Consider the following 41,694-nt stretch of genomic DNA (forward strand, 5'->3'; position numbering starts at 1 on the left):
TCAAGCCTCTCCGGCGATTGAGGAGCGGGGGTCGGGGCGGAGCCCCTGGGCGCTGGGGGTGTGGTTCTGGGCTAGGGGTTGTCTGACTGGGTGTCAGGTATCAGGATGTGACGGTTCGTCAGATCAGGGTCGCGACGGTCAGGGGTAGGTACTCATGGCGCCACTCGTATACGGGATACAGCTGCCGATCCAGTCGCAGAGCACCATGTACGCCGAGCCCTGGGAGGCGGCCGCCGGGGTCGAGGACCTCGTCGCCGTCACCCTGGCCGCCGAGCGCGGCGGATTCGACTACGTCGCGTGCTGCGACCACGTCGCGATCCCGCACCGGCTCGCCGACGCCATGTCCACCACCTGGTACGACCCGGTGGCGACGCTCGCGTACCTCGCCGCCGCCACCGAGCGGGTGCGGCTGCTGAGCCACGTGGCGATCGTGGGGCTGCGTCATCCGCTGGTGTCCGCGAAGCAGTACGCCACCCTCGACCACCTCAGCGGCGGGCGGCTCGTGCTCGGGGTCGGCGCCGGGCACGTCGAGGAGGAGTTCGCGGCGCTCGGCGTGGACTTCGCGCGGCGCGGGGCGGTGCTCGACGAGTCCGTGGACGCGCTGCGGGCCGCGCTCGGGCCGGAGGAGTTCCCTTCGCACAAGGGGGAGTTGTTCGCGTTCGAGGGGCTCGGACAGAAGCCGCGGCCCGCGCAGCGCCGGGTGCCGGTCTGGGTCGGCGGTTCGTCCGCGCCCGCCGTGCGCCGGGCCGCGCTCAAGGGGGACGGCTGGCTCCCGCAGGGCGACCCGCGCGACCGGCTGCCCGAGAAGATCGCCACGCTGCGGCGGCTGCGCGCGGAGGCCGGGATCGAGACCCCGGTGACCATCGGGGCGATCGCCGAACCGCTCTACGTGGGCACGCCCGGCTGGCACGTCGGGCGGCGCACGCTGTCCGGCGCCCCGGACGCGCTCGCCGAGTCGCTGCGCGCGTACGCCGCGATGGGCGTCGACCAGATCCAGGTCCGGTTCCGCAGTCGCGGCCGGGCCGAGCTCGTCGACCAGATCGAGGCGTTCTCCGCCGAGGTCGCACCCCAACTCACCTGAGGAGCAAGCATCATGGGCAAGCTGGACGGACGCGTCGTGCTCATCACCGGGGCGGCGCGCGGGCAGGGCGAGCAGGAGGCGCGGCTGTTCGCGTCCGAGGGGGCGCGGGTCGTCGTGGCCGACGTGCTCGACGACCGGGGTGAGGCCGTCGCCAAGGACATCGGGAGCGGCGCGGTCTACGTCCATCTCGACGTCAGCAAGGAGGAGGAGTGGCAGGCCGCCGTGGAGGCCGCCACCGGCGCCTTCGGGACGATCGACGGCCTGGTCAACAACGCCGGCATCCTGCGCTTCAACGAGCTGACGTCCACCCCGCTGGACGAGTTCCAGCAGATCGTGAACGTCAACCAGGTGGGTGCTTTTCTGGGGATCAAGACCGTCGCGCCGGTGATCGAGGCCGCGGGCGGCGGGACCATCGTGAACACCGCGTCGTACACGGGCGTGACCGGCATGGCGTACGTCGGCGCGTACACGGCGACCAAGCACGCCATCGTGGGGCTGACCCGGGTGGCGGCGCTGGAGCTGGCCGCGAAGAAGATCCGGGTCAACGCCGTGTGCCCCGGGGCCGTCGACACCGCCATGAGCAATCCGGCGCAGCTCGACCCGGACGCGGACGCCGCGGAGGCCGCCGAGGCCCTGGAGGGCCTGTACCGCAAGCTCGTGCCGCTCGGCCGGGTGGGCCGGCCCGAGGAGGTGGCGCGGCTCGCGCTCTTCCTCACCGCCGAGGAGGACTCGGCGTACATCACCGGGCAGCCGTTCGTCATCGACGGGGGCTGGCTGGCCGGGGTCAGCGTGCTCTGAGGCGGGGCCTTCCGCGAACGTAGCTGACGTTGCGTCAGCTATTGACGCTCCCGGGCTCCGGTGGAACAGTCGTGACATCCAATCTGACGGTTCGTCAGAAACTGACGAGGACGGTGAACCTCCTTGGAATTCGGGCTCTTTGTACAGGGATACGTGGGCAAGCAGGCGCTGACGGACCCGACCGCCGAGCACCGCGCGCTCATGAACGAGACCGAGTACGTCATCCAGGCGGACAAGTCCGGCTTCAAGTACGCCTGGGCGTCCGAGCACCACTTCCTGGAGGAGTACTCGCACCTCTCGGCCAACGACGTGTTCCTCGGGTACCTGGCGCACGCGACCGAGCGCATCCACCTCGGCTCCGGCATCTTCAACCCGCTCGCCCAGGTCAACCACCCCGTGAAGGTCGCCGAGAAGGTGGCCATGATGGACCACCTCAGCGAGGGGCGGTTCGAGTTCGGCAGCGGGCGCGGGGCCGGCTCGCACGAGATCCTCGGCTTCTTCCCCGGTGTGACGGACATGAACCACACCAAGGAGATCTGGGAAGAGACCATCGCCGAGTTCCCGAAGATGTGGCTCCAGGACGAGTACGTCGGGTTCCAGGGCAAGCACTGGTCGCTCCCGCCGCGCAAGATCTTCCCCAAGCCGTACGGGCAGTCCCACCCCGCCATGTGGTACGCGGCCGGGTCCCCGCCCTCCTACGCGATGGCCGCCCGCAAGGGACTCGGCGTGCTCGGCTTCAGCGTCCAGAAGGTGTCCGACATGGAGTGGGTGCTCGAGCAGTACAAGAACGCCGTCCAGGACGCCGAGCCCATCGGCGACTTCGTCAACGACAACGTGATGGTGACCTCGACCGCGATCTGCGCCGAGACCCACGACAAGGCCGTCGACATCGCGGTCAGCGGCGGGCTCAACTACCTGCAGTCGCTGGTCTTCCGGTACCACGACACGTTCCCGCGGCCCGACGGCATCCCCGAGTGGCCCGAGATCCTGCCCGAGTACAACCGGGAGATCATCGAACTCCTCATCGCCGAGGAGCTGATGATCTGCGGTGACCCCGACGAGGTGCTCCAGCAGTGCAAGCGGTGGGAGCAGGCCGGGGCCGACCAGCTGTCGTTCGGGCTGCCGATCGGGATCTCGCACGAGGACACGCTGAACACGATCAAGCTCATCGGTGAGCATGTCGTGCCGAAGATCGACACGGATCCGGTGCACCGGACGACGCGGTTCAGGTCGGCCGGGGCCTGACCGTCCCCAGCTGCCTCGGCCTTCCTCCTCCCGGACAGGAGGGCCGGGGCCTGTCCCTGTCACGGGGCTCCGCCCCGGACCCCGCTCCTCAATCGCCGGAGGGGCTTGCCGTGGGCGCTCTGCCCGGTTCTCCGCTCTCCGTCGCCGGAGGGCTTTGATGTTGCTGAGCTGGACTTTTGGGAGCATGGCATGCTCGATCACCTCATCCAGGGCGTCACCGTCGTCGACGGGACCGGCGCCCCCGCTCACGTCGCCGACGTCGGCATCCGCGACGGCCGTATCGCCGTCGTCGCCGAGCCCGGAGCCGTCACCGAACAGGCGCGGACGAGCGAGGACGCCGCGGGGCTCGTGCTCGCGCCCGGGTTCGTCGACCCGCACACCCACTACGACGCCCAGCTGTTCTGGGACCCGTACGCCACCCCCTCGCTCAACCACGGCGTGACCACCGTCGCGGGCGGCAACTGCGGGTTCACGCTCGCGCCGCTGCACCCCGACCGGCCCGCGGACGCCGACTACACGCGCCGCATGATGTCCAAGGTCGAGGGCATGTCGCTGGTCGCCCTCGAGGAGGGCGCCCCGTGGACCTGGAACTCGTTCGGCGAGTACCTCGACGCGCTCGACGGCCGGATCGCGGTCAACGCCGGGTTCATGGTCGGGCACTGCGCGCTGCGCCGGTACGTGATGGGCGCCGACGCGGTGGGCGGACAGCCCAGCGAGGAACAGATGCGGCAGATGCTCGATCTGTTCCACGAGGCCATGGAGGCCGGGGCGTGGGGTCTTTCCACCACGCAGTCGTCCACGCACTCGGACGGTGACGGCGCGCCCGTCGCGTCGCGGCACGCGCTGCCCGCCGAGCTGATCGCCCTCAGCCGGGCGGTCGGCGAGCACGAGGGGACGCAGCTGGAGGCGATCGTCGCCGGGTGCCTGGACCAGTTCAGCGACGACGAGATCGACCTGTTCGTCGAGATGAGCGCGGCCGCCGGGCGGCCGCTCAACTGGAACGTGCTCACGATCGACGCCGCCGTGCCCGAGCGGGTGCCGCGCCAGCTCGTGCCGAGCGAGCGCGCCCGCAAGGCCGGCGGCCGGATCGTCGCCCTGACCATGCCGATCCTGACGCCGATGAACATGTCGCTCGGCACCTTCTGCGCGCTCAACCTCATCCCCGGCTGGGGCGAGATCCTCGGCCTGCCGGTCGACGAGCGGATCGCGAAACTGCGGGACCCCGCCGTGCGCGCCGAGATGCTGCGCCGGGCCGGCAGCAAGGAGGCGGGCGTCTTCCGGCGGCTCGCGCACTTCGGGCGGTACGTCATCGGGGACACGTACACCCCGGCCAACGAGGGGCTCACCGGGCGGGTCGTGCGGGACATCGCCGCCGAGCGCGGGCAGGAGCCCTTCGAGTGCCTCGTCGAGATCTGCGCCAACGACCGGCTGCGCACGGTCCTGTGGCCGATGCCGACGGACAACGACCCGGACTCGTGGGCGCTGCGCGCCGAGACCTGGCAGCACGAGGACGTCATGCTCGGCGGCTCCGACGCGGGTGCGCACCTGGACCGGATGTGCGGGGCGCCGTACACGACGCGCTTCCTCGGCGACTGCCTGCGCGGGCGGAAGCTGGTCGGTCTGGAGCAGGCCGTGAAGATGCTGACCGACGACCCGGCCCGGCTGTTCGGGCTGCGCGAACGCGGGCGGATCCAGGAGGGCTACCACGCCGACCTCGTCCTCTTCGACCCGGAGACCGTCGACGCGGGCAAGGCGACACTCGTGCACGACCTGCCCGGCGACAGCCCCCGGCTCGACTCGCAGGCGCTCGGGATCACGGCCGTGTGGGTCAACGGCGTCGAGGCGATCCGCGGCGACGTGGTGAGCGGGGCCGTGCCCGGCAAGGTGCTGCGCTCCGGGCAGGACACGCGGACGGTGAGCACCAAGTGACGTACACGGAGGGGAAGCTGTTCGTCGGCGGCGAGTGGACCGAGCCGGCCGGCGGGCACTACGACGTGGTCGACCCGGCGACCGAGCGGGTCGTGGGCCCGGCGCCCGAGGCCTCCCGGGAGCAGGTGCGGGACGCGGCGCGGGCCGCCGCCGACGCGTTCGGGCCGTGGTCGCGGACCCGGCCCGAGGAACGCGCGGCGATCCTCGACCGGGCCGCCGACCTCATGCAGCGGGACTTCACGGCCCACGCCGAGCTGGCCCAGGCGGAGAGCGGGGCCACGACCGGCACGGCACGCGGCATGCAGGTCGCGGTCGGCGTGGCCCGGTTCCGGCGGTACGCCAGGGGTGCCCTGGAACCCGTCGAGCAGGGGCTGCCGCCGCAGATCAACGACGCGGGACCGATGGGGAAGGCGGGCGTCGTGGGGGCGCTCGCGCTGCGCCGGCCGGTCGGCGTCGTCACCTGCATCACCTCGTACAACAACCCGTGGGCGAACCCGGCGGGCAAGGTCGCGCCCGCGCTCGCCATGGGCAACACCGTGGTGGTGAAACCGGCGCCGCAGGACCCGCTGTCCGTGTACCGGATGGCGGCGGCCCTGGAGGAGGCCGGGGTCCCGCCGGGCGTCGTCAACGTGGTCAGTGGGGCGTCCGCGGACGTCGGGCAGGCCGCGGTCGAGGCGCCCGAGGTCGACATGGTCAGCTTCACCGGCTCCACGGCGGTCGGGCAGGCGATCGGCGAGGTGTGCGGTCGCACGATGAAGCGGCAGCTGATGGAGCTGGGCGGCAAGGGCGCGGCCGTCGTGTTCGCGGACGCGGACCTGGACTCCGCCGTCGCCGGGATCGGCACCACGTACGCCTTCTACAGCGGGCAGATCTGCACCGCCCCGACGCGGGCGCTGGTGCACCGCTCCGTGTACGACGCGTTCGTGGCAAAGCTGCGCGCCTACACCGGCTTCATGAAGGTCGGCGACCCGCGCGTCAAGGGCACGGTCGTCGGGCCCGTCATCTCCGCCGCGCACCGCGACCGCATCGAGTCGTACGTGGAGCTCGGCCGCAAGGAGGGCGCCACGGTCGTCACGGGCGGCGACCGGCCCGAGGGCCCCGGCACCGGCTTCTACGTCGCGCCGACACTCCTCGCGGACTGCACGAACGACATGCGGGTCGTGCGGGAGGAGATCTTCGGGCCGGTCGTCGCGGTCGTGCCGTTCGACGGGGACGAGGACGAGGCGGTGGCGCTCGCGGACGACAGCGACTACGGGCTCATCGACTACGTGTGGTCCGGCGACGTCGCGAAGGCGTTCCGGGTCGCGCGGCGGTTGCGGGCGGGTGGGGTCGGCGTGAACACGGTCGCCCGCAACATGGAGGCGCCGTTCGGCGGTTTCAAGAAGAGCGGGGTGGGCCGCGACGTCGGCTCGTACGCCCTGCACGCGTACAGCGAGCTCCAGTCCATCGTGTGGCCCGGCTGACCCATTCCCCGGAGGGGCTTGATGTGGCCACCTTTCGCGTTCGCCCCGCAGGGCGAGGGCGGGGCTGCACACCAGCCCCGTAAGGGGCGCGGGGAACTGCGCGCTCAGCCACGACGCACCCGTCACCCGGCGACGACACCGCACCCCGCAACGGCGCCACCCCCAGGGGCTCCGCCCCGGCCCCCGCTCCTCAATCGCCGGAGGGGCTTGATTTGGGCGCTGCACACCAGCCCCGCCAGGGGCGCGGGGAACTGCGCGCTCAGCCACGACGCACCCGTCACCCGGCGACGAACCCTCAGCCTGCGGCGGCGGTCACGGTCCCAGGAACACCGGGTTCGTGAAGGCGGCCAGGGCGCCGGGCAGGCCCGGGACCGTCGCGGGGTGCCGGATCTCGGCGCGTACGTACGCCGCGTAGGACGGCGTCGTGCGCCAGGTCACCGAGCCGCTGCCGGACGCGGGCAGCGCCGCGGAGGTGACGAGGGTGCCCGCGTCCGTGACGAGGTGGAGGGTGCAGCCGGGCACACCGCTCGCCTCCAGGGTCACCGTCACCGGCGCGTCCGAGGGCACACGGAGCCGCTCCCCGATGCCCGCCGCGCGGCCCCGCCCACCGGCCGCGCCGAAGGTGAGCGCGACGTCCCGGCTCTCGGCGACGTACGAGCGGCCGGCGCGCAGGCCCTCCTGGATCGCGGTGCGGGTCAGGTCGTCGGCCAGGACGACGGTCTGCGGCCCGCCGATCCGGTCCGGGTCGCGGTGGGCGTCGCTGTTGCCCATGGCCGGGATCCAGCCGCCGCCGGAGTGCCGCCCGGTGCGGGCGTACGCGACCAGGGTGTTGTCCCAGTCGGCCAGGGACACCTCGTCGTCGGGGGTGTACGGGCCGTTCCACACCTCCACCGCGTCGGCCTCGCCGAAGCCGAACTTCCAGCCGCAGCCGATGCACGTGGCGTGCGGGTGCGCGGGCACGACGAGGCCGCCCGCCCGGCGGACCTGGTCGGCGTACTTCCCGAAGCGGTTGTCGCGGGCCCGGTAGCGCCAGTCGACGAACGTGCCGGGGTCGGTGCCGAGCGCGACCACGTGCCCGTTGCGGGTGGTGATCTCCTCGCCGAGCAGCACGAGCAGGTCGTCCCCGGCGACGTCCGCCCAGTGCGCGTGCGCGGAGTGCGTGTTGTGGTCGGAGGTGTTGATGAAGTCCAGCCCGGCGGCGCGGGCCAGGGCGCCGATCTCCGCCGGGGTGCGCCGCCCGTCCGAGTACCAGGAGTGGATGTGGCAGTCGCCGCGGTACCAGGCACGGCCCCGGCCGCGGGCCCGCTCCGGCGGGTAGGAGGGGTGCGGGGTGCGGCCCTGCGCGCCGTGCGTGAGCGTGACCGTCACCGAGTACGGCAGCCCGTCGGGGGCGACCGTGTACGGGCCGAGCGCGATGTGCCAGGTGCCCGCGCGGACCGGGCCCGGGACGTAGCCGGGCGTGGCGTCGTCGGCCCGCACGAAGAACTCCGTGCGGGCGCCGCCGGACCAGCCGCGGAAGCCCCGGCCGCCGAGGTCCGTGCCGCGCTCGTCGAAGAGGCCGATGTCGAGGGCGTTGTTCTGCGTGCCGGCCGGGACCGTCGCCTTCTCGTACGTGTAAGCGACGTGGATCTCGCGCACCCCGGCCGGCACCTCGACCGGCAGGTACACGAAGTCCGGTGCGCCCGGCGGCAGGGTGCCGGTGAGGGTCCGGGTGCTCTGCGAGCCCTCGGCGGCGCTGGCGAAGCTCATGGTGCCGAGGGTAAGGGCGGCGGCCGCCCCGGTCACGAGCAGCGCCCGTCTGCCCGGTCCGTGTCCGTGGTCGATGGCGTCGGTGCACATATCGCGGCTCCCCAGGGGTCGGAAGTGACGGGTGCGACCCTGGCATTGAGCCGTGAACTTCCCCGTAAGGGAAGGGAATCGGGGCATGACGGCCCTGAGTGCCGGGCCCGGCGTCGGTTTCCGGTCACCCGCCCGGCAGACCCCCGGTGAACGGGCCTGGACTCCTGTGACCCCCGGCGTTAGGAATGCCGCATGCGGATCTCGACCACGATCTTCCTGACCGACGAGACCATCACCCCCGTGCGCCTCGCGCGCGAACTGGAACAGCGCGGCTTCGCGGGCCTCTACCTGCCCGAGCACACGCACATCCCCACCGAGCGCACGACCCCGTACCCCAACGGCGGCGACCTGCCCCGCGAGTACACCCGCACCCTCGACCCGTTCGTGGCGCTCGGTCAGGCGGCCGCCGTCACCGAGCGGATCGCGGTCGGCACCGGCATCTCGCTGATCGCCCAGCACGATCCGATCGCCTTCGCCAAGCAGATCGCGACCCTGGACCACCTCAGCGGCGGCCGCTGCACGCTCGGCGTCGGCTTCGGCTGGAACCGGGAGGAGGCCGACGACCACGGGGTCGAGTGGCGCACCCGGCGCGAGCTGGTGCGCGACCGGATCGGCCTGATGAAGGCCCTGTGGGCGGACGAACCGACCGCGTACGCAGGTGAGTTCGGGCAGTCGGTGCGGGCCAGCACCGCCTACCCGAAGCCGTACCGGGGCGGCGCGCCCCGCATCATGGTCGGCGGGGCCGCGGGGCCGAAGCTCTTCGCGCAGGTCTGCGCGTACGCGGACGGCTGGATGCCCATCGGGGGCGGCGGCCTGGGCCGTACCCTGCCCGAACTGCGCGAGCGGTGGCAGGACGCGGGCCGCGACCCGGCCGCGCTCCAGGTCGTCCCCTACGCGGTACTGCCCACGCCCGGCAAGCTCGCGCACTACGCGGAGCAGGGCGTCGAGGAGGTCGTGCTCCAACTGCCGCCCGGGGACACGGCGACGGTGCTCAAGGTGCTCGACGACTACCAGCAGTATCTGTAGGGGGGCTCATGCGCCTCAGGCGCTCTCGAAGCGGTGCGGGCTCGCTCGTATGCTCGGTTCATGAGTGATCAGGACGCCGTGCCGCAGAGCGGACCGCAGACCGGCCGCCCCACCGCCAACGCGATGCGCCGCGCGCTGAGAAGGGCCAGGGACGGCGTCGCGCTCGACGTGACGGAGGCGGCGGTGCTGCTCCAGGCGCGCGGCGCCGACCTGGACGACCTCACGGCGTCCGCCGCCCGCGTGCGCGACGCCGGGCTGGCGGCGGCCGGGCGGCCGGGCGTCATCACGTACTCCAGGAGCGTCTTCGTCCCGCTGACCCGGCTGTGCCGCGACAAGTGCCACTACTGCACGTTCGTCACCGTGCCCGGGAAGCTGCGGCGGGCCGGGCACGGGATGTTCATGTCGCCGGACGAGGTCCTCGACATCGCGCGCAAGGGCGCCGCGCTCGGCTGCAAGGAAGCCCTCATCACCCTCGGCGACAAGCCCGAGGACCGCTGGCCCGAGGCGCGGGAGTGGCTCGACGCGCACGGCTACGACGACACGATCGCGTACGTGCGGGCCATATCGATCCGCATCCTGGAGGAGACCGGGCTGCTGCCGCACCTCAATCCGGGCGTGCTGTCCTGGACGGACTTCCAGCGGCTCAAGCCGGTCGCCCCGTCGATGGGCATGATGCTGGAGACGACCGCCGAACGCCTGTGGTCCGAGCCCGGCATGCCGCACTTCGGCTCGCCGGACAAGGAACCGGCGGTGCGGCTGCGGGTCCTGGAGGACGCGGGCCGCTCGTCCGTCCCCTTCACCAGCGGGCTGCTCATCGGGATCGGCGAGACATACGAGGAGCGCGCCGACTCGCTGTTCGCGCTGCGCCGTGTCGCGCGCTCGTACCACGGCGTGCAGGAGCTGATCATCCAGAACTTCCGCGCCAAACCGGACACGGCGATGCGCGGGATGCCGGACGCCGACCTCGACGACCTCGTCGCCACGGTCGCCGTCGCCCGGCACATCATGGGCCCGGCCGGGAACCTTCAGGCCCCGCCGAACCTCGTCGACGGCGAGTACGCGCGCCTCATCGCCGCGGGGATCGACGACTGGGGCGGCGTCTCCCCGGTCACGATCGACCACGTCAACCCGGAGAAGCCGTGGCCGCAGCTGGAGGAGCTCGCGGAGCGGTCCGCGGAGGCCGGGTTCGAGCTGCGCGAACGGCTGTGTGTGTACCCGGAGTTCGTGACGCGCGGCGAGCCGTGGCTCGACCCGCGGCTGCTGCCGCACGTGCGGGCGCTGGCCGACCCGGAGACGGGGCTCGCGGTCGCGGACGCGCCCGTCGTGGGCCGTCCCTGGCAGGAGCCCGACGAGGGGTACGTCGCGGCGTCGGGCCGCACCGACCTGCACCGCACCATCGACACCGAGGGGCGCACGTCCGACCGGCGTGACGACTTCGACGAGGTGTACGGCGACTGGGCCGCGCTGCGTGAACAGGCGGCGCCCGGCATGGTCCCCGAGCGCCTCGACGGCGACGTCCGGGCCGCGCTGAAGCAGGCCGCCGACGACCCGACGCGGCTCACCGACGACGAGGCGCTCGCGCTGCTGCACGCGGACGGGCCCGCGCTCGACGCGCTGTGCGGCATCGCGGACGACATCCGCAAGACGGTCAACGGCGACGACGTCACGTACATCGTCACGCGGAACATCAACTTCACGAACGTCTGCTACACCGGCTGCCGCTTCTGCGCGTTCGCCCAGCGCCGCACCGACGCCGACGCGTACACGCTCTCCCTGGACCAGGTCGCCGACCGGGCGCAGCAGGCGTGGGACGTCGGCGCCGTCGAGGTCTGCATGCAGGGCGGCATCCATCCGGACCTGCCGGGGACGGCGTACTTCGACATCGCGAAGGCGGTGAAGGAGCGCGTGCCGGGAATGCACGTGCACGCCTTCTCGCCGATGGAGGTCGTCAACGGCGCGACCCGGACCGGCCTGTCGATCCGTGAGTGGCTGACCGCCGCGAAGGAGGCCGGTCTTGACTCGATCCCGGGCACGGCGGCGGAGATCCTGGACGACGAGGTGCGCTGGGTCCTGACCAAGGGCAAGCTGCCGACCGCGACCTGGATCGAGGTCGTCAAGACGGCCCACGAGCTGGGCATCCGGTCGAGCTCGACGATGATGTACGGGCATGTGGACCAGCCGCGGCACTGGCTGGGGCACCTGCGCACGCTGGCGGCGCTCCAGAAGGCCGCACTGTCCAAAAACGTGGACGGGTTCACGGAGTTCGTGACGCTGCCGTTCATCCACACGAACGCGCCCGTGTACCTCGCCGGGATCGCCCGCCCGGGTCCGACGACCCGCGACAACCGCGCGGTGACCGCGATGGCCCGCGTCCTGCTCCACCCGCACATCCCGAACATCCAGACCAGCTGGGTCAAGCTCGGCTCCGAGGGCGCCGCCGAGATGCTCCGCTCGGGCGCCAACGACCTGGGCGGCACGCTGATGGAGGAGACGATCTCGCGGATGGCCGGGTCGTCGTACGGCTCGTACAAGTCGGTCGAGGACCTCGTCGCGGTCGCCGCCGCGGCGGGCCGTCCGGCGAAGCCGCGTACGACGCTGTACGGGGAGGTCCCCGAGGAGCGCGTCCGGGCCGCGGCGGCCTCGGACGGCCACCTGCCTCAGCTCCTGCCCGTCCTGGAGGACCCCGAGCGGCGCTGACCGCGGCCCGGGGCGCCCGGCTCAGACGCGCGGATACCGGGCCAGCCAGCCCGGCGACGACCCGGAGGGCCCGTGCAGGGCGGGCCCCTGGGTCATCTCCATGGCGAAGTCGTCGGCGAGCTCGAGGATCGTGGAGCGGCCCTCCAGCTCCGTGATCCAGGCCGGCGGCAGCGCCGTCTCGCCGTGCAGCGCCCCGAGCAGGGCCCCGCACACGGTGCCGACCTGCGCGGACGGCCCGCCGTGGTGCACGGCGAGGCGCAGCCCGTGCCGGACGTCCTCGCCGACCAGCGCGCAGTACACGGCGGCGCCGAGGACGCCGGCCGCGCCGCCGCCGTCGACGAGCTCGGTGACCCGGGCGCCGGTCGGCAGGCCCTGCCGGACGGCGCCGAGGGCGTGCTGGAGGGCGTCCACGACCGGCTGGTGACCGGGGCGCGCGGCCAGCAGGGCCAGGGCCCGCTGCACCGCCGCGTCCAGCGAGTCGCCGCGGGCGACGCCGTGCACGATGACCGCGTGGGCGCCCGCCGCGAGGAACGCCTCGGGCGCCCCGTGGGTGTGCACGGCGCACTCCACGGCGAGCTGGATCACGAGCTGCGGCTCCCAGCCGACGAGCAGTCCGAACGGGGCCGAGCGGGCCACCGCCTCGGGCCCGGCGTCGTCCGGGTTCTTGGGCCGGTCCAGGGTGCCCATGACGTCGTTGCCGAGGCCCAGCAGCAGGGACTGGGCGGCGCCGCGCCGCGAGTAGAGCCACTCCTCGCGGGCCAGCCAGCCGTCCTCCTTGCGGCGCTCGTCGGGTCCCCAGTCGCGCTGGGTGGCGGCCCAGCGCAGATAGGCCTTGTGCACGTCGGTGGGCGGGTGCCAGGCGCCGGCGTCGCGCCGCACCTGGGCCCGGATCAGGCCGTCGACGGTGAACAGGGACAGCTGGGTGGCCGCGGTGATCGCGCCGACGCGCCCGTACGCGGGCACGAGCTGGGTGCCGGCCGGTTCGGCGGGTGCGGCGGCGGGGTCGCCGGGCTCGTCCAGCGGGGCGCCGAGGGTGTCGCCGAGCGCTCCGCCGAGCAGGGTGCCGCGGACCCGGCTGCGGAAGTCCTGCTGTTCGGCACGGCCCCACACGGCCACGGCGGCGGACGGTGCGCCCATCGGCCCTTCCTCCCTCACGGCCTCGGCCACGACCTCGGGCCGGCGTCCGGCTTCGGGCGTCCGGCATCAGACATTCGGCAAGCACTGTAATCGACCGGGCGCGACCGGCCCCGTTCGCTTGCGTGACAGACGAGCGGCCCTCTGCCCCTAAGTGACCGGGAACACGGCGGTCTTGCGCGGGTTCGGCGTGATCTGGGTGCTTTGCGAAGGCGTACGGCCCGCAGGCGCGTGTGCGCCTGCGGGCCGCTGCCGTCGTGTGCCGGCCGGTGCCGTCCGGTGCCGTGCCGCCGGTTTCAGAGGCGCTGCACGTCGTCCGCGGAGCCCGCGGGGGACGGCACGGTCGCGGCGGCGCCGGTGCTGCCGGGGCCGTCGTCGTCCGTGTTCACGCGCTCGATGAGCAGGTCGCGCTCGGGGGTGTCCTCCGGCTTGACGAAGCCGATGACGATGTAGAGGACGAGCGAGACGGCGAGCGGGATCGACACCTGGTACTCGAGCGGCACGCCGCCCTCGACGTTCCAGCTGATCGGGTAGTTGACGAGCCAGAACGCGAGCAGGCCCATCGCCCAGCTGGTGAGCGCCGCCGTGGGTCCGGACTTGCGGAAGGTGCGCAGCAGGCCCAGCATCATCGGGATCGCGATCGGACCCATGAGGCCCGCGACCCACTTGATGACGACGGTGATGATGTCCTTGAACGTGGGCGAGTTGACCTGGGTGGCGACCGCCATGGACAGGCCGAGGAAGATCACCGTGGTGAGGCGGGCGGCGAGCAGTCCCTTGTTCCCGATCCACTGCTCCTTGGCCTTCTTCGACAGGGCGGGCGCCACGTCCCGGGTGAAGACGGCGGCGATCGCGTTCGCGTCGGAGGAGCACATGGCCATCGTGTGCGAGAAGAAGCCGACGATGACGAGGCCCAGCAGGCCGTGCGGCAGCAGCTGTTCGGTCATCAGGCCGTAGGAGTCGGAGCCGTCCGGCTTCTGGGCGTGCACCAGGAGCGGCGAGACCCACATGGGGAAGAAGAGGACGACCGGCCACACCAGCCACAGGACCGCGGAGAGGCGGGCGGAGCGGGTGGCCTCGCGGGCCGAGCCCGTGGCCATGTAGCGCTGCGCCTGGTTGAGCATGCCGCCGTTGTACTCGAAGAGCTTGATGAAGAGGAACGCCAGCAGGAACACGGTGCCGTAGGGGCCGACGAGCGGCTTGCCGTGGCCCGCGAGCTCGGGCTCGTCCCAGACGCCGAAGATGCCGCCGAAGGGGCCGAGCTTGGAGACGACGGCGACGAACATGGCGACGCCGGCGATGAGCTGGATGATGAACTGCCCGAGCTCGGTGAGGGCGTCGGCCCACAGTCCGCCGATGGTGCAGTAGATCGCGGTGATGACGCCGGTGATCAGGATGCCCTGGTTGATCGAGATGCCGGTGAAGACGGACAGCAGCGTCGCGATGGCCGCCCACTTGGCGGCGACGTCCACGATCTTGAGCAGCATGCCGGACCAGGCGAGCGCCTGCTGGGTGCCGAGGTTGTACCGGTTCTTGAGGTACTCGAGCGGCGAGGCCACGTGCAGCCGGGACCGCAGCCGGTTGATGCGGGGGGCGAACAGCCGGGCGCCGATGGCGATGCCGAGCGCGATGGGGAAGGACCAGGTGACGAAGGACGTCACGCCGTACGTGTACGCGATGCCGGCGTAGCCGGTGAACATGACGGCGCTGTAGCCCGACATGTGGTGCGAGATGCCGGAGAGCCACCAGGGCATCTTGCCGCCGGCCGTGAAGAAGTCGGAGACGTTGTCCACGCGTTTGTGGGACCAGACGCCGATCGCGACCATGATGCCGAAGTAGCCGATGAGCACGGCCCAGTCGAGACTGTTCATGTGCCCCCTCCAGGGGTCCGCCTTGTGAACGTTACGGCGCTTCGTCAGTGCGTCCGTTCCAGCGGTCGTCCCCGTGCGGGAGTGGGGACTTCGGGGATTGAACCGGTTGTCCGGGGGGCCGGTCAAGAGTTCTCGCGGTCACGGATGTGAACCGAGATCAGCAAGGCGAACGTTTTTGCCTTTTCGTGACCCTGCGGGGAGTTGTCGTGAACGTGACCCGGGCCACACCATGAGCGGGCACTTCGTCAGTCGGACCTGCGTCACGAGGCACGGCATCGGCCGGCCGGAACGCGAACGACCGCACGGGATGCGGGTCCCGTGCGGTCGCGTGAGGGAGAGAGAGGGGGTGGTCGTCAGCGCATGAGTTCGCCCGCGTTCACCAGGAGTTGCTGGCCGGTGATGGCGCGGGCCCGGTCCGAGGCGAGGAACGCCGCGGCGTCCGCCACGTCGCCGTCGGTGGCGAGCTCCGGCAGGGCCATCCGCCCGGTGAGCCGGGCCAGCACCTCGTCCTCCGGCACGCCCTCTGTCTGTGCCGTGAACTGCACGTAGGCCTGCACCGGCGGGCCCCACATCCAGCCCGGCAGCACCGTGTTCACCCTGATGCGGTGCGGGCCGAGCTCCCGGGCGAGGGAGTACATGGCGCTCGTCAGCGCGCCCTTCGACGCCGCGTACGCGGCCTGGCGCACCTGGGACGGGGCGGCCACCGCGGACTGGGTGCCGATGATGACGACCGAGCCGCCGCGCTCCTTCAGGGCGGGCAGGCAGGCCCGCGTCATGCGCAGCGTGCCGAGCAGGTTCACGTCGATCACCTGCCGCCAGGTGTCGAAGTCGGCGTCCTCGAGCCCCCCGAAGTAGCTGTCCCAGGCGGCGACGTGCACCACCGCGTCCACCCGGCCGAACCGCTCGCGGGCCAGGGCCGCCAGCGCCTCGCACTGCTCCTCGTCGCCGATGTCCGTCGCCCGGTACGCGGTCCGGGCGCCCTCCGGGTCGAGTTCGGCCGCGGACTTGGCGAGCCGGGCCTCGGTGCGCGCGCCGAGCACCGCGTTCGCGCCGTCGCGCAGCACCGCCGCCACGACCTGGTGGCCGAGTCCGGCGCCGACGCCGGAGACGAGCACGGTCCTTCCCGCGAGCAGTCCGCTCGATGTCGTCGTCATCGGTTGCCTCCCGGCTCTGGCGCTCTATCTGACGGGGCGTCAGAGTAGGGGCGTCGAACGGAAGACGGAACCCTCACGGCGAAGGGGAACGGGCATGAGCGAGGCACCGGACACCGCGGACACCCGCAGCGACACCTACGCGGAACTGGCATCGGTCGGCCCCTACGGGGTGCGCCCGGGCCACGCCCTCATCACCATGGTCGAGCCGCACCCGGGGCACGAGTACGCGTACAACCGCTGGTACGAGGACGACCACTACTACGCCGGTGCGATGGCGATGCCCTGGATGTACGCGGGCCGCCGCTGGGTCGCCCCGCGCGACCTGCAACTCCTGCGCCGGCCCGAGAAGTCGGCTGTCGCCGAGCCCGTCACCGCGGGCTGCTACCTCTCCACGTACTGGATCACCGAGGGCCGCTACGCCGAGCACATGAAGTGGACCGTCGGCATCAACAAGCGCCTCAACCGCGACGGCCGCGTCTACCAGGACCGCACCCACGTCTTCACGGCCTTCCAGGACCACGAGGCGACCGTCTACCGCGACGGCGCCGCCGGGCCGCGCGACGTCCACGCCCTCGACCACCCGTACGCGGGCCTCGTCCTGGAGGTCGTCGACGTGGAGCGGGCCGAGCAGCGGCCCGCGCTCGTGGAGTGGCTGCGCACGAAGCACCTGCCGCGCGCGGTCGCCGGCTCACCGGCCGCGCTGGTCACGCTCTTCCGGCCGACGCCGCTGCCGGGGGACCGGATGACCTACGTGAAGCAGGTCGAGGGCGTCGACACCCGGCTGACCCTGCTCTGGTTCCTGGAGGCGGATCCGCGGGAGTGCTGGGAGGAGCACTTCGCGGGGCTCGGCGACCAGGTGGCGGCGGCGGGGCTCGGGGCCAGGGTCGAGCTCATGGCGCCGTTCGTCCCGACGGTGCCGGGCACCGACCGGTACGTCGACCGGCTGCGCGCCTAGGCCTGTCCGGCGGATCAGGTCGCGTCCGGGTGGCCCCGGGGCATGGCAAAGCCCCCTCGGCCAGGACGGCGGGCCAGTCGAGAGGGCTCCAGGGTGGTGCTGGTCGTGCCGGGTCCTGCTGGATATGTCCGGACGGCGCTGAATCAGAAGGAACCCGCGCTCACCTCGTGCACGAACGCGTTCCAGGACTCGGGGGTGAACCCGATCGCGGGACCCGCAGTGACCTTCGAGTCCCGCACCGCGATGGCGTGCACCACCGGCGACTTCACCTCTACACACGCGCCGTTCCCCGTGGAATACGAGGACTTGATCCAGGATTCCGCGGCGCCTTGCTGGATTGCCATGTTCTGCTCCGGTTCAGACAGTGGTCGAATTGCATCCCCGCCTGGAGGTCCAGAGCGGTTCTCGCCAAGGATGGTGTCCTGATGGCGTGATCGACGCTACTCGCCAACTGAGCCGCATGAAGTGGCCGTTCACCCGACCGGATGGCATATTCCATAGGGGTCTTCCATTTCTCCGAGGCGAAGGTGTACCGTGCGGCGCTTTGCCTCGGAGAAGCGGAATCAAGGCCGGAATCCGCCCGTCCGTTTTGCTGTCGAAGATCGACAGGGCGGGGCGGCCGTCCCCTAGCGGGCGTACTCCTTCGCGATGTCGGAGATGAACTGTCGCGATTGGTCCACATTCAGGGCCTGTGCCCGGAGATGCTCGTACATGACGCTGTATTTCTGAACGTCATTCGCCTTCTCCAGATAAAGATCACTGGTGACGCCCTCGATGTACACCACGCTGGAATCCGCGGCGTCCGGGAACTCCAGAATGGCGTACTGCCCGTTCAGCCCGGGGTGCGCCCCCATGTCGAACGGGATCACCTGCACGGTCACGTGCGGCAGCTGCGACTGCTCCACCAGGTGCTCCAACTGCTCGCGCATCACGCTCTTGCCGCCGACCACGCGCTTCAGTGCGGCCTCGTCGAGCACCGTCCACAGGCGCAGCGGGTTGTCGGGCGCCTGGATGCGCTCCTGGCGGCGCATCCGGACCTGGACGCGCTTCTCGATGTCCTGCGAGACGGTCTCCGGCAGTGCGCCGTTGATCAGCGCCTCCGCGTAGCCGCGGGTCTGGAGCAGGCCCGGGACGACCTGCGGATCGTAGATGCGCAGGCTCGCCGCGTCCGTCTCCAGGCCGATGTAGACCGAGTACGGGATGTCGCCGAAGGAGTGCCACCAGCCCTGCTGGCGCGAGTCCTTGGCCATCTGCATCAGCGAGTCCACGATGCGGTGGTCCTCGACCTCGTACACCCCGCACAGGTCGCGCACGTCGCGCTGGCTGATGCTGCGCCGCCCGTTCTCCAGGCGGCTGATCTTCGACTGGGACACCAGGAGGCGCTCGGCGACCTCTTCGGCGGTCATGCCCTTGAGCTCACGGAGCCTGCGCAGCTCCTGGCCCAACCGGCGTCGCCTGACGGTGGGATTGACATTGGACGCCACGGGACGTGCACCTCCGGCTGCGTGCATTTCGCTGTTCCGCATACTTTGCGTATCTGCTGTTCAGCACATTGCCACTCGGGCGCGTCCCGGCGCTGGAAAACGACGGATATACGTGCGATACGCAGCACAAACGCGAAGCGCGGGGTGGGGGACCGGGGCGTCGTCCGGACGCCCGGCCCCCCACCCCGCGCGATACAGCGGCTCCCGGACCGGTCGGTGGGGACTGCGGTGCGGCGCTGGTGGTGCGGGTGGTGCGAGTAGTGCGGTGCTGCGGTCGTGCGGGTGGTGCGGGTGGTGCGGTGGATCTCTGTCGTGCCGGCCGGTCAGTGCGCCACGGCGCGCGCCATGGAACCGTGCCGCGGCTGCATCGGGACGCCCCTGGCGGGCTCCGGTGCGCCACCCCGGCCCGCCGGGGCGGCGGGCGAACGGCGTGGCTGCGCGGCCACCCCGTTCTGGACGTCCATCACGGCGTGCGCCACGAGGCCGCCCATCGGGTCGTGCCTGATCAGGTCCCGCAGCCGGGAACGGGACGATCGTCCCTCGTTGCCCGGGTACAGGTGCTTGCCGAGGCCGACCGCGTGGGCCAGCGCGGCGAGCGCCGCGGTCCGTGGGTCCGGCGGTACGCCGGTCCGGATCGCCGAGTCCAGCCGGGTTCTGATCTCCCGGCTGATCGCCGTGTCCGTCGCCTGGTAGCGAGTCGTCGGCAGCACTCCGCACATCTGGCCCGCCACGGCATGCACCATGCCGCACCGCTCCAGATGCGAGAGATACGTCTGGCGGAGCCCGAGACGGGGCCCGCCTATCCAGTGGACCGCCCGTACGGGAGCGCCACGCCTTCGCAGCAACTCCAACGCGCAGTCGAGTGTCGGATCTCCAGTCGGCCGTGGCACCACCACGGCGATACGATCCCCGTCTGGGGCTATCCGTCCGGCCAGCGCCAGCTCCACTAGCTGTGCACCGGCCAGACCGAGGTCGAGCGACTGCGGCTGCGCTGTGGTACCCGTGGTCGGGTCCAGAGCGAGCAGCAGAAGCTCTTCCGGAATAGTTCTGCGGCTCCTGCCCATCCATGCCTCCCCGCGTGGATGTCTGACAGGGTGACCCCTCTCACATTGGTCTGTCGAGAGTGCGTGGGGGGTTTGGACGGGAACCAGTAGGTATGTCGTTCTCGTCTACCCGGTGGGTTAAGCCCCCAGCACAGGACACTGGTACATGGTTCGGACAGCGGGACAGGGCTGGACTGTCCGGCGCTAAGTGGTGAGCGGTCGAGGAGGCATCGGTGGCGGGGACCCCCGACAGGTCGGAGAAGCAGACGCCGGGCGAGGACCCGCGCCTTGCGGTGGCGCGGGACGAGCCCGCGGCGCCCCAGGGCGTGGATCAGGCGACGGCGGTGTTCTCCGTCCGTGACGCCGACGGTGGCTCCGCCGGTTCCGTGGACGACGGCGACGGCGGCGACGACGACGGCGGTACGGCCGACGCGGCCGACGCGGAGGCGTCGTCGCCCGCCGGGCCTTCCGCGTCCTCGGAGGACGCCGGTGACGCCGGTGACGCCGCCGACGCCGGTGACGCACGGCTGCGGGCTGCCGTGGCGGCCTGGGTGTCGGGCGGCACCCCGCCGGTGCCCCAGGCCCGCGAGGGCGGAGCGCCGGACGCGGAGCCGGAGGACGGGGCCGAGCAGGACGAGCGGCCCGAGGGCGGCCCTGCTGCCGACGCGCCCGAGAGCGGCGCTCAGCCCGAGCAGGACGCCCTGCCCAAGCGGGGCGCCAAGGACGCCGCCGGAGCCGACGCAGCGTCGGGCGCCAAGGCCGATGACGCTGCCGACGCCGAGGCGGAGGCTCAGCCCGCGGCCGGTGCCGAGCCCGAGCCCGCCGACAAGGCGGACGCCGAGCCGGAGACGGGCGCCGCGGCCGAGACGGGCGCTGGGGCCGATGCCGAGCAGGACGCCGGCCCCGAGGCTGCCGACGCCGACGCCGACGCCGACGAGTCCGGGACCGCAACCGCAGCCGGGGCCGACGCCGAAGGGGACGCTCAGCCCCAGGCCGATGGCGCGCCGAAGGCCGACGCCGAGCCCGAGACGGATGCCAAGCCCGAGACGGACGCCGAGCCCGACGCGCAGCAGGACGCCGCGCCCAAGGCGGACGCCGCGCCCGAGACGGGCGCCGGGGCCGACGCCGAGGCGGACGCTCAGCCCCAGGCCGATGGCGCGCCGAAGGCCGACGCCGAGCCTGAGGCGGACGCCGAGCCCGAGCAGGACGCAGAGACGGACGGCAAGTCCGACGACTCGACCGGCGAGGCCGAGGAAAAGGCCGAGGCCGACGACAAGACCGAGGCCGAGGGCAAGGGCAAGGGCGGGGTCGATCAGGCCACCGCCGTGTTCCGGGCCGTCGCCCCGCCGCAGGTGGATCAGCCGACGGCCATGCTCAAGCTGCCCGCCTCGCCCGACGCGGGCGAGAAGCCGGGCAAGGGTGAGCGGGACGTCGAGCGGACCAGTACGTTCGTGCCGCTCAAGCGGTCGGACGGGCCCGCGCCGGCGCAGCCGCCCGTACCGGAGGCGCCGGAGCGCACGACGCAGCAGCCGCTGCCGCCGAAGCCGCCGCTCGACCTGCTCGCGGAGCTGACGAACACCCCGCCGCCCCCGGAGACGGGCGTCCGCACGGCCGTGCGCCGGGTCAAGATCTGGACGCCGCTGGTCATCCTGCTCATCATCGCGTTTGCGATCGTGCAGGCCGTGCGCCCGCTGCCGACGCCGAGCCTGGAGCTCACGGCGCAGGAGACGGTGAAGTTCGACGGGGCCAGGCCCGACGTGCCGTGGCCGACGCAGGGCCAGGCCGCGATGGATGTCAACGGCATCGGCACGTTCGGCACCTCGGGTGACCAGAAGCCCGTGCCGATCGCGAGCATCGCCAAGGTCATGACGGTCTACCTGATCCTGCGCGACCACCCCATCAAGCCGGGCGCGGACAGCCCGAAGATCCGGGTGGACGCGGCGGCCCAGAAGCACTACGAGACCGGCAAGGCCGAGCAGGAGTCGGTCGTCAAGGTCACCGAGGGCCAGAACATCTCCGAGTACGAGGCGCTGCAGGCGGTCATGCTGCCGTCCGCCAACAACATCGCGAAGCTGCTGGCCCGCTGGGACAGCGGCAGCTCCTCCGAGGACGCGTTCGTCGAGAAGATGAACAAGACCGCGAAGGAGCTGGGGATGAAGAACACGCACTACACGGACCCCAGCGGCCTGGACAAGACGACCGTGTCCACCGCCGAGGACCTCGTGAAGCTGGCCCGCGCCGCGATGGAGAACGCGACGTTCCGCGACCTGGCCCGCCAGCCGAGCTACATCGACTCGAACGGCGACAAGCAGAACAACTTCTTCGGTCTGGTCCCGACCGTCGCGATCGGCATCAAGACCGGTACGACGACCGCGGCCGGCGGCAACATCCTGTTCGCCGCCGAGAAGGAGGTCGGCGGCAAGCGCCAGGTGATCATCGGCGCGGCCCTCGGCCAGTTCGGCAAGCCCGGCGTGGCCAACATCGACGAGGTCACCGGCGTGGTCCGGGGCCTCATCGAGTCCGGGCAGCAGGCGCTGACCGCGAAGACGATCGTGAAGAAGGGCGACGTCGTGGGCCGGGTCGACGACGGACTCGGCGGCACCACCCCGGTCGTCGCGACGAAGGACGTGTCCGCCGTCGGCTGGGCGGGCCTGACCGTGAAGCTCGCGCTCGACGGGCAGAAGGGCCAGGAGGTCCCGCACTCGGCGAAGGCCGGCACGGTGGTCGGCGTGCTCAGCGTCGGTGACGGCAAGAACGACGCCGTCGAGGTGCCGGTCGCGCTGCAGAGCGATCTGACCGAGCCCGGGTTCGGCGCGAAGATCAAGCGCGTCGCGTAGCGGCGTCGCACGCGGAGGCCGGGCGCCGCAGGTCGGGCCCGGCCTCCGCGGCGCCCGTGCACGGGCGCCGTGCTAGCGTCGCGAGACCGGGGCAGCGACGTTCCCTCGGTCGGCGGGGTCGGGGACGACGACGGTACGTACGGGAGTGTCAGCAGTGGCCACAGCGGAGCCGACGCGCGCCGACGACGACGCCGAGCCGGGCGCGGGCCGCGTACGAATAGGGCCTCCCGGGCGGGCCGGGGCCGACGCGGAGCGCGGCGGCGTCCGGGCCTGGGCGCGGCGGGCCGAGCGGCACCCGGTGATCGTCGCCACGGCGGTCGCGGCCGCCGTCCACCTCCTGTGGTTCTTCACGTTCGCGAACAGTGGCGGTGACCTCGCCGCCCAGGACGCGTGGGCCGAGTTCGTCGGCCGGCACCCCGACTCCGCGTACAACCTCGCCTGGTACGGCGGCATGCACCCCGTCTCGTACAGCGTGGTGTCCCCGTACCTGATGTCCCTGCTCGGTGTGCGGACGACGATGATGATCGCGGGGACGCTCTCCGCGGCGCTGCTCACCCTGATCCTGATCCGCACGCGGGTCGTCGCCCGCCCGCTGTGGCCCGCGCTCGCGGGCGTCTTCGCGCTGCTGTGCAACGCGGCGTCGGGCCGCGTCACGTTCGGCCTCGGCATGATGTTCGGGCTCGCCGCGGTCGCCGCCGTGTTCTGCTGGCCGCACCGCTGGCGGTACAAGCGCTGGGCGAAGGCCGCGGTCGCCGCCCCGTTCGCCGGGATCGCGACGGCCGCGTCGCCGGTGGCCGGGCTGTTCGTGGGCCTCGTCGCGGTCGCGCTGTTCCTGCAGAAGCGGCGTCCGGGGGCCTGGGCGCTGGGCCTCGCACCGGCCGCCGTGGTCGGCCTCTCGGCCTGGCTGTTCCCGTTCTCGGGGACGCAGCCGATGTCGTTCGGGTCGGCGCTGCTGCCGCTCGTCTACGGCGCGCTCTGCTACGCGCTGGTGCCCAGGGAGTGGGTGACGGTCCGGATCACGTCCGCCGTGTACACCCTCTCCGTCCTCCTCGTCTGGCTGATCAGCTCGCAGATCGGCTCGAACATCACCCGGCTGCCGATGCTGTTCGCCGGGGTCGCGCTGCTCGCGGCGCTGCCGTTCACGCAGCGTCGCTCGCGCAAGTGGTACGCGATCGTCGTCGCGTTCGTCGGGATGAACGCGTGGGTGGGCTTCAAGTCCGTCGACGACATCGTCCACACCACCCCCGAGGCGTCCTGGACCCGCGAGCTGGCCCCCCTCGTGAACGAGTTGCAGGAGGTCAAGGCGGAGCGCGGCCGCGTCGAGGTCGTCCCGGCCCGCTCCCACCGCGAGGCGTCGGCGCTCGCCCCGTACGTGAACCTGGCGCGCGGCTGGACCCGCCAGGCCGACATGAAGCGCAACCCGCTCTTCTACGACGACACCCTGAACTCGGCGAACTACCACGACTGGCTCGGGCGCTGGGCCGTGCACTACGTGGTGCTGCCCAAGGGCGAGCCGGACGGGGACGGCGGCGAGCGCGAGCGGGAGCTGGTGCAGCGCGGTCTGCCCTACCTGCGCCAGGTGTGGGGCGATGCGAACTGGCAGCTGTTCGCCGTCACCGACCCCACTCCGATGGCCGAGCCGAACGCGGTCGTCGACGCCGCCGAGCAGAGCGAGCTGACCATCGAGGTCACCAAGCCGGGCCGGATCCTCATCCGCGTCCTGTACTCGCCGTGGCTGTCGGTCGTCGACGAGGACGGCAAGAGCCTCGGCGTGCCCGAGGAGACCGACGCGTCCCGGCGGGCCCGCGAGCAGGACGACACCCTGCCCAAGAAGTACGCCAACGAGCACGGCTGCCTCCAGGAGACGGAGGAGGACGCCTCCGGCGACCGCTGGACCGAACTCCTCGCTCCCCGCGCCGGTACCTACCGCCTGGGCGCCCCGGTGCAGATCCCCCGCGGCACCCCGTGCCCGGAAGAACTCCGCTGACCCCTCCTCTCCCCGCCCTGCCCCTCCTGTGACGGCTCAAGTCCTTTAGACGGGGCGGGAGTTGGGTACGTCCCCTGCGGAAGTTCGGGATCCGGAAGGCGCACCCAAACAGACGGGGGTCGGGACGCCATGTCATGGGACGAGGACTGGGCACAGCTGAAGGCCGACGCACTCGCGCGCGGCGGACCCGACACGCGGATGCGGCTGAACCAGCTGGCCCCCGCAGCGGGCGGGGGAGGGGGAGCCGACGGCGGCGATCTCGTCGCCGACGCCACGTCCATCGACGGGAACGCGCACCTGCTGCTGGAGATCGCGGGCGTGCTCTACGAGGGCCGCATGGACGGCGAGAACGCCACGCAGGCGCGCTCGCCGCGCGCCCACGCGGACGTGGCCGCGTCCGTCACGTCGTTCGCCCGCTACGCGCAGGACCAGTACAACGACATGGTCGTGCTGCTCGCCGCGCTCGCGGGCAACGTCCGTTCGGCGGGCCAGACCTACACGACGTACGACCAGGGTGTGCGGGCCAAGCTCGAGGAAGTGCTCCGGCAGGGCACGTACACGCCCCCGAAGGGCGGGTTCGCGTGATGGCGTATCGCAAGGACGTGGAGTTCCTCGAGAACACGAACCCGGCCCTCGTCGAGCGCAACGCCGCCGAGTTCCGCCGCCTGCACCGGCTCGTCGAGTCCACGGACGACGGCTTCCGCAAGGCCCGTTCGGTGCACTGGACGGGCGAGGCGCGGGAGTCGTACGGCAAGCGGCTCAAGGAGGCCGGCGCGATCGCCGAGGCCCTGTCGACGGCCTTCTCCATGGCGGCGGGCGCGCTGACCGCGTACGCGGACGCCCTCACGACGGCGAAGGGCCACTACAAGAGCGGCAAGCACACCGAGGGGCAGCTGTCCGAGGTGATGTCCCGGGAGGCCACGGCGGTCACGCCGACCGCGCGCGCCGCCGAACCGCTGCACCAGTGGGAGGACCTGCGGGCGACCACGGGCGTGGGCGACTGGTTCATGGAACTCGGCGTGGACGTGGACGCCATCAGGGAGGACGCGGAGCGCTACTACAACGCGACCAGGAACCACTACGGCGACGCCCGGCGCGTCGAGTCCGAGGCGCGCACCGAGTGCCTGGGCGTCCTCAAGGGCGCCTACCTGTCGATCCCGGACTTCAAGAGCCCGGTCGGCGACCCGCTCGCCTTCCTGAAGAGCCTCGGCCCCCTCCAGGCGGAGGCGCGCGAGGCGCACTCCAACCCGTACGCCCAGCTGCCGGGCACGGGCCCCAAGGTGGACACCATCCCCACCCAGGCCGGGAACGTCGTCATCACGGCCCCGCTGTGGCGGATCAGCACCCGCGTGGACGAACTCGGCGGCAGCGCCCAGGGAAACAACTACTGGTGGTGGTCGAACAGCGACGAGGGGCGGCGCAGCTACATCTCGGCGAACAAGAAGTTCATCGAGGCCGCCGCGGCCGACTCCGGACTGCCTCCGGAGATGGTCGCCGGGATCGCCTGGCAGGAGGTCGAGGGCGATCCGGGCTGGCTGGACGACGCCGCGCGGACCGGACGCGGCGTCATCCCGGGCACCGGCGACCCCGACGAGACGTCCATCGGGCCGCTGTCCATCCAGGTCAGGCGGGCCGCCGAGGTGCTCGGCTACGATCCCGAGCATCTGACGGACATGCAGCGGGACCAGGTCGTGTCGGCCACCAAGGACCCCGCGAAGAACATCTTCATCGCCTCCGAGTACCTGGCCCAGCTCAAGGCGGAGAGTGGCTTCGCGGACGTCCCGCCGGAGAAGATGACCCGGGAGCAGATGCAGGAGCTGGCGGCCCGCTACAACGGCGGACCGTACTACGAGGATCCCAACGCCCAGGCGTACGGCAGGGGATTCGACAAGAAGGTCGACCAGGCCAAGGAGGCGCTCGGGTGAGCCGCACGGGGACACCGCCGCTCGACCGGCCCGCCGCGACCCGGGCCGGCGCCCTGGTCTGCGGTGCGGTGCTGACGGCCGCGAACCTGGTCACCGGCTTCGCGACCGTGACCGCGTACCGGGCGGGGCCCGCCGGTCCGTGGGACCACGAGGGGGTCACGCATGTGAAGGCCGCCGCCGGTCTCGGGGTGGGGTGCGCGGTGCTGACGCTGCTCCTGACGCTGGTGTGCGTGAAGGCCCGCTGGCTGCGGTCGGCCTGGTGGTACGCGGTGCCCGCCGCGCTCGGCGCGGCGGCGCTGCTGCGGCTGACGGTTCTCCTGCCGCACACCTGACCCGGCCGCCGGCCGGGTCAGGTGTGCGGCTCCGCCGCTGGGTTCAGGCGCGTTCGCGCAGGGAGCCGACCGTTCTGAGGAGGCGGTCGGCGCGGTCGCGCAGGGCCGGGTTGGCCAGAACCGTGTTGCGCAGGCCGCGGACCGGGCGGCGCCACATCCGGTGGGCGGTGGCGACCGGGTGGGCGGTGCGGGTGGCGAAGCCCTCGCCGACGCGCAGCTCACGCGTCTTGAGCCAGTCCTTGTACTCCTTCTCGCCGCGCCCCCAGTCCATCACCCTGATGCCGTCCCGGCCGGCCGCCTCCGCCATCCGCAGGTGCATCATCAGGCCGGGCGAGTAGTAGCGGAACTCCGGGTCGTACGCCGTGAACCAGGCCGCGAAGACGGTGCGGGAGGCCGGGCCGAAGTGGGCGGCGACCGGCCGGTCGCCCGCGTAGACGACGGACAGGATCCCCTTGAAGTGCTCCTCGCGGACCTCGAAGAGGTGGTCCACCAGGTGCACGATCCAGGGCCGGGCGAACCGGTCCATGCGGCCGGTCCTGCGGTACTGGGCCGACTTCCACCGCATCAGCCGGTGCAGCACCTCCGGGTCGCGCTCGTCGTACACGAACCGCATCTCGCCCATGTCCCGCGTGAGCCGGCGCTCCTTCTTGAGCATCGTCTTGGCCTGGCCCGGATACGAGGCCTTCAGCCACTCCGCGTACGAACCGTGGCCGCCGTCCTTCAGATCGAGCACGGGTGACGCGAAGGTCCCGGTGACGTACGGGGCGAACGGCTGCTGGTCGTCGACGAGATGGTCGAACTCGAGGACGGAGAGGCGGCAGGCCCGCAGCAGGGCCTGCATGTCCCAGGTGACCCCGGGCCGGTGCACGAGCGCCTGGCAGTCGGAGAGCCCGAGCCCGATCGCCCGGCCGACGCCCCACGGCCCCCGCTCGTACGGCAGGAAGCCCACCGGGACCGTGCCCGCCCGCAGCACCGCGACGCGTGCCCCGGGCCGGAAGCGGGCCACTCCGGCGGCGAACTCCGGTGACAGGAAAGGGTTCTGGTAGTCCGGTGCGTCGTCCATCGCCGCGTGCCAGGCGGTGCGGAGCGAGTCGCTCAGCTGATCGGGTCTGTGCGTCGTGACGGTCGTGACGGCGGTGATGCTCACGGCAGGCCCCCCTGTTTCCCCCATGGGGCTCAAAGGTCGCGAAACAGTACGCAGCCTGTCAAGACCGCTTATGCGGCACCTTCGTGTCGTGCGGAACGTCGCGCGGAACGTCGTGGGGCGCGGGCCGTCCGGACGCCGGGTCGTCCGCGATCCGGACGTGCGTGTGCATGTCGTGCCAGCCGTCCGCGTGCAGGGCGGAGCTGCGACGGGTGCCCTCCAGCGCGTAACCGGTCTTCTCCGCGACCCGGCAGGACGGCGCGTTGCCCGTCGAGTGCAGCAGGTCGAGGCGGTGGAACCCGGCGTCCAGCGCCCAGCGGGTCACCGTCGCCAGGGCCCGCGGGGCGACGCCCAGGCCGCGGGCGCCCGGCAGCACCCAGTAGGCGACCTCCGCGACGCCCTCGGTGAGGTCCATCGTGCGCAGTGCCATCCGGCCGAGCGCGGCGTCGTCGTCGGCCCGCGCGACGATCCACTGCGCGGCGGTCTCCTCGGCCCAGCCCCGGTGGACCTGCTCGATCCAGGCGTGCGCCTCGTCGAGCGAGTCCATCGTGCGGATGTGCCAGTACTGCAGGACCGGGTCCTGGAACGCCTCGAACACCGCCTGCGCGTCGGCCGGCTGCGCGGGCCGCAGCAGCAGCTCGCCCGAGGCGGTGGGCAGGACGGGCTGGGGGGCGGAGGAGAAGGTGCCGGGCGGGATCACGGGCGCGAGGGTGAAGGGCATGCCCGCATGATGGCGATCCGTGCGCGAGGACGCACCCGAGATTCCCGACGCACCTGTGCTGACCTGCGAGGACGTCGACTCGGCGAGAGTTGTTGCAACATGTGCACGTCTGTTGCGTATGGCTTGTTACGGTCGTCTCCTCGGAGCGAGCGGGAAGACGGGAAGACGGGAAGAGCGGAGGGCGGAAGGGTGACGGCCGTGCGACATCCAGGGTCACAGCGACAGCAGCAGTCACAGCCACAGTCACAGCAGCAGTCACCGGAGGTGATCTGCGTCGGCGAGACGATGGCGCAGGTCACGCCCGCCGACGGGGCGGACCTCGAGCACAGCCGCACGGCCCGGCTCGCGGTCGCGGGCGCCGAGTCCACCGTCGCGCAGTACCTGGCCGACCTGGGGCACCGGACGGCCTGGCTGAGCCGGGTCGGCGACGATCCCTTCGGGCGACGCGTGCGGGCCTCCGTGGCCGCGCGCGGGGTGGACGTCACGGGCGTGCGCACCGACCCGTCGGCCCCGACCGGCGTCTACTTCAAGGACCCCGGCGGCCCCGCGTCCCCCGGCACCCGCGTGCACTACTACCGGGCCGGCTCGGCCGCCTCCCGGATGACACCCGCCGACGCCGAGGCCGTCGACCTCACGGGCGTACGGCTGCTGCACCTCACCGGCATCACCCCCGCCCTGTCCCCGGGCTGTGCGGGGCTCGTCACGGCGCTGGCGGAGCGCGCCCGGGCGGCCGGGGCGCTGGTCTCGTTCGACGTCAACCACCGTCCCGCGCTGTGGAGTTCACGCGAGGACGCGGCCGACGTGCTGCTCGCGTCGGCCCGCCGGGCCGATGTGGTCCTGGTCGGCCGGGACGAGGCCGAGGCGCTGTGGGGGACGGCCACCGCCGAGGACGTCCGCGCCCTGCTGGGCGGACCCGGCGTGCTCGTCGTCAAAGACGGGGCGGTCGGGGCGAGCGAATTCACCGGCGCGGAGCGGGAGTTCGTGCCCGCGCCGGCCGTGGAGGTCGTCGAGTCGGTCGGCGCGGGGGACGCGTTCGCCGCGGGCTGGCTCGGCGGACTGCTGCGCGGACTGCCCGCGGCCGGGCGGCTGGCGCTGGGCCACCGGCTGGCCGGCCGCACCCTGCGCAGCCTGGAGGACTACGTGCCCGCCGACTCCCTCGACGCGAAGGGGGAGTGACGCGATGTCGCAGACCGTCGCGCGGGCGATCGAGATCCTCGAGTTCGTCGCCCGCGAGCCGCGCACCCAGTCGGAGGTCGGCGCCCGTCTCGGCGTGCACCGCTCGACCGCCCTGCGCATCCTGGAGTCCCTGACCGACGGCGGTCTCGCCCGCAGGCTGCCCGACGGGCGGTACGCGATCGGGCTGCGGCTCGCGGGCCTCGCCCGGCTGGCGGAGGAGCAGTTCGGGCTGACCGACGTCGCCCGCGCACACCTGCGCGGCCTCGGTGCGCGCACCGGGCACACGGTGCACCTGGCGGCGCTCGAGGGCGACCGCATCGTGTACGCCGACAAGATCGACCCGGCCGACGGCATCCGGCTGTACGCGGAGATCGGCCGCCCCGTCACCCTGCACACCGCGGGCGTCGCGAAGGCGATCCTGGCCGAGCTGCCGCCGGACCGGGCCGCGGCGCTGCTCGACGCGTCCTGCGACTTCGCCCCGCACACGGCGACGACCGTCACCGATCCGGCCGCGTACCGGGCGGTGCTCGCGCGGACCCGGGAGCGGGGCCACGCCGTCGACGACGGCGAGTACGAGGACTACGTGAACTGCCTCGCCGCCCCGGTGCGCGGCAGCGGCGGCGAGGTCGTCGGAGCGGTGTCGGTCACCGCCCTGAAGGCCCGCGCCGATCTGGCCGCCCTGACGGCGGACGTCCTGCCCGACCTGCTGACCACTGTCGCGACGATCTCCGAGGAGCTGGGATGGCGCCCCCGACCCCTGACCTGACCCCGAACCCGAACCAGACCCCGAACCAGACCCCGGCCCCGAGCTTCGACGCGCTGTTCGCCGGGGTGCCGGTGATGGCGATCCTGCGCGGACTGCCGGCCGACCGCACCGTCGAACTCGCCGTCCAGGCCTGGGACCTGGGCATCTCGTGCGTCGAGGTGCCGGTGCAGGACGAGGAGGCGGGCCGGGTGCTGGCCGCCGTCGTCGCGGCCGGTGCCGAGCGGGGCAAGCCCGTCGGCGCGGGCACCGTCACGACACGGGAGCGCCTGGAGCGGGCCGTCGCGGCGGGCGCCGCGTTCACCGTCGCCCCGGGGTTCGACGCCGACGTGGCGCGGGCCTGCCGGGACGCGGGCCTGCCGCACCTGCCCGGGGTGGCCACGGCGACCGACGTGCAGGCGGCGCGGGCGCTCGGCCTCGACTGGCTGAAGGCGTTCCCGGCGAGCGTGCTCGGCCCGGGCTGGTTCCGGGCGATGCGCGGCCCGTTCCCCGAGGTCCCGTTCGTCGCGACCGGCGGGATCGACGCCGGGAACGCGGCGGAGTACCTCGCCGCCGGGGCGCGGGTCGTCGCGGTCGGCTCGGCGCTCGAGGACCCGGAGCAGCTGCCGCGCCTCGCGGACCTGCTCGGCTCGTACCGTACGGATGCCTAGGGATTTCTCCGCGATCTGAGTACGAGCGCCCTGCCGGGCCGGGGTGCCCGGCGGCGACGCTGGTCCCATGAGCCGAGCACCCCGCGCACGCCGCGTCCTGAGTGAACTGGTCCCGACCCTCGCCGCCGCCGGCCTCGCCGCGGCCGCCTGGGCGGGCTGGCTGGGCTGGGACCAGACCCGTGACGTCCATCCCGACGGCACGGTCACCGGTCCGTACGAGGCCTGGCAGGTCATCGGCCTCGTCCTCACCCTGCTGGTCCCGGTCGGCTGGGCGGCCGCCCGCCGGCACGTCCCGGCCGCGGTCCTGGGCGTACCCGCCGGACTCGCCGTCGCCGCGTTCTACGACTGGTCCGACGACTCCAGCGGTCTCTTCGCGATCGGGGTCGTGCTGGTGGCCCTGGGCACGCTGGCCGGGACGGCGGTGACGACCGCGGTGATCACGGCGGCGCGGTCCGGGGGCGGGCGGGCGCGGCCGGCGGTGTAGGGCGGAGCCGGGCCGCGGGGGGCCGGGCGGAGCCGCGCGGGGTCAGCCGCAGGTGCCGCCCGACCCGCCGGAACCGGCGCCGCAGCAGGACTCGGCGCCGGCCTCGGCGCTCTTGCCGAGCGTGTCGGCGTCGCCCTTGACCACGTACACCTCCCACGGCTCGCGGCCCGGGCCGTGCACCCAGACCTTGTCCTGGAGCGCGTAACAGCACGACGTGTCGTTCTCCTCGAACGTGGCGAGGCCCGCGTCCTTGAGCCGGGCGGTCGCGGCGCCGACCTGGTCGCCGGTCTCGACCTCGACGCCGAGGTGGTCGAGCCGGGTGTCCTCGCCGGGCGCGCCCTCGATGAGGACGAGCTTGAGCGGGGGCTCGGTGAGAGCGAAGTTGGCGTACCCCTCGCGGCGCTTGGCCGGTTCGGCGCCGAACAGTTTCGAGTAGAAGGCGATCGACGCCTCCAGGTCGCTGACGCGGAGGGCGAGCTGGGCACGGGACATGGGGTACCTCCAGAGCTCCTGCATCCCTGTATCGACATCCGTCGATACATCTGTGACCGAGCTTGCCTCGCATATAGAAGACTGTCAATATAGAAGAATGTCGAACCAAGAAGCGCCGGTGGCGGCGGACAGCGTGCCGGAGTCGTGCTGCCCGGGGCTGCTCACCGCCCCCCTGGACGAGGAGCAGGCCGCCGACCTGGCGAAGGTCTTCAAGGCGCTCGGCGACCCCGTGCGGCTGCGGCTGCTCTCCATGATCGCGTCCCGCGCCGGCGGCGAGGTCTGCGTCTGCGAGCTGACCCCGGCCTTCGACCTGTCCCAGCCGACGATCTCGCACCACCTCAAGCTCCTGCGTCAGGCCGGACTGATCGACTGCGAGCGCCGCGGCACCTGGGTCTACTACTGGCTCCTGCCCGAGACGACCGACCGGCTGGCCGGCGTCCTGACCCGCACCGCCCACGCGTGACCGCGTCGCCCGCGTCGCCCGCGCCGTCCGCGTCGCCCGTGTCGCCCGCGCCGTCCGGGGCGCCCGGGGCGCCCGCTTCCGGGAGGGCTCTCGCCGGACGCCTGTCGTTCCTCGACCGCTACCTCGCCGTGTGGATCCTGGCGGCGATGGCCGCCGGACTGGGCCTCGGCCGCCTCGTGCCCGGCCTCGGCGACGCCCTCGCCGCGGTGACGGTCGCCGGGGTGTCCCTGCCGATCGCGCTCGGCCTGCTCGTGATGATGTACCCGGTCCTGGCCAAGGTCCGGTACGACCGGCTCGGCACGGTCACGCGCGACCGCCGGCTGCTGCTGCCGTCCCTGTTCCTGAACTGGGTCGTGGGCCCGGCCCTCATGTTCGCGCTGGCCTGGCTGCTCCTGCCGGACCTGCCCGCGTACCGCACCGGTCTGATCGTCGTCGGCCTCGCCCGCTGCATCGCGATGGTCGTCATCTGGAACGACCTCGCCCGCGGCCACCGGGAGGCCGCGGCCGTGCTGGTCGCCCTCAACTCGGTGTTCCAGGTGCTCGCGTTCTCCGCGCTCGGCTGGTTCTACCTCCAGTGGCTGCCCGGCGCCCTCGGCCTGGAGCGGACCGGCCTCGACATCTCCCTCTGGGAGATCACCCGCAGCGTCCTGCTCTTCCTCGGCGTCCCGCTCGCCGCCGGGTACCTCACCCGGCGGATCGGGGAGCGGGCCAAGGGCCGTACCTGGTACGAGAACCGGCTGGTCCCGCGTATCGGCCCGTTCGCGCTCCACGGGCTCCTCTTCACGATCGTCGTCCTCTTCGCGCTCCAGGGCGACGCCATCACCTCGCGCCCCCTGGACGTCGCCCGCATCGCGCTGCCGCTCCTCGGCTACTTCGCCCTGATGTGGACCGGATCGATGCTGCTCGGCCGCGCGGTGGGCCTCGACTACCCGCGCGCCACGACCCTCGCCTTCACCGCCGCCGGCAACAACTTCGAACTCGCCATCGCGGTCGCCGTCGCGACCTTCGGCGCCTCCTCCGGGCAGGCCCTGGCCGGTGTCGTCGGCCCGCTCATCGAGGTACCGGTCCTGATCGGCCTGGTCCACGTGTCCCTGTCGGTACGCCACCGCTGGTTCCCGGGGTTCCCGGCCGGGGCCGAAGCCGAAGCCGAGGCCGTCGGTGCGGCCTCGTCTCCGTCCCCCGGCAAGGAGGCCACCCGTGCCTGACCCCCGACTCCCGTCCCCGTCCGTCCCGTCCGTCCCGTCCGTCCTGTTCGTCTGCGTCCACAACGCGGGCCGCTCCCAGATGGCTGCCGCCTACCTCACGCACCTCGCCGGCGACCGCGTACAGGTCCGCTCGGCGGGCTCCGCGCCCGCGGACGCGGTCAACCCGGCGGTCGTCGAGGCGCTCGCCGAGGTGGGCATCGACATCACGGCCGAGACCCCGAAAGTCCTCACCACGGACGCCGTCCGCGCCTGCGACGTCGTCATCACGATGGGCTGCGGCGACACCTGCCCGGTCTTCCCCGGCAAGCGCTACCTCGACTGGCCCGTCCCGGACCCGGCCGGCCGTGACGTCGCGGCGGTCCGCCCGATCAGGGACGAGATCGAGGGGCGGGTGCGGGCGCTGCTACGGGATCTGACGAGCGGCGGGGCGTGACGGCCGGGCGCGCGGCGGGACCCTGAGCGAGAACGTGGCCGCCGGGCAGACAGGCCCCCGACACGCCGGTCATCATGGTGACATGCAGCAACTCGAGGCGCAGGAAGTGTCCCTGCACAAGGTGTTCAGCAGCGACTACGACTTCAGGATCCCGGACTACCAGCGACCGTACGCCTGGGACACCGAGCAGGCCGTCCAGCTGCTCACCGACCTCGCGGAGTCCCTGGACCGGGGCACGGACGAGCCGTACTTCCTCGGGTCCGTCGTCCTCGTCAAGGCCAAGGGGGGCGCGCCCGCCGACGTCATCGACGGACAGCAGCGGCTCACCACGCTGACCATCCTGCTCGCGCTGCTGCGTGATCTGACGGAGGACGCCGAGCTGCGCAGCGACCTGGACCGGCTGGTCACCGAGCCCGGGAACAAGGTACGCCGCCTCGCGCCCAAGCCGCGCCTCACGCTGCGGCACCGCGATGCCGGGTTCTTCGCCGAGTACGTCCAGACCAAGGGGGCGACCGACCAGCTGCGGTCCCTCGGGGAGGACGCGCTGCCGACGGACGCGCAGAAGGCCGTCCTGCGGAACGCGACGGCCCTGCACGAGCTTCTCCGGACGTGGACCGAGGACCGCCGGCTCGACCTCGTGCAGATGCTGGGGGAGCGGACCTTCCTCGTCGTCGTCAGCACCCCCGACCTGGACAGCGCGCACCGCATCTTCAGCGTGATGAACTCCCGGGGCATGGACCTGTCCCCGACGGACATCTTCAAGTCGCACATCATCGGCGCGCTGGACGCGACGGCGTCGGAGGAGTGCGCCCGCAAGTGGGAGGACGCCGAGGAGGCGCTCGGCCGGGACGACTTCGCCGACCTCTTTCTCCACCTGCGCATGGTGTTCGCCATGAGACGTGCCGAGCGGGAACTGCTCAAGGAGTTCCCGGAGCAGGTCCTCAACGCCTATCTGCCGGGCAAGGCCGACTCGTTCGTCAACGACGTCGTGGTCCCGTACGCGGACGCGTACGCCCAGATCAGGGACGGCGGCTACGTGGCCGCGTCCGGCGCCGAACAGGTCAACGCCTGGTTCCGGCGCCTCCAGCAGATCGACAACAACGACTGGCGGCCCGCGGCGCTGTGGGCGCTGCGCAACCACGGCGGGGACCCGGCCTGGCTGGACTCCTTCCTGTGCGCCCTGGAACGGCTGACGGCCAGCATGTTCCTGCGCCGCGTCTACACCACTCCCCGCGTCACCCGTCACGCCGACCTGTTGCGTGAACTCGACGCGGGCCTGGGCCTGGAGGCACCCTCCCTGGCGCTGACCGACGCCGAACGCGCGGAGACGCTGGCCCGCCTGGACGGCGACCTGTACCTCGTCACGCGGACCCGCAAGTACGTGCTGCTGCGCCTCGACGAGATGCTCGCGGGGCGGCCCGGCGTCTCCTACGACCACGGTCTGATCACCGTCGAGCATGTACTGCCGCAGAACCCGAAGCAGGGCTCCCAGTGGCTGAGCACCTTCACCGACGAGCAGCGCGGCGAGTGGACCCACCGGCTCGGCAACCTGGTCCTGCTCAGCCGGTCCAAGAACTCGTACGCTCAGAACTACGACTTCACGGAGAAGAAGACCAAGTACTTCACCGGCAAGCACGGCGTCTCGACGTTCGCTCTCACGAGCCAGGTGCTCCAGCACGACTCCTGGGCCCCGGATCAGCTGCGCAAGCGCCAGCACCGGCTGCTCGGACTGCTGGCGGACGAGTGGAATCTGTAGGGGAACGCTTCGGCCACGGACTGGCGGTCCCCGTACCGGGAATCCACCTCCGCGAGCGTTCCGGCCCGCCAGCGGGTCGGGTCGGGTCGTCACCGGCGAGCCGGACGGCGGCCGCGCCACCGGGTTCGCCCGCCGGTAGCCTCGGCGCATGCCCGGGACCTCGGTGGCGCGCTTCTACGACGAACTGGCCGACGACTACCACCTCGTCTACGCGGACTGGACCGCGAGCGTCCAGCGCCAAGGGCGTGCCCTGCACGCCCTGTTGGGGCAGGACGGCGGCGCCGCCACCGTGCTCGACTGCGCGTGCGGCATCGGCACCCAGGCCCTCGGCCTCGCCCTCCAGGGCCACCACGTCACCGGGACGGACCTCAGCCGCCGCGCCGTGACCCGGGCCGCCCGGGAAGCCGCAGGGCGCGGGGTGCCGCTGCACACCGCGGTCGCCGACATGCGCCGACTCCCCTTCCCCGACGGCCACTTCGACGCCGTGGTCTGCGCGGACAACGCCCTGCCCCACCTCCTCACGGAGCCCGACGTCCACGCCGCCCTCACCGAGATGCGCCGCGTCCTGCGCCCCGGCGGCCGACTGCTGCTCAGTACCCGCCCCTACGACGAACTGCTGCGCGAGCAACCGGAGTCGACCCCGCCCCAGGTCCACGGCGGGGACGCGCGCACGGTCACCTTCCAGCTCTGGCACTGGCACGAGGACGGCGAACACTACGACCTGGAGCACTTCCAGCTGCACCCGGCCGCCGGCACCTGGCAGGTCGACGTCCGCCGGACCACGTACTGGGCCCTGACCCGCGACCGCCTCTCGGCCCTGGTCCGCGACGCGGGCTTCACGGACCCCGAGTGGCGCACACCCCCGGAGACGGGCTTCTTCCAGCCGCTGCTCGTGGCGGTGGCCTGACGGGGGCGGGGCCGGTTCCGGCCGCAGCGCGTGCACCACGGCCCTGCGGTCGCCGGACACGTTACGGATACGCAGGAGGGGCAGGCGGGGCCAGCCGGGGGCGCGGTCACCCGGTGAGGGTGTCACCCTCCTGTACCCGGATCTCCTGCCGGGATTCGACGTATGGCCGACAGCCCTCGCGCAACCCGTACCACGCCAATCTTGACCTGATGAGGGCTACCCGGAGCGAGTTCGCGGCTGCCGTGCAGGGGAGCATCAATGGGGCGGCGCCCGAGCAGCCTTCTGTTCCCGCCGTGGCACCGCCTCGGCGCCCATACCCACCGCACAGGTTAAAGGCCCCTGACCAGGAACATCTTTGGTCGGGGGTCTTCGGCGTGCGTGGTGCCCGCTGGCGACCGTGATCCCCGTGAGTTCCCGGCCCGTCAGGCACGGGTGGGGCACGACCGCAGGCAGGCTCGCGGGCTCAGCACTTCTTCTTCAGCACGTTGTAGAAGTCGTCGGCGAACTCGTCTTCCGATTCCGCCGATGCGTACGACGGGATCATGATCGGGCGCTGCGGGTCGTTCGCGCGGTAAGCCTCGCAGTACTCGGTGCGCTCATCCTTAGTGCTCTTGTACCAGGCGCCTTCCCCGGCCGATCTGGTCGGACGCAGTTCAGGCTTCTCCTGTGCGCACGCCGTGAGCAGGGTGGCTGACAGGACCGCCACGGTGAGTATGGGCGCGCGTTTCATGATGCCTCCGGAGAATTGAGACCATGATCTTAGAAGCTTGGCCCACGAGGCAGATTGCTGATTGAGGCTTCGCGTCCGGTGTACCTCTCAGCCCACCAAGCTCGCCTCGGTGTGCCCGCGGCCGGGAACGGCGCCCCCTTCCACCCGGTGTCGGCCGATCCCCCCGGAGGCGTCGTCCGTGACCGTGGGGCGGACGGGTGTCTGGTGCTCGACTCATGCCCTCCGAGCCCATCCACTGTGGCCGGATGTTTGATGCGGTTGAGAGGCGCGTAACAGCCCCTGACTCACGGATGGTTGGCTGATTGGGCGCTGTCCGGCGGGTCATGCTTCGTGGGCGACGGTTCGGAGGTCGTAGAGGTAGGAGCGGTCATCCTTGAAGCTGCGCCAGACGGTGGCCGGGGGTTCGGGTTCGTCAGCGGGGCTGTTGAGGGGGTGGGCGGTGACGAGGCCGCCCATGATCTCGCAGTGCCAGCCGTCGACTGACGACCAGACACACCACACCTTCCCGTCCGTCCGGCGGTAGGCAGGGCGGCCGTTGCGCTCGCCGTCCCGCTCGAAGTGGTAGCGGAGCCCGTCTGCATGGCGCACAAAGGTAAAGGCTGCGAGTGCTGTCATAGCTTCGGGACTGTATGAGATGACGCTGTCTGCGGGCTAAGCATTTCTGTGTAACCAGATGCAGGGCGTATCTCCTGGACCGAGCCAGAGCCGGATTGCGGCGACCTGTTCCCTTTCCCGCTTTTGGGCCGTCGAGGGTCCGCCGCCCTGGACCTCAGGCAGGAATCCTGCCCAGGACCATGATGACGAACAGAAGTGCCGCGACAAGGCCGGTGCCGGTCCACCCGATCCGGACACCGGCCCGCGGAAGGAAGAGCCCGGCCGCGGTGCCGACGGTGACGAGCGGAACGACGTACCACGCGACCACCGTCAGGGCGGTGATGAAGCGCGCGTCGCGCATCCCGTCCTGACAGGTTCCGCAGGACAACGAGAACCACGGGGCGATCCCGCCCACGAACACTCCGAACAGGAGGACCAGGAGCGCGAAAAACGCCCGCCAAGCCCAATCGCCGAGGGCGGGACGCAACGGCTCGTCCGCCTGCGAGACCTCCGGCAGGGCGCTATCCCTCGTGGTGTCCGTTTCACTCATGCGGCCGAGAGTAGGAGCCTCTGTACGGCCGCACATCCGTGCCCGTACTCAGTTGAGGTGGGCGGTGTGTTCTCGTGAAGCCCTCTGGGACAGGGCTTGCTGGGGGACTTATGGCGAACGGATCGTCCGCGGACCACATGTCGAGACGAAGGTCCGCAGGGGTCACCGAACACGCTTGTCACGAGTCCTGCCGCAGGCCCGTGTCCCGGCGCGCACCCCGGGAGCGCCCCGTTTCCGCTCCGTATGTCTGGTGTGGCTACCGCGACGCACGTTACGGGCCGGGTGCGCTGCGTCATGCCGGCCGGATCACTCAATCCGGGCCTGAGTATGCACCTAGAACCGGCTCTCTGTATGAATCCGGGAACCGCCGGACGCCGAGGCACTTCCGCCACTGCGAGGACTCCCCCAGCCTCGCCGCGGGGCTGTCCATGCAGGCCGTGCAGGCGCTGCTTGGCCACTCCTCGTACTCGCTCACTGTCGGCACCTGTACCTCGCTCATGCCGCAGCCCGACCAGGCGTCGCGGATGCACCGGTCGGTCTCGTGCCAAGAAGGACGAGTGCTGAGGGCACGTCAGAAGGCGCGATGGCTCACGAGGTTGTGCGGGATGCCGAAGTGCGGACACGCCCGGCCGTCGCGACGACTGTCCAGACGCCTGAAGTCGGCTGGGGCCACCGCTGTTCGCTGCCGTTGATGTCAGCCTTGGATGGCAGACGACGGGACTGGACTCGGCCAGGGGAGCTCATCGGACGATGCAGCCAAAGGCCGACCCGCTCGAACGAAGTCGGCGTATTCGTCCTGGGTCACGCTCTCGTTGACCCATCGCTCCCGCACAGCGCCCGTCACCTCCTCGGCGGCAGCCAGGCCGCTCAAGGGGTCCTGGACCGTGGCAACGAGGCGGCCGAAGTCTTCCTCTTCTGCGTCGGTGTCGAATGCTGGGAACGAACTCAGGTCGAAGAAGCTCTCGTGGCCCACGTCCTCAACGGTATGGACGTAGACCTCGTAGGCCCCCCGCGCGGGGCGGACCTCGACGTAGCTGACGCCGCTTCGCCCGGAAGCAGTGACCGGCCCAAGGAACTGCTCAACTGATTGGCCCCGCTTCAAGGCGCCGACAACGAAGGACTCCGTCAGGTATCGCACTCTGCGCACCCTACTGAGCGAACCCCATCAATGGGAATGTGCGCCTTTAGCTTGGGAAGCTCGGGTGATCTACGGGGAGTTGGGCGCCTGACCTGCGTGGCAGCAGGCTGAAGGCCCTCGACGTTGGCGGTCCGGTGCCCCGCCGTTCCTCGTGGTTCCCCGCGCAACCTGGCGCGGGTCTGGCACGGCAGCGGGCAGACCACGTCGCCTATTCTCCTACCGTGAACGACTCTGAGGCCTTCCGTGCCGCGGTAAGGGCATGTGCAGAGGTCATCATGAGGAACGACGCGTCGCCGTACGAACCGGCCCTAGAAATCATGGGCCTTGCCAGTGGCGGGCACCCAGTCGACGACGGCGACGAAGCGGACACCGGGCTCGTGTCCATCTTCGGTGAACTGACCGACTGGGCCGAGCTACGGCCTGAGGAAGCAGGTCGGGCCGAGGCGCATATGGTCACCGCCGCCCGTGAGTGGCTGGCGGTCGAGGGAGATCAAGGAGCTGAGGCGCGGTACTTCGACCGCTGGCTCTACGACATCCTCGGTTTCGAGCGCCCCTCGACGCAGAGCGAGCAATCTTGAAAGCCGTCGAGGCGCAAGCCTCCGTGGGTTCAAATCCCACACCCGCGGCGCAGGTTGAAGGCCCCTGACCAGGTAAATCGGTCAGGGGCCTTCGCCGTGCGGGCTCCCTGTGGGTGACCGTGATTCCCCGTGAGTCCCTGGCCTATCGGGCACGGCCGCAGAGTCAGTTCGTGTTTGGTCGACCGTCACGAACCCACGTCACCGCGGTCAGAACTGCTGTGACGAACATCAGGACACTGAAGGTGGCTACGGATTCGACGTACTGCTCGTAGCCGTCTGCACGCAGCTGGAGCGCAAAGGCAGCAAGAACAGTCCCAAGCGTGGCTGTCACGGCAGCCATGGCGACGAACGGGCCCTTCGTCATTGGTGCTTCCCCCAAACCAAGAGACGACTGATCGAAATCGAGGCTACATGCGCGGTGATCTCAGGGTGGAGACGAACACCTACCGAGCCCACCGCTCAACCTGAGCTCCCGTCCCGTCCGCCGTCGACCCGCACATCGTGGAGCGGGCGTGGCACCAAGAGCCGCCGCCGTCGAGTTGTCCCGCTTCCGGGGCTCTGCACCGCGCCGCCCCTGCGCTGGCACCGGATGCGGCAAGCAGCTGCTCGCGCCAAGGCGGGGGAGACCTGGGCGACAGGAACGGACTACGTCCTCACCACCCGCACCGGGCGCCAGGTCGAGCCGCGCAACGTCTATCGCTCCTTCACCCGTATCGCCGAGTCCGCCGGCCTTCGTGTGATCCGGCTGCTTGACGCTCGGCACGGAACGGCCACTCTGCTCACGGCGGCCGGAGTCGCGCCCCGTGTCGTGATGGAGATCCGCGGGCACTCTCAGATCAGCATCGCCATGGACGTCTGTACGCACGTCGTGCAGGACACGCAGCGCGAGGCCATGAGTCACATGGACCGGCTGCTCAGGAAGCGGCGCCCTGATCGTGGTGATCGCCCGCGTTGATGTCAGAAGTGGATGTCAAAGGCCCCGGACCATGATCGGTCCGGGGCCTTTTGGCTGGTGCCCCCGGCAGGATTCGAACCTGCGACACCCGCTTTAGGAGAGCGGTGCTCTATCCCCTGAGCTACGAAGGCGCGGGGACAGCCTAGCGGATCGGG

At 71.7% G+C, this 41,694-nt stretch carries 38 protein-coding genes, 1 tRNA gene and 1 pseudogene; 24 read left to right on the forward strand and 16 right to left on the reverse strand.

Going from position 1 to position 41,694, the window contains the following annotated elements; genetic code table 11:
- Window positions 1-154: 154 nt before the first annotated feature.
- From GTW43_RS09295 to GTW43_RS09315, 5 genes are all read left to right on the forward strand, one after another.
- A complete protein-coding gene (locus tag GTW43_RS09295; protein ID WP_161301150.1) occupies window positions 155-1,081 on the forward strand; it encodes a TIGR03619 family F420-dependent LLM class oxidoreductase in 927 nt (308 codons plus the stop codon).
- A gap of 12 nt (window positions 1,082-1,093) precedes the next feature.
- Entirely contained in the window at window positions 1,094-1,879 is a 786-nt protein-coding gene (locus GTW43_RS09300) for a glucose 1-dehydrogenase (protein ID WP_161301151.1), read from the forward strand.
- A gap of 123 nt (window positions 1,880-2,002) precedes the next feature.
- Complete coding sequence (locus GTW43_RS09305; protein ID WP_161301152.1) at window positions 2,003-3,124, forward strand: LLM class flavin-dependent oxidoreductase; 1,122 nt, start codon at window positions 2,003-2,005, stop codon at window positions 3,122-3,124.
- A 189-nt stretch (window positions 3,125-3,313) separates the two neighbouring features.
- Entirely contained in the window at window positions 3,314-5,053 is a 1,740-nt protein-coding gene (locus tag GTW43_RS09310; RefSeq protein ID WP_161301153.1) for a D-aminoacylase, read from the forward strand.
- Entirely contained in the window at window positions 5,050-6,516 is a 1,467-nt protein-coding gene (locus GTW43_RS09315) for an aldehyde dehydrogenase family protein (RefSeq protein WP_161301154.1), read from the forward strand. Before GTW43_RS09310 ends, GTW43_RS09315 begins: the two co-directional genes overlap by 4 nt.
- A 312-nt stretch (window positions 6,517-6,828) precedes the next feature.
- Here GTW43_RS09315 and GTW43_RS09320 read toward each other — a convergent pair whose 3' ends face one another.
- Window positions 6,829-8,355 (reverse strand): CehA/McbA family metallohydrolase, encoded by a 1,527-nt coding sequence (locus GTW43_RS09320; protein ID WP_161301155.1) that lies wholly within the window; start codon window positions 8,353-8,355, stop codon window positions 6,829-6,831.
- A gap of 192 nt (window positions 8,356-8,547) precedes the next feature.
- On the opposite strand from GTW43_RS09320, the gene GTW43_RS09325 reads away from it, so the two are divergent.
- Both GTW43_RS09325 and GTW43_RS09330 read left to right on the forward strand, forming a co-directional pair.
- On the forward strand, window positions 8,548-9,381 hold the full coding sequence (locus tag GTW43_RS09325; RefSeq protein WP_161301156.1) for an LLM class F420-dependent oxidoreductase: 834 nt from the start codon (window positions 8,548-8,550) through the stop codon (window positions 9,379-9,381).
- A 60-nt stretch (window positions 9,382-9,441) separates the two neighbouring features.
- The gene (locus tag GTW43_RS09330) at window positions 9,442-12,078 is read left to right on the forward strand and encodes a bifunctional FO biosynthesis protein CofGH (protein ID WP_161301157.1); all 2,637 of its coding nucleotides are present in this window, start codon (window positions 9,442-9,444) and stop codon (window positions 12,076-12,078) included.
- 21 nt (window positions 12,079-12,099) lie between these two features.
- On the opposite strand, the gene GTW43_RS09335 is transcribed toward GTW43_RS09330, so the two are convergent.
- The 3 genes from GTW43_RS09335 to GTW43_RS09345 all read right to left on the reverse strand — a co-directional run bounded on the left by GTW43_RS09335 (window position 12,100) and on the right by GTW43_RS09345 (window position 16,237).
- Window positions 12,100-13,215 carry an ADP-ribosylglycohydrolase family protein gene (locus GTW43_RS09335; protein ID WP_161301158.1) on the reverse strand — a complete coding sequence of 372 codons (1,116 nt, stop codon included), beginning with the start codon at window positions 13,213-13,215 and terminating at the stop codon, window positions 12,100-12,102.
- A 293-nt stretch (window positions 13,216-13,508) separates the two neighbouring features.
- On the reverse strand, window positions 13,509-15,083 hold the full coding sequence (locus GTW43_RS09340) for a sodium:solute symporter family protein (RefSeq protein WP_161301159.1): 1,575 nt from the start codon (window positions 15,081-15,083) through the stop codon (window positions 13,509-13,511).
- 353 nt (window positions 15,084-15,436) lie between these two features.
- Window positions 15,437-16,237, reverse strand: a complete 801-nt coding sequence (locus tag GTW43_RS09345) for an SDR family oxidoreductase (RefSeq protein ID WP_161301160.1) — start codon at window positions 16,235-16,237, stop codon at window positions 15,437-15,439.
- Window positions 16,238-16,331: 94 nt separating this feature from the next.
- Between GTW43_RS09345 and GTW43_RS09350 the strand changes: the two genes are divergently transcribed.
- Window positions 16,332-17,192 carry a hypothetical protein gene (locus tag GTW43_RS09350; RefSeq protein ID WP_161301161.1) on the forward strand — a complete coding sequence of 287 codons (861 nt, stop codon included), beginning with the start codon at window positions 16,332-16,334 and terminating at the stop codon, window positions 17,190-17,192.
- A 143-nt stretch (window positions 17,193-17,335) separates the two neighbouring features.
- Here GTW43_RS09350 and GTW43_RS09355 read toward each other — a convergent pair whose 3' ends face one another.
- The 3 genes from GTW43_RS09355 to GTW43_RS09365 all read right to left on the reverse strand — a co-directional run bounded on the left by GTW43_RS09355 (window position 17,336) and on the right by GTW43_RS09365 (window position 19,740).
- Entirely contained in the window at window positions 17,336-17,536 is a 201-nt protein-coding gene (locus tag GTW43_RS09355; protein ID WP_161301162.1) for a DUF397 domain-containing protein, read from the reverse strand.
- A 282-nt stretch (window positions 17,537-17,818) separates the two neighbouring features.
- A complete protein-coding gene (locus GTW43_RS09360; protein WP_161301163.1) occupies window positions 17,819-18,676 on the reverse strand; it encodes a helix-turn-helix transcriptional regulator in 858 nt (285 codons plus the stop codon).
- A 323-nt stretch (window positions 18,677-18,999) separates the two neighbouring features.
- Entirely contained in the window at window positions 19,000-19,740 is a 741-nt protein-coding gene (locus tag GTW43_RS09365; protein ID WP_161301164.1) for a GPP34 family phosphoprotein, read from the reverse strand.
- 212 nt (window positions 19,741-19,952) lie between these two features.
- Between GTW43_RS09365 and GTW43_RS38615 the strand changes: the two genes are divergently transcribed.
- The 5 genes from GTW43_RS38615 to GTW43_RS09390 all read left to right on the forward strand — a co-directional run bounded on the left by GTW43_RS38615 (window position 19,953) and on the right by GTW43_RS09390 (window position 26,800).
- Window positions 19,953-22,556 carry a D-alanyl-D-alanine carboxypeptidase gene (locus GTW43_RS38615; RefSeq protein WP_161301165.1) on the forward strand — a complete coding sequence of 868 codons (2,604 nt, stop codon included), beginning with the start codon at window positions 19,953-19,955 and terminating at the stop codon, window positions 22,554-22,556.
- Window positions 22,557-22,710: 154 nt separating this feature from the next.
- A complete protein-coding gene (locus tag GTW43_RS09375; protein ID WP_161301166.1) occupies window positions 22,711-24,543 on the forward strand; it encodes a DMT family transporter in 1,833 nt (610 codons plus the stop codon).
- A 129-nt stretch (window positions 24,544-24,672) separates the two neighbouring features.
- Window positions 24,673-25,128: a hypothetical protein gene (locus GTW43_RS09380; RefSeq protein ID WP_202501254.1), complete on the forward strand. Its 456-nt coding sequence runs from the start codon at window positions 24,673-24,675 to the stop codon at window positions 25,126-25,128.
- Window positions 25,128-26,468, forward strand: coding sequence for a putative T7SS-secreted protein (locus tag GTW43_RS09385; protein ID WP_161301167.1), 1,341 nt, complete (start codon window positions 25,128-25,130; stop codon window positions 26,466-26,468). The genes GTW43_RS09380 and GTW43_RS09385 overlap by 1 nt, the downstream gene beginning before the upstream one ends.
- A complete protein-coding gene (locus GTW43_RS09390) occupies window positions 26,465-26,800 on the forward strand; it encodes a hypothetical protein (RefSeq protein ID WP_161301168.1) in 336 nt (111 codons plus the stop codon). Before GTW43_RS09385 ends, GTW43_RS09390 begins: the two co-directional genes overlap by 4 nt.
- A gap of 43 nt (window positions 26,801-26,843) precedes the next feature.
- Here GTW43_RS09390 and GTW43_RS09395 read toward each other — a convergent pair whose 3' ends face one another.
- Window positions 26,844-27,941: a GNAT family N-acetyltransferase gene (locus GTW43_RS09395; RefSeq protein ID WP_343245952.1), complete on the reverse strand. Its 1,098-nt coding sequence runs from the start codon at window positions 27,939-27,941 to the stop codon at window positions 26,844-26,846.
- 64 nt (window positions 27,942-28,005) lie between these two features.
- Complete coding sequence (locus tag GTW43_RS09400) at window positions 28,006-28,665, reverse strand: GNAT family N-acetyltransferase (protein ID WP_161301170.1); 660 nt, start codon at window positions 28,663-28,665, stop codon at window positions 28,006-28,008.
- A gap of 264 nt (window positions 28,666-28,929) precedes the next feature.
- Here GTW43_RS09400 and GTW43_RS09405 point away from each other — a divergent pair, with 264 nt between their 5' ends.
- The 4 genes from GTW43_RS09405 to GTW43_RS09420 all read left to right on the forward strand — a co-directional run bounded on the left by GTW43_RS09405 (window position 28,930) and on the right by GTW43_RS09420 (window position 31,738).
- The gene (locus tag GTW43_RS09405) at window positions 28,930-29,841 is read left to right on the forward strand and encodes a sugar kinase (protein WP_343245949.1); all 912 of its coding nucleotides are present in this window, start codon (window positions 28,930-28,932) and stop codon (window positions 29,839-29,841) included.
- Between the two features lie 4 nt (window positions 29,842-29,845).
- Window positions 29,846-30,607 carry an IclR family transcriptional regulator gene (locus GTW43_RS09410; RefSeq protein ID WP_161301172.1) on the forward strand — a complete coding sequence of 254 codons (762 nt, stop codon included), beginning with the start codon at window positions 29,846-29,848 and terminating at the stop codon, window positions 30,605-30,607.
- On the forward strand, window positions 30,583-31,254 hold the full coding sequence (locus tag GTW43_RS09415; RefSeq protein WP_161301173.1) for a bifunctional 4-hydroxy-2-oxoglutarate aldolase/2-dehydro-3-deoxy-phosphogluconate aldolase: 672 nt from the start codon (window positions 30,583-30,585) through the stop codon (window positions 31,252-31,254). Before GTW43_RS09410 ends, GTW43_RS09415 begins: the two co-directional genes overlap by 25 nt.
- 67 nt (window positions 31,255-31,321) lie before the next feature.
- On the forward strand, window positions 31,322-31,738 hold the full coding sequence (locus GTW43_RS09420; protein WP_161301174.1) for a hypothetical protein: 417 nt from the start codon (window positions 31,322-31,324) through the stop codon (window positions 31,736-31,738).
- Between the two features lie 42 nt (window positions 31,739-31,780).
- Here the strand turns inward: GTW43_RS09420 and GTW43_RS09425 are convergent, their stop codons facing one another.
- On the reverse strand, window positions 31,781-32,230 hold the full coding sequence (locus GTW43_RS09425; RefSeq protein WP_161301175.1) for an ArsI/CadI family heavy metal resistance metalloenzyme: 450 nt from the start codon (window positions 32,228-32,230) through the stop codon (window positions 31,781-31,783).
- A 97-nt stretch (window positions 32,231-32,327) separates the two neighbouring features.
- Here GTW43_RS09425 and GTW43_RS09430 point away from each other — a divergent pair, with 97 nt between their 5' ends.
- From GTW43_RS09430 to GTW43_RS09450, 5 genes are all read left to right on the forward strand, one after another.
- Window positions 32,328-32,693 carry a metalloregulator ArsR/SmtB family transcription factor gene (locus GTW43_RS09430; protein ID WP_161301176.1) on the forward strand — a complete coding sequence of 122 codons (366 nt, stop codon included), beginning with the start codon at window positions 32,328-32,330 and terminating at the stop codon, window positions 32,691-32,693.
- A 146-nt stretch (window positions 32,694-32,839) separates the two neighbouring features.
- On the forward strand, window positions 32,840-33,898 hold the full coding sequence (gene arsB, locus GTW43_RS09435; RefSeq protein WP_237536505.1) for an ACR3 family arsenite efflux transporter: 1,059 nt from the start codon (window positions 32,840-32,842) through the stop codon (window positions 33,896-33,898).
- The gene (locus GTW43_RS09440) at window positions 33,891-34,331 is read left to right on the forward strand and encodes an arsenate reductase ArsC (protein ID WP_161301177.1); all 441 of its coding nucleotides are present in this window, start codon (window positions 33,891-33,893) and stop codon (window positions 34,329-34,331) included. The genes arsB and GTW43_RS09440 overlap by 8 nt, the downstream gene beginning before the upstream one ends.
- Window positions 34,332-34,413: 82 nt before the next feature.
- On the forward strand, window positions 34,414-36,087 hold the full coding sequence (locus tag GTW43_RS09445; protein WP_161301178.1) for a DUF262 domain-containing protein: 1,674 nt from the start codon (window positions 34,414-34,416) through the stop codon (window positions 36,085-36,087).
- A 148-nt stretch (window positions 36,088-36,235) separates the two neighbouring features.
- Entirely contained in the window at window positions 36,236-36,994 is a 759-nt protein-coding gene (locus GTW43_RS09450) for a class I SAM-dependent methyltransferase (RefSeq protein WP_161301179.1), read from the forward strand.
- Between the two features lie 463 nt (window positions 36,995-37,457).
- Here GTW43_RS09450 and GTW43_RS09455 read toward each other — a convergent pair whose 3' ends face one another.
- The 4 genes from GTW43_RS09455 to GTW43_RS09470 form a co-directional block, all read right to left on the reverse strand.
- Entirely contained in the window at window positions 37,458-37,724 is a 267-nt protein-coding gene (locus GTW43_RS09455) for a hypothetical protein (RefSeq protein ID WP_161301180.1), read from the reverse strand.
- 321 nt (window positions 37,725-38,045) lie between these two features.
- Window positions 38,046-38,312 (reverse strand): hypothetical protein, encoded by a 267-nt coding sequence (locus tag GTW43_RS09460; protein WP_343245950.1) that lies wholly within the window; start codon window positions 38,310-38,312, stop codon window positions 38,046-38,048.
- Window positions 38,313-38,493: 181 nt separating this feature from the next.
- Window positions 38,494-38,868, reverse strand: coding sequence for a hypothetical protein (locus GTW43_RS09465; protein WP_161301182.1), 375 nt, complete (start codon window positions 38,866-38,868; stop codon window positions 38,494-38,496).
- A gap of 694 nt (window positions 38,869-39,562) precedes the next feature.
- On the reverse strand, window positions 39,563-40,006 hold the full coding sequence (locus tag GTW43_RS09470) for a hypothetical protein (RefSeq protein WP_343245951.1): 444 nt from the start codon (window positions 40,004-40,006) through the stop codon (window positions 39,563-39,565).
- 221 nt (window positions 40,007-40,227) lie between these two features.
- Between GTW43_RS09470 and GTW43_RS09475 the strand changes: the two genes are divergently transcribed.
- The gene (locus GTW43_RS09475; protein ID WP_161301183.1) at window positions 40,228-40,584 is read left to right on the forward strand and encodes a hypothetical protein; all 357 of its coding nucleotides are present in this window, start codon (window positions 40,228-40,230) and stop codon (window positions 40,582-40,584) included.
- Window positions 40,585-40,747: 163 nt separating this feature from the next.
- Here GTW43_RS09475 and GTW43_RS09480 read toward each other — a convergent pair whose 3' ends face one another.
- Window positions 40,748-40,948, reverse strand: a complete 201-nt coding sequence (locus GTW43_RS09480) for an SCO3870 family protein (RefSeq protein ID WP_161301184.1) — start codon at window positions 40,946-40,948, stop codon at window positions 40,748-40,750.
- A gap of 156 nt (window positions 40,949-41,104) precedes the next feature.
- Here GTW43_RS09480 and GTW43_RS09485 point away from each other — a divergent pair.
- Window positions 41,105-41,539, forward strand: a pseudogene (locus tag GTW43_RS09485) (tyrosine-type recombinase/integrase); the annotation flags it as partial.
- Between the two features lie 55 nt (window positions 41,540-41,594).
- Here the strand turns inward: GTW43_RS09485 and GTW43_RS09490 are convergent.
- Window positions 41,595-41,670, reverse strand: a tRNA-Arg gene (locus GTW43_RS09490).
- Between the last annotated feature and the right edge of the window lie 24 nt (window positions 41,671-41,694).

It is taken from the genome of Streptomyces sp. SID5785 (assembly GCF_009870065.1).
Taxonomy (GTDB): Bacteria; Actinomycetota; Actinomycetes; order Streptomycetales; family Streptomycetaceae; genus Streptomyces.

What these genes read in the sequence shown, in the direction of transcription:
- GTW43_RS09445 (WP_161301178.1), top strand. Translation starts at nt 34,414, where the DNA reads ATGCAGCAACTCGAGGCGCAGGAAGTGTCCCTGCACAAGGTGTTCAGC.
- GTW43_RS09325 (WP_161301156.1), top strand. Translation starts at nt 8,548, where the DNA reads ATGCGGATCTCGACCACGATCTTCCTGACCGACGAGACCATCACCCCC.
- GTW43_RS09300 (WP_161301151.1), top strand. Translation starts at nt 1,094, where the DNA reads ATGGGCAAGCTGGACGGACGCGTCGTGCTCATCACCGGGGCGGCGCGC.
- GTW43_RS09365 (WP_161301164.1), bottom strand. Translation starts at nt 19,740, where the DNA reads ATGGGCAGGAGCCGCAGAACTATTCCGGAAGAGCTTCTGCTGCTCGCT.
- GTW43_RS09465 (WP_161301182.1), bottom strand. Translation starts at nt 38,868, where the DNA reads ATGAGTGAAACGGACACCACGAGGGATAGCGCCCTGCCGGAGGTCTCG.
- GTW43_RS09320 (WP_161301155.1), bottom strand. Translation starts at nt 8,355, where the DNA reads ATGTGCACCGACGCCATCGACCACGGACACGGACCGGGCAGACGGGCG.
- GTW43_RS09295 (WP_161301150.1), top strand. Translation starts at nt 155, where the DNA reads ATGGCGCCACTCGTATACGGGATACAGCTGCCGATCCAGTCGCAGAGC.
- GTW43_RS09455 (WP_161301180.1), bottom strand. Translation starts at nt 37,724, where the DNA reads ATGAAACGCGCGCCCATACTCACCGTGGCGGTCCTGTCAGCCACCCTG.
- GTW43_RS09310 (WP_161301153.1), top strand. Translation starts at nt 3,314, where the DNA reads ATGCTCGATCACCTCATCCAGGGCGTCACCGTCGTCGACGGGACCGGC.
- GTW43_RS09380 (WP_202501254.1), top strand. Translation starts at nt 24,673, where the DNA reads ATGTCATGGGACGAGGACTGGGCACAGCTGAAGGCCGACGCACTCGCG.
- GTW43_RS09350 (WP_161301161.1), top strand. Translation starts at nt 16,332, where the DNA reads ATGAGCGAGGCACCGGACACCGCGGACACCCGCAGCGACACCTACGCG.
- GTW43_RS09450 (WP_161301179.1), top strand. Translation starts at nt 36,236, where the DNA reads ATGCCCGGGACCTCGGTGGCGCGCTTCTACGACGAACTGGCCGACGAC.
- GTW43_RS09415 (WP_161301173.1), top strand. Translation starts at nt 30,583, where the DNA reads ATGGCGCCCCCGACCCCTGACCTGACCCCGAACCCGAACCAGACCCCG.
- GTW43_RS09430 (WP_161301176.1), top strand. Translation starts at nt 32,328, where the DNA reads ATGTCGAACCAAGAAGCGCCGGTGGCGGCGGACAGCGTGCCGGAGTCG.
- GTW43_RS09330 (WP_161301157.1), top strand. Translation starts at nt 9,442, where the DNA reads ATGAGTGATCAGGACGCCGTGCCGCAGAGCGGACCGCAGACCGGCCGC.
- GTW43_RS09410 (WP_161301172.1), top strand. Translation starts at nt 29,846, where the DNA reads ATGTCGCAGACCGTCGCGCGGGCGATCGAGATCCTCGAGTTCGTCGCC.
- GTW43_RS09425 (WP_161301175.1), bottom strand. Translation starts at nt 32,230, where the DNA reads ATGTCCCGTGCCCAGCTCGCCCTCCGCGTCAGCGACCTGGAGGCGTCG.
- GTW43_RS09355 (WP_161301162.1), bottom strand. Translation starts at nt 17,536, where the DNA reads ATGGCAATCCAGCAAGGCGCCGCGGAATCCTGGATCAAGTCCTCGTAT.
- arsB (WP_237536505.1), top strand. Translation starts at nt 32,840, where the DNA reads ATGGCCGCCGGACTGGGCCTCGGCCGCCTCGTGCCCGGCCTCGGCGAC.
- GTW43_RS09385 (WP_161301167.1), top strand. Translation starts at nt 25,128, where the DNA reads ATGGCGTATCGCAAGGACGTGGAGTTCCTCGAGAACACGAACCCGGCC.
- GTW43_RS09420 (WP_161301174.1), top strand. Translation starts at nt 31,322, where the DNA reads ATGAGCCGAGCACCCCGCGCACGCCGCGTCCTGAGTGAACTGGTCCCG.
- GTW43_RS09345 (WP_161301160.1), bottom strand. Translation starts at nt 16,237, where the DNA reads ATGACGACGACATCGAGCGGACTGCTCGCGGGAAGGACCGTGCTCGTC.
- GTW43_RS09335 (WP_161301158.1), bottom strand. Translation starts at nt 13,215, where the DNA reads ATGGGCGCACCGTCCGCCGCCGTGGCCGTGTGGGGCCGTGCCGAACAG.
- GTW43_RS09340 (WP_161301159.1), bottom strand. Translation starts at nt 15,083, where the DNA reads ATGAACAGTCTCGACTGGGCCGTGCTCATCGGCTACTTCGGCATCATG.
- GTW43_RS09400 (WP_161301170.1), bottom strand. Translation starts at nt 28,665, where the DNA reads ATGCCCTTCACCCTCGCGCCCGTGATCCCGCCCGGCACCTTCTCCTCC.
- GTW43_RS09480 (WP_161301184.1), bottom strand. Translation starts at nt 40,948, where the DNA reads ATGACGAAGGGCCCGTTCGTCGCCATGGCTGCCGTGACAGCCACGCTT.